Here is a 56,154-nt window from a genome sequence, read left to right as displayed (position 1 = left end):
CGATGGCTTCCTTGATTTTTTGGAGGTTTCAGATGCTTGGGCGCTGTATAGCTGAGAGTGACGTGCGGGGTGTGTCCCGCGCGATCATCAATTCCCTCGGCCGCTAGCGCCCTATGGATTGCAGCGAGCAACCCGGGGAAACCGTGGGGGCTGCCTTTGGCTCTGAACGACCAATGCTCTCCATTGGCCACGATGCGATTCAGCGTCATTGACCCTGCACCCGATTCAGTACCGCTCGGAAGTAGAACTTTCCGGCTCCTTGACCCTGCACCCGATTCAGTACCGCTCGGAAGTAGAACTTTCCGGCTCCTCTGACTTCGCCGCAGCCGCCTGCAGGCGGCTGCGGCGGGCGAATTCGGTCGGCGTGGCCCACTCCAGCGCTGAGTGGGGACGGTTCTCGTTGTAGTCCCGTCGCCAAGCCTCGATCTTGGCCCGTGCATCGTCCAGTGACAAGAACCAATGCTCGTTCAGGCACTCCTGGCGCAGCCGCCCGTTAAAGCTTTCGACGGTGGCGTTGTCAGTCGGCCGGCCGGGTCGGCTGAAGTCCAACTCGACGCCGCGCTCGTAGGCCCACTTGTCCATCGCCTTGGAGATGAACTCGCTGCCGTTGTCGGTCTTGATGGTCTGCGGCAGGCCGCGGTGCGCGGCGATGCCGGTCAGGGCGCGGACGACGTCTTCTCCCTTCAAGCTCTGGCCGACGTCGATGGCCAGGCACTCCCGGGTGTACAGGTCCACGACGGTGAGCATGCGCAGTTTGCGTCCATCGAAGAGGTTGTCGGCGACGAAGTCCATGCTCCAGATTTCGTTGATGGCATGGGCCAGTTGCTTGGGCTGGCGAAGCTTGGCGGCCTTGTTCCGTTTGGGCCTTTTGAGCCGCAGCGACAGCCCTTCGTCCCGGTAGAGGCGGTACACGCGCTTGACGTTGTCGGGGTGGCCTTCGCGGCGCAGCAGCACGTGCACCCGGCGATAGCCGTAGTGCACGCGTGTGCTGGTGATCTCCTTGATGCGCATGCGCAGCGCGGACTCGTCCTTCTTGACCGGCTTGTAGAAGAAGCTGCCCTGCGAGACGTTGGTCACGTGCATGGCGTTGCGCTGGCTGCAGCCGAACAGTCGCATCAACTCCGGCACCAGCTCGCGGCGTCGCGAAGGCCCTAGACTTTTTTTTGGACGATGTGCTGCAGCATGGCCTTGTCCAGGCTCAGGTCCGCAACGATCTGCTTGAGCTTGCGGTTCTCCTCCTCGAGCTGGCGCATGCGGCGCAACTCGGACGGGCCCACTCCGGCGTACTTCTGGCGCCACTTGTAGAACGTGGCGCTACTGATGCCCATCTTGCGGCAGACCTCCTCGACGCTGATGCCCAGCTCAGCTTGCTTCAGCGCGTAGGCCATCTGCTCTTCAGTGAACTTGCTCTTCCTCATGGCATGAACTCCTGGCCCATTCAAGGACCTCTTCATGCCGGTCGATTCTGTTACCGAACGGTACGGGATCCTGGGACAGGGTCATCATGGCAACCGCCTGCGCTGAAACCCTGCCACCCGCACGCAGCATCCGCTCGCGCAGATCTGGCGTGTCTTCCTCCCAATGGCGGTCCGAAAGGGACTGATGCCAATTCGTCGGCACGAAAAGCGCCAGGCCAAGTTGCGTCGCCAGTCCGTAGCGATCGACGATCACTCGCATGGCATTCAACAACGGCTGCTGCGGCATGGACATGAAAAGGTAGCGCGGCTTGACCATTGCGTAATTTCGGTCAGAGTGACGGCGATCTGGATGGTCGGGCGGTTGACCTGCCCGGGTTCTCCGAGACATTGATTCCCAGAGAAGATGGCTCCATCCCCCGAGAAGCCCATGAGAAAGAGTCGATTCACGGAAGAGCAGATGGTGGCGATCCTGCGCGAGGCAGACCGCACCACGGTGGCCGAGGCGGCCAAGAAGCACAAGGTCAGCGAGCCGACGATCTACGCCTGGCGCAAGCACTTCGGCCAGTTGGAGGTCGCGGACGTCAAACGCCTGAAGGCCTTGGAGGTGGAGAACAGCCGGCTCAAGAAACTGCTGGCCGAGCGTGATCTGGACATCGAAGTCCTGAAGGAGATCAACGCAAAAAAATTGTGAGCCCGCTGGCTCGGCGCGCCCAGGTCGCCCTCGCTCGCGAGCGTGGCCTGAGCCTGCGTCGGGCTTGCGGGCTGATCGGCATGTCACGCGCCACGCCCAGCTACGAGCCCCGCCTGCCGGCCAAGGATGCCCCGGTGATTGAGGCGATGAAGGAACTCTCGGCCCAGTACCCGCGCTACGGCTACCGCCGTATCCGCATCTTCCTGCGACGGCGTGGCTTCGAGCTGAGCTGGTCGCGCACGCATCGGCCGTGGCGCCAAGCCGGGCTGCTGGTGCCCAGGAAACGCTCGCGCAAGCCCACTGCCTCCACGGGGCCGCGCGTGCAAACGCCGTTCAAGGCCAACATGGTCTGGGCCTACGACTTCGTCTTCGACACGACCGCCACGGGCCAGCAGCTCAAGTGCCTGACCGTCATCGACGAATACACCCGCGAGTGCCTGGCCATCGACGTAGCCGGGTCCATCCGCTCCAAGCGTGTGATCGAGGTGCTGTCGCGCCTGGTGAGCACGCACGGGGCGCCGCTGTTCATGCGCTCGGACAACGGGCCGGAGTTCGTCAGCCAGGCCATCTTGGAGTGGATCGCCAGCGCCGGCATCGCCACCGTGCTCAACGACCCTGGCAAGCCCTGGCAGAACGGCACCGACGAGAGCTTCAACGGCAAGTTCCGCGACGAGTGCCTGTCAGTCGAATGGTTCCGCTCGCGCCGCGAGGCCAAGGTCGTCATCGAGTCCTGGCGTCAGCACTACAACGAGGTCAGGCCGCACAGCAGCCTGCAATACTTGACCCCGACGGAGTTCAAGCACCAACTCCGTCAAGACCCGCAACCAGCCGTCTTCTAGGAATTACTGTCTCGGAAATCCCGGGCAGGTCAAAACCATTCGAGTCCCGATGGCAACTGCCGCCACCAAGCCTTGGCCTCTCCGGGACACCCAGGCAATGAAAAGCCCGCCGAAGCGGGTTCCAGAAGAAGGTCCGACGTCGGTATCAGACGTTGAACAAGAAATGCAGCACGTCGCCATCCTTGACGACGTATTCCTTGCCCTCAGCGCGCATCTTTCCCGCGTCCTTGGCGCCCTGCTCACCGCGGTGTTTGATGAAATCGTCATAGGCAATCGTCTGCGCCCGGATGTAACCGCGTTCGAAGTCGGTGTGAATGACCGCGGCGGCTTGCGGGCCGGTGTCTCCGATGTGGATGGTCCACGCGCGCACTTCCTTCACACCGGCGGTGAAGTAGGTCTGCAGGCCCAGCAGCTTGAAGGCGGCACGAATCAGGCGGTTGAGACCGGGTTCATCCTGGCCCATCTCGGCCAAGAACAGGGCGCGATCCTCGTCTTCCATTTCGGACAGCTCCGACTCGGTCTTGGCGCAGATCGCCACCACCGGGCCGTTCTGGGCCGCTGCATATTCCTTCAGGCGGTCAAGGAACGGGTTGTTCTCGAAACCGTCTTCCGAGACGTTGCCAACAAACATGGCCGGCTTGGCCGTGATCAGGCATAAGGGCTTCAGAATGACCAGTTCTTCCTTGCTGAAGTTGATGGTGCGGACGGGCTGAGCCTGGTCCAGTGCGGCTTGGCACTTCTCCAGCACCTTGACCAACGCGATGGCTTCCTTGTCACCGGCGCGAGCGACTTTGTTATAGCGGTGCAGGCTCTTCTCGACGGTGCCGAGGTCAGCGAGGCAGAGCTCAGTCTGGATCACTTCGATGTCCGAGATCGGGTCGACCTTGCCATTCACGTGGATGACGTTGGGGTCTTCGAAGCAGCGCACGACATTGACGATGGCGTCAGTCTCGCGGATGTGGGACAGGAACTGGTTGCCCAGGCCCTCGCCTTTGCTCGCGCCAGCGACGAGGCCGGCGATGTCGACGAACTCGACGACGGCGGGCATGACGCGCTCGGGCTTGACGATTTCGGCCAGGGCCGCGAGGCGGGGGTCGGGCAGTTCGACGATGCCGACATTGGGCTCGATCGTGCAGAAAGGATAATTCTCAGCCGCGATGCCGGCTTTGGTCAGGGCGTTGAAGAGCGTGGACTTGCCGACATTGGGCAGGCCCACGATGCCGCATTTGAGGCTCATGGCGGGGGCTTTCCGTAGGGGAGGGCGGGCGACGGCAGGCCGACGCCGAATCGGGGATTTTAGTCGGCCGGCGCTGTCGACTCCTTCGGGCCGGCCCAGCTGGCGATGCGGGCATCACCGCTGCCTACAATTGCCCGATGCAAAGCGTGGATGTGTTGGTCAGAGGACGGGGGGCGGTCGGTGGCAGCCTCGCGCTCAGCCTGGCTGCTCAGGGGCTGACCGTGGGCATGACCGGCGCGCCGGGAACGCCTCGCGCCGACGACGTGCGGACCTATGCGCTCAACGCCGCCTCGGTCGCCCTGCTGACGGAGCTGAAGGTCTGGGACAGCTTGCCCCCTGACGCGATCAGTCCCGTCTACGACATGGTCGTCGGCGGTGATGCCGTCGCCAACCAGCCTGCCGGCCGACTGAGCTTCTCGGCATGGCAGCAAGGCCTGCGTGAGTTGGCCGTCATCGTCGACGCCGCCGCGCTGGATGCGCAGCTCGCGACGGCCCTGCGCTTCTCTCCTCATGTTCACAACGTCGCGGATAACACCTCGGCAGCGCTGATCGCCCTTTGCGAAGGTCGCGAATCGACCGCGCGCGCCGCGCTGGGCGTCGACTTCAAGCTCAAGCCCTATGGCCATCGCGCGCTGGCCGCAAGACTGAAAGCCGATCGGCCCCATCAGGGTGTCGCTCGCCAGTGGTTTCAGCCGGGTGGCGAGGTGCTGGCCCTGCTGCCTTTCGAGAAGCCGGCGCCTGGTGCGTCTTATGGCCTGGTCTGGTCCTGCGCTGAGGCGCGGGCCGAACAACTGCAAGCCTTGCCGGCCGCCGAATTCGAACGCGAACTCAATGCTGCCACCGGTGGTGCCGCGGGCGAGTTGGGCCTCGGTAGCGAGCGATCGAGCTGGCCGCTGGCTCTGGCCCGCGCGGATGCCGTCAGCGGCCCGGGTTGGGTGCTGCTGGGGGATGCAGCTCACATCGTTCACCCGCTGGCAGGCCAGGGATTGAACCTCGGTCTGGGCGACGTCGCCGCGCTTGCCCACGTGCTGGCTGCGCGCGAGTCCTGGCGCCCCCTCGGCGACGAACGCCTGCTGCGCCGCTATGCCCGCGAGCGCCTCGCGCCGACGCTGGCGATGAGCGAGCTGACCGACGTGCTGCAGCGTCTCTTCGCCAACTCTTCCCCCGCCGTCCAGAGCCTGCGCAACCGCGGCTTGGATGCGCTCAACCAACTCACCCCCGTCAAGCGCTGGCTGACCCAGCGCGCCCTCGGGCTCTGAACCCCAACCGGCTCTCCCATCGTGTCCTCTACGTTCCTTCGACTCCTGGCCGGCCTGCTTGTTGCCATCAGCCTTCCCGCGCTGGCCAACGACGCCGTCATCCGCAAGGCCCTTGCCGAGCGCATGCCCAACGCGCCCAAGGTCGACGAGATCCGCCCGGCCCCCATGCCCGGGCTGTGGGAGGTCCGCATCGGCAATGAGGTGCGCTATACCGACGCGACCGGCAGCTTCCTCATCGAAGGTGAGCTCTACGACCTGAAGGCCAAGAAGAACCTGACCGAGGAGCGCATCACCCAGCTCAACCGGATCGATTTCGCGAGCCTGCCATTCAAGGATGCGCTGGTGTGGAAGAACGGCAGCGGCAAGCGCCGGATCGCCGTCTTCGCCGACCCCAACTGCGGCTACTGCAAGCGCTTCGAGAAGGGCCTGCAGGAGCTCAAGGACGTGACGGTCTATACCTTCCTCATCCCCATCCTTGGCGGCGACTCTCCCGAGAAGACGCGTGCGATCTGGTGCGCCAAGGACAACGCCAATGCCTGGCTCGGCTGGATGCTCAAGGGCGAGCAGCCGGCCAAGGCACCGGCCTCCTGCGACGACGCCGCCATCGAGCGCAACCTCGCGCTGTCGCGCAAGATCCATGTGAACGGTACGCCCGCCATCCTGCTGGAGGACGGCAATCGCATCCCTGGTGCCGTCGGTCCGGTGGAGTTGGAGAAGCGCCTGCAAGCCCTGGCCGCGCCGGCCAGCAAATCCTGAATCCGATGAGCGTGGATCGCCGCGAGCTCGCGCATCGGTTGGGCTACGCCGGCCTCGTTCCCTTCATGCTCGGATGCGCCCTGATCTGGCTGATCGGCGACCGTGACCTCGATCAGCACACGTTTGTGAGCGTCGGGATGTCAGCGTATGCCGGGTTGGTCATTGCCTTTCTCGGCGGCATCCACTGGGGCCTGTCCTTTGCACGTGGCCTGCCTGGGCGTCAGCCCCTGGTCTGGGGCATCAGCGCCGTGCTGCTGGGCTGGCTGGGTGTGGTAATGCCGGCCTATGCGGGCCTGGCTCTGCATGGCGGTGTGCTGATCGCCTGTTATCTCGTCGACCGCCGCGTGTACCCGCAGCTCGGCGCGGCGGACTGGCTGACCTTGCGCTTTCGGCTCACCGCCGTCGCAGCGCTGAGCTGCTTTCTCGCCGCCGCGGGTAGCTGATGCGGGGACCAAGCTACAAGATTGAGCTGGCCGACATTGCGGCCCATCGCTATCGCGTCACGCTGACCCTTACCAGCCCAGCGGCTGAGCAGTTCTTCAGCCTGCCGGTGTGGATCCCTGGCAGCTACCTCGTGCGCGAGTTCGCCAAGCATCTGAGCGGGATGACGGCCCGTCAGGGCGGCAACGAACTGGTCGTCGAGCAACTCGACAAGGCCAGTTGGCGCGTGCGCTGCAGCGGCCAGTCGCGAGCCAAGGCATTGACCCTGAGCTATGACGTCTACGCCTTCGACGCCTCGGTGCGAACCGCCTGGCTGGACAGCCGGCGCGCTTTTTTCAACGCCAGCAGCCTGTGCTTGCGCGCCCATGGCCGTGAGAGCGAGGCGCATCGCGTGACATTGGGGCAACTGCCCGAGGGCTGGCGTGTCGCAACCGGGATGAGCGCTGCCGAGGGAAGCTGGGAGGCCGCCGACTACGACGAACTGCTAGACCACCCTTTCGAGATCGGCCCGCACTGGCAGGGCGAGTTCATCGCCGCCGGCGTGCCGCATCGCATCGTCGTGGCCGGCGCCTGGCCGAGCTTTGACGGCGAGCGCCTGCTGGCCGATGTGCGGCGCATCTGCGAGGCCCACATCGCGTTCTGGGGTGGTGCACCTTTCGAGCATTACAGCTTCCTGCTCTCGGCCGTGGATGACGGCCATGGCGGCCTGGAGCACCGTGCCAGCACGGCGCTGATCTGTGCACGGCGTGAACTGCCGACAGCCGCTGAAAGCGCTGCACCCAGCGACAACTATGTGCGTCTGCTCGGCCTGTTCAGCCACGAGTACTTCCATGCTTGGAACGTCAAGCGGCTGCGCCCTGCGGAGTTCGCGACCTTCGACTACCAGCGCGAGAACTACACCGAGCTGCTGTGGTTCTTCGAGGGGTTCACCAGCTACTACGACGAACTGATGCTGTGCCGCGCCGGCCTGGTCGATGCGCCGCGGTATCTGAAACTGCTCGCTGCCAGCGTCAACAGCGTGCTGGCCTCGCCGGGCCGGCGCGTGCAGCCGCTGGCCCAAGCCAGCTTCGAGGCCTGGACCAAGTACTACCGGCCCGACGAGAACAGCGTCAACGCCGCGAGCAACTACTACGGCCAGGGCGCCCTTGTCGCGCTCTGCCTGGACCTGAGCCTGCGGGATCAAAAATCCAGCCTGGATGCGCTGATGACGCGACTGTGGACGGCCAGCGCCGGCGGCCCGGTCAGTGAGGCCGACATCCTCGACGCTGTGCGTGCGCTGTCCATCGACGCGGTTGCGGCGCAATTGCACGGCTGGGTGCATGGCCGCGACGAGCTGCCACTGCGCGCGCTGCTGGAGAGACATGGCATTGTCTGGCGCGACGAGGGCCGGACCAACGTCGCCCAGCGTCTGGGCCTGCGCGTGCGCGAGGCGGCGTTGACGGGCATTGGCGTGACTCATGTACTCACCGGCGGCGCCGCCGAGGCGGGCGGCGTCAATGCACGCGACGAGATCCTCGGCTGTAACGGCTGGCGCCTGCGTCGCCTCGATGAGGTGGCGGGCCTGCTGGGCAGCGGCGAGACGCAGCTGCGCCTGCTCGTCAGCCGCGACCAGCGCTTGATCGAGCTCAATGTCGAGCTCCCCGCGCCGCAGTCCTCTGCTGTTGCCTTGACGCTGGCCGACGGGTCGCACGCTGCGCGCCGCCACTGGCTCGGCGCCTGAGGCAGCATGAAGACACCGCGGCCGCCGGGCCTGCTGGTGCTGGCCGTGTTGGCACTGCATCTGCTGCTCGGCCACGAGGTGCAGCGCATCCACGAGGGCTGGATCAGCGAAGGCCCGCCGCCAATGCCGGCGCGCATGCAGATCGCCCTGGTGCGCGAGATGCAGTTGCATGAGCCGCCTGCTTTGCGCGTGCGGCCGCCTTCGCCACCTCAGCCGCGCGCCAAGGCGCCGTCGGCGAACGTCCAACTGCCAGGTCCGGCGGCCTCCGCACCTGAGCCCGTCGCCGCATCGGAACCGCCGTTCCCCGAGCCCGTCGCGTCCGTAGCGTCAGCGCCTGAACAACCCGCCTCCGTTGCCCAGGCCGCGTCGGCGCCGTCGGTGGACGGTGAGCCCGGTCCTGAATGGCCGCTGTCAACGCGGCTCAGCTATGTGCTGACCGGCAACTACCGGGGACCGGTCAGCGGCCAGGCCCAGGTCGAATGGCTGCGCAGGGGGCGTGACTACCAGGTCCATCTCGACGTCGGCGTCGGCCCCAGCTTCGCGCCGCTGATCACACGACGCATGAGCAGCCAGGGCCAGTTGACGCCGGAGGGCATCGCGCCGCAACGCTACGACGAGGAGACCAAGGTCATTCTCAGTGACAGCCGGCGCGCCAGCGTGTTCTTCCTGGGCAATGAGGTCCAACTCGCCACCGGTTCGCGCGAGCCGGCCTCGCGGGGCGCGCAGGATTCGGCCAGCCAGTTCGTCCAGTTGACCTGGCTCTTTTTGACCGGCCGCGAGCTGCTCCAGGCTGGGCGTACCGTGCAGTTCCCGCTGGTGCTGGCTCGCCGTCAATACATCTGGCAATACGAAGTGGTGGGCGAAGAGACGCTGGATACGCCGATGGGCCCGCTGGCCAGCTGGCATCTCAGGCCCACCCGTGCGCCCGCCGGTGGCGATCTGGCCGCTGAAGTCTGGCTGGCGCCTGGCCTGCAATACCTGCCCGTGCGCCTGGTCATCCGACAGGACGCCGACACCTATATCGATCTCATGCTCAAGAGCGCGCCGCTGCAAGCCGCGCCAGAATCAATCAACGACACGCCCAGGAAACTCAGCCAATGACCTACGAATGCATCCTCACCGCCGTCCATGGCGACGGCCCGCGCAAGACCGGACTGATCACGCTGAACCGCCCCAAGGCGCTGAACGCGCTGAACGACCAGCTGATGGACGAAATGGGCGCCGCCCTGCTCGCCTTTGACGCCGATGACGGCATCGGCTGCATCGTGCTGACCGGATCGGAGCGCGCCTTCGCGGCCGGCGCCGACATTCCGACCATGCTGCCCCACACCTTCGCCACGGCTTTCAAGAGCGGTTTGATCTCCAAGAACTGGGAGACCATCCTGCAGGTGCGCAAACCCGTCATCGCTGCGGTAGGCGGCTTTGCGCTCGGCGGCGGCTGTGAGCTGGCGATGATGTGCGACTTCATCATCGCGGCCGACACAGCCAAGTTCGGCCAACCCGAGATCAAGCTTGGCATCGTCCCCGGCGCGGGCGGCACCCAGCGCCTGCCGCGCGCGGTGGGCAAGAGCAAGGCCATGGACATGCTGTTGACCGCCCGCATGATGGGCGCCGCAGAAGCCGAGAGCGCAGGCCTGGTGTCGCGCGTCGTGCCGGCTGACAAGCTGCTCGAAGAAGCCCTGGCCGCCGCTGAAACCATCAATGGCTTCAGCGGCCCCTCAGTGATGCTGATCAAGGAACTCGTCAACCTCGCCTATCAGGCGCCGCTCACCGACGGCGTGGCCGTGGAGCGCCGCTACTTTCATGCGCTGTTCGGCAGCCATGATCAGCACGAGGGCATGGAAGCCTTCCTGGCCAAGCGAGCGCCGAACTTCGAGCACCGTTGATGAGTGGTGGCGAAACGATAACGAACTAGGGATGACTGTTTGCGTTGAATGAATAGTCAGTTCCCGCCAGCCTAGTATTTCTACTGAGATCGGCTCCCTACAGTTCGGCCCATGGACACCGCGGTCGCGATGTCCGAGTGACCTAGAAAGCAGGAAGTTCCTGCCAGACACTGAAGGAGCCCGTCATGAGCAAGCTGTCCACCCTCATCGCCGCCACCCTGCTGATCGCCGCAGGCGCCGCCTCCGCCCAAACCACCCCGTTGACCCGCGAGCAAGTCGTTGCCGATCTGGTTGCGGCCCGCAACAGCGGTGAACTGGCCGCCATCCAGGGCGAAAAGGGCATCGAAGTGACGACCCCGGGCGCGGCCAAGGCTGCCGCGGTTGCCACTGTCAAGCTTCCCCGCCAGGCCGTGCTGACCGTCAAGCCGAGCGAAGTGCGCGCCGACGAGAAGATCGCCGCCGCCCAGGCAGCCGACCATGGTGAAAACGCCGCCCGCGAACTGGGTGATTTCCCGGCTCCTGTCGTGCGCCGTGCCTCCGCTCTGGCCAGCCGTTGAGCGAGCGCTGAAACAAAGCGGTTTCAAACCGACGAAAGGCGACCCGAGAGGGCAATGCCAGTCAGTTAGGGCATCAAGGCACTGACTGGAGATAAAAAGGGAACGTGTTGAAAACGTTCCCTTTTTGCTTTGCGCCTGCTTCAAAGTCCGCTTGACCAGACCCTGCAACAAGCGCCGCAGGACGCCTTCGCGCAGCTGTCGCAGCGCATCGACAGCGAATGCATCGCGGGCAAGGCGCTCGCCTCGGCCGCTTAGTTTCCGCCTTCCCGGCGCAGCGCCGGGAACAGGATCACGTCGCGGATCGACGGCGAATCGGTGATCAGCATCATCAGTCGGTCGATGCCGATGCCGCAGCCGCCGGTCGGAGGCATGCCGTATTCCAGCGCACGGATGAAGTCGGCGTCGAAGAACATCGCTTCTTCGTCGCCGGCATCCTTGTTGGCCACCTGGGCGTGGAAGCGCGCGGCCTGGTCCTCGGCGTCGTTCAGCTCGGAGAAGCCGTTGGCGTACTCGCGGCCGGTGATGAAGAGCTCGAAGCGCTCGGTGATCTTGGGATTGGCATCCGACGCACGGGCCAGCGGCGAGACCTCGACGGGGTAGTCGATGATGAAGGTGGGCTCCCAGAGCTTCTCTTCGACGATGGCCTCGAACAAGCCGAACTGCAGCTCGGCCAGGCCCCAACGCGCGGGCGCTTCTTCGCCAGCGGCCTTGACCTTGGCGCGCAGCACGTCGGTGTCATCGGCCTCGGCTTCGGTGAGGCCGGCGAACTGGATCAGCGAGTCGCGCACCGACACGCGCGCAAACGGCTTGTCCAGCGCCACCGGCTTGCCGGCATAGGTCAGCGCGGCGCTGCCGGTTGCGGCAATCGCCGCGTGGCGCAGCACGGCTTCCGTGAAGTCCATCTGGTCATGATGCGTCCAGTAGGCCGCATAGAACTCCATCATCGTGAACTCGGGGTTGTGCCGGACCGAGATGCCTTCATTACGGAAGTTGCGGTTGATCTCGAACACGCGCTCGAAGCCGCCCACGACCAGGCGCTTCAGATAGAGCTCAGGCGCGATGCGCAGGAACATCTCCTGGTCCAGCGCGTTGTGGTGGGTCTTGAAGGGCTTGGCGTTGGCGCCGCCCGGGATCGGATGCAGCATGGGCGTCTCGACCTCCAGGAAGCCGTGGTCCACCATGAAGCTGCGGATGGCCGACACCGCCTTGGAGCGCGCCGTGAAGCGCTTGCGGGCGTCTTCGTCCGTGATCAGGTCGACATAGCGCTGGCGGTACTTCTGCTCCTGGTCAGTCATGCCGTGGAACTTGTCCGGCAGCGGGCGCAGGCTCTTGGTCAGCAAGCGCAGCGTCGTCACTGCGACGGACAGCTCGCCGGTCTTGGTCCTCATCAACGTGCCTTCGCCACCGATGATGTCGCCCAGGTCCCAGTGCTTGAAGGCGTCGTAGACCTCGGGGCCAACGTTGTCGATGGTCACGCGCAGCTGGATGCGGCCAGTGGCGTCCTGCAGCGTGCAAAAGCTCGCCTTGCCCATCATGCGCTTGAGCATCATTCGGCCGGCCACGCTGACCTTGACGGCTTGCGGTTCCAGCTCCTCGTTGGGCACCTCGCCGTACTGGGCCTGCAGGGGCTGGGCGCGGTGCTGGGGCTTGAAGTCGTTGGGGAAAGGCACCGCTGTGGTGGCCCGCAGTGCGGCCAGTTTGCTGCGGCGCTCGGCGATCAATTGGTTGTCGTCGGCCTGAGCGGTCGAAACAGGAGTCGGAGTCGTTGTGGTCATTGCGGGCCTTCAGTCGAACCAGCGATTCTAGAATCTCGCGCCTTGATGACCTCCCACAGCCTGACGCGCGCCACTCTCACCTTGCTTGCCGGCAGCGCGCTGGCCCAGGCCGTGCCGCTTTTGCTGGGCCCCTGGATCGCCCGGCTGTACACGCCAGCCGAGTACGGCCAGTTCTCTCTGGTGTGGACGGTAGCCACCAATCTGGCCGTTGTCGGTTGTGCGCGCTACGAGTTCGCGTTGGCGCTCGAGACGGGCGAGGAGGGCGCCGCGGCGCTGCTGGCGTTGTGCCTGCGCATGCTGCTGGCGATGACAGCCATGGCCATCGTCGTCGGCGGGGCCTGGATGATCTGGGCGGATCTTCCCGTTGCCGCCGCGTTGCCGCCGGCCGTGCTGGCGGCCGCGGCCAGCCAGGCGCTGGCGCAATGGGCGGCTCGAGCCGGTCGGTTTGGCGTGCTGGCCTGGGGCCGCGTCGTGCAGTGGGGCGGCGGCGCCATTGCACAGGTCGGCTTCGGCCTGTTGCAGGCGGGGCCCTGGGGGCTGATCGGCGGCGCCACATTGGCCACGGCTGCTGCCGCTGCCCTGCAGGCGCAGCCGGCCCCCCTGCGCGGTTGGCGTGGCCTGCTGGCACCCCAGCCGTTGCGCGCCATGGCCGAGAAGCATCGCGATTTCCCGCTGCTGAACACGCCGCACGCCTTTGCCGGCGCGCTGCAGGACACCCTGGCCATCGCGCTGCTGACCGCCTGGCTGGGTTCGCCCGAGGCTGGCGCCTGGGCGCTGGCACTGCGCTATCTGAAGGCGCCGGCCAGCCTCGTCGGCGGCTCGCTGTCGCAGGCCCTCTACCCCCGCCTCACGCAGACCGACAGCCGCAGCGAAGCCCGCGCCCTGGTGCGCAAGAAGCTGCTGCTGCTGACGGCCATCGCGCTGCCGCTGATGCTCGCGCTGCTGGCCTTCGGGCCCTGGCTGTTCGCCACCGTCTTCGGCCCCGAATGGCGCGGCGCCGGCGAACTGGCCCGCTCGCTGGCACCCTATGTCGCGCTGCACTTCATCGCGTCGCCGCTGTCCGTAGTCACCATGGCCTGGGGTGCACAGGCCTGGGCACTGAAGCTGGCGCTGATCGGCCAGGTGATGTTCGTCGGCGGGCTGGCGGCTGGCATCCATCTCGGCGGCCTGGCGGGTGCGGGCTGGGGTGTGTCCGCAGCGATGCTGCTCTACTTCGGCTACTTCTTCTGGGCACTTTGGACCTGGGAATGATTCGACCCTGGCTCAACCGCTTTCGTCGTCGCCTCCTGCGGCTGCTCGGCTTTCGCATGCTGTTCGGCGAGGCCGGCGCGCCGCATTCGCGCATCGCGCCCAGCACCTGCATCGAGGGCGAAGCAGGCCTGCAACTGGCCGACCATGTCTTCATCGGCCAGTTCAACTTCATCGACGCGAGCGCGGGCCTGGTCATCGAAGAGGGCGTGCAGATCACGAACTTCTGTTCCATCGTGACCCACAGCACCCACAACGCCCTGCGCGTGAACGGCCGTCGCAGCGCGGTGCTGGGCGGCGAGCTGCCGGGCTACCGCAAGGGGGCGATCCGCCTGGGCGCCTACAGCTTTGTTGGCCCGCACAGCCTCATCGAACCCGGTAGCACGCTCGGCAAGGGTGCCATCCTGTGCGCTTATTCGCAGCTGCGCGGCGCCGCACCCGACTTCGCCATCATGGCCGGCCAGCCAGCTCGCCAGGTGGGCGACACGCGCGAGCGCGATGCGGCCTTGCTGGCACGCCATCCCGAGCTCCGGGAGGCCTACGCAGCCTGGGCCGGGCCATGCTGAGCGGCGGTCTCAAGCTCGTCCTCATCGGCGACGGCGAAAGCCCGCACCTGCTGAAGTGGGCCCGTGCGCTCAACCCACGCGTGCAATTGCATGCCATCTCGTCGCGCGGCTTCCTGCCCGAGTTCCATCATCTGCTTCCCGACGCACGCCGGCTGGCGCTGAACACGGCTCCCGACCATGGCGGCGGCAATGTCGCCCTGATCAAGATGCTGCCCAAGGTCGGTGCCTGGCTGGCCGATACAGACGCCGATTGGCTGCACGCGCACTACCTGACCTCCCACGGTTCACTGGCCTGGGCGGCCCGCATGGGTTGGCGGCTGCGCGCGCAGATCGCCGGCTCGGCCTGGGGCAGCGACATCCTCGTGACGCCGCAGCGCGGCGGCGCCTGGCGCTGGATGACGAAGAAGGTGCTGCGCAATTGCACCCTGACCACGTCGGACTCGGTCTACATGGCCGAGCGCATGCGCGAGCTGGGTGCGGGGGAGGTCATGACCTTCCCATTCGGCCTTGAAGCCATGCCCAAGCAGAACGCGAAGAAGCAGCCTTGGCTGTGCTTCGCGAACCGCGGCCTGGAGCCGATCTACCGGCCGCAACTCGTCATTGACGCGTTCCTGCGCATCGCGTGTCAGAACCCTGAAGCGCGCTTGGTCATTGCGAACGATGGCTCGTTACGTCAGTCGCTTGAAGATGAAACGGCTGCTCGTGGCTTGCATGAGCAGATCACCTTCGTCGGCCGGCTGGATGTCGCCGCCCAGGCCTCGTACTACGCCCGTTCGACCTGGTTCCTGAGCCTGCCCGAGAGCGATTCCGTGTCGGTTTCGGTGCTGGAAGCGATGGCGCATGGCTGTGTGCCGCTGCTGTCCGAACTGCCTGCCAATCGTGAGTTGATTGGCGACTCGGCGCGTGGCCTCATCGTCGGCTCGCTGGACGACCTGCCGGCGCGCATGGCAACGCTGGACACGACCAAGCTCGCCATCGCCAATCGCAACTGGGTCGCCGCCAACGGCCTCTTCGAGCCCCACGTGCAGCGCTTCCTGACCCGGCTCAAGGAGCTCACGCCGGCATGAGGATCCTTCTGGTCAACCATTACGCCGGTTCGCCTGCCCACGGCATGGAGTTCCGGCCCTACTACCTGGCCCGTGAATGGGTGAGGGCGGGTCACGAGGTCACCATCGTCGCGGCCAGCTACTCCCATGTGCGCGCCGTACAGCCCGAGGTGCCCGGCCAACCGGTCGAGGAGATCATCGACGGCATCCGCTACCGCTGGCTGCCGGTGCCCAGCTACCAGGGCAACGGCGTGGGCCGCTTGCGCAACATCCTGTCCTTCCTGCGCCAGCTGCGCGCCGACGCCTGGCGGCTGACGCGCGAGTTCCGGCCTGATGCCGTGATCGCGTCGAGCACTTATCCCATGGATGTCTGGGTCGCCAGGAAGCTGGCACGACTGGCCAAGGCCAAGCTGGTCTACGAGGTGCACGATCTCTGGCCGCTGTCGCTGATCGAGCTGTCCGGCATGTCGCCGCGTCACCCTTTCGCGCTGATGTGCGGCAAGGCGGAAGTGGATGCGTATCGAGATGCCAATGTCGTCGTCTCCATGCTGCCCTGCGTGCACGAGCACATGGCTTCAAAGGGCCTGGATCTGAACAAGCTGCGCATCGTGCCCAATGGCTTTGCGCCAGAGGAATGGCAGGGTGAATCGGCGCCACTCGGTGCGACGCTGTCGGCGCATCTCGACGCGGAGCGCGCGGCCGGTCGCGTCATCGTCGGCTATGCCGGCTCCATGGGCCTGCCCAATGCGCTCGACGTGCTGCTCGATGCAGCCGCCAAGCTGCGCGATCGGCCGATCAGCTTCGTGCTGGTGGGCAGCGGGCACGAGGCAACACGCCTGGCCGGGCGCGTCGACGCCGAGGGGCTGAAGCAAGTACGCTTTTTCGCTCCCATTCCCAAAGCCCAGATCCCGACGCTGCTGAGCCACTTCGACATCGCCTACATCGGCTGGCAGCGCACGCCCATCTACCGCTTCGGCATCGCGCCCAACAAACTCATCGACTACCTGATGGCCGGTCGTGCCGTGCTGCATTCGGTCGAGGCGGGCAACGACCCGGTCGCCGAGGCCGGCGCCGGATTGACGGTCGCGCCTGAAGACGCCGACGCCGTGGCCCAGGGGCTGCTGAAGCTGGCGGCGCTGACGCCCGAGCAGCGCGCCGAGGTGGGCGAGCGTGGCCGCGCCTTCGCCATGGCCCATCACGCCTATCCGGTTCTCGCCGCCCGCTTCATCGAGGCCTTGTCGTGAGCGAGCTCGACCAGATCGCGCAGCGCTACGCCCGCCGCAAGGCCCGCGCAGAGGGCACCGACCGCTACTGCCTGTTGCGGCCCGAGGTCTGGCGGACGTGGCAGGAGCGCCAGCGCGTGCTGCTGACCTTGCTTGCCCGACGTCCCGGGCGTCCGGCTGACTGGCAGGCGACCGAAGTGGGCTGCGGTGCCGGCGGCAATCTGCTGGACCTGCTGCGCCTGGGGCTGCTGCCCGCGCACCTGACCGGCATCGAACTGCTGCCCGAGCGCCTGGACGCCGCGCGCGCCGCCCTGCCCGAAAGCGTGCGCCTGCTCCCAGGCGATGCTTCAGAAGCCGACGTCGCACCGGCCAGCCAGGACCTGGTGCTGCAATCCACGGTCTTCTCGTCCATCCTCGACGACGCCTTGCAGCAGCACGTGGCCGACGCGATGTGGCGCTGGCTCAAACCGGGTGGCGCCGTCGTCTGGTACGACTTCACCGTCAACAATCCGCGCAACCCCGACGTCCGCGGCGTGCCGCTGGCGCGCGTGCGACAGCTCTTCCCGCAAGGCGCTTTCACGGCCCGGCGCGTGACGCTGGCGCCACCGCTGGCCCGGGCGCTGCCTGCGGCCTATGGCCTGCTCAACCTCGTCCCCTGGCTGCGTACCCACCGGCTGGTGCTGATCGCCAAAACCTGATCGTCGAAAATCCCTTCATGAGTGCCCAGCCCTTCCTTCCCTTTGCCTTGCCCGACCTGGGCGACGACGAGATCGCCGAAGTCGTCGACACGCTGAAATCCGGCTGGATCACGACCGGCCCCAAGGCCAAGCGCTTCGAGCAGGCCTTTGCCGACTTCCTCGGTGACCCGCAGATCGAGTGCATCGCGGTGAACTCGGCCACCGCAGGCCTGCACCTGGCGCTGGAAGCCATTGGCCTGGGCCCCGGCGACGAGGTCATCACGACGACCCACACCTTCACGGCCACCGCTGAGGTCGTGCGCTACCTCGGTGCCGACGTGAAGCTGGTCGACATCGACCCGGCGACCTTGAACATCGACATCGCGGCCATCGAGGCAGCGATCACCCCGAAAACCAAAGCCATCCTGCCGGTGCACTACGCCGGCCTGGCCGTGGACATGCTGTCCATCCTCGACATCGCCCGCCGCCACGGCCTGCGCGTCATCGAGGATGCGGCCCATGCACTGCCGACCACGCTGGAGAAGGAGCTGATCGGCACGCTGGGCAGCGACGCCACCGTGTTCAGCTTCTATGCCAACAAGACGATGACGACCGGCGAGGGCGGCATGCTGGTCACGCGCAATGCCGAGCTGGCCAAGCGCGCCCGCGTCATGCGCCTGCACGGCATGAGCCGCGACGCCTTCGACCGCTTCACGGCCAAGGTGCCGAGCTGGTACTACGAGATCGTCGCGCCCGGCTTCAAGTACAACCTGACCGACATCGCCGCGGCCCTGGGCCTGCACCAGTTGAAGCGCCTGCCGGCCTTCCAGCTGCGCCGCGAGCAGATCGCGATGCGCTATCACGAGGCCTTTACCGACCTTCCGCTGATCCTGCCGCCCGATGCGCCGGAGGGCGACACGCACTCCTGGCATCTCTACGTCGTTCGCCTGGCCGACGAAGCCAGCATCACACGCGATGCCTTCATCGAGGGCATGTACGCTGCCGGCATCGGTTGCAGCGTGCATTACGTGCCCCTGCACCTGCATCCCTACTGGCGCGACCGCTACGGTCTGACGCCCGAGCAATTCCCGCAGTCGCAGAAGGCCTTCGAGCGCACGGTCAGCCTGCCGCTGTACACGGCGATGAGCGACGCGGACGTCGAGCGCGTCATCGCCGCCGTGAGGGGCCTGCTGGCTTGATCAAGCGCCTGTTCGACGTGGTCAGTGCGGCGCTGGGGCTGCTGGTTCTCGCGCCGCTGCTGCTGCTGGCCGCGGTCTGGATCAAGCTCGACTCTCCCGGCCCGGCCCTGTTTCGCCAGACGCGTGTGGGCCGGCATGGCGTGCCCTTCACCATCCACAAGTTCCGCACGATGCGCGTCGAGCCGGGTGCGGCCATCACGGTCGGCGCCGACCCCCGCATCACGCGCTCGGGCCGTGTGTTGCGCCAGGCCAAGCTCGACGAGCTGCCCCAGCTCTGGGATGTGCTGCGCGGCGCGATGAGCCTCGTTGGCCCGCGGCCGGAGTTGCCTCGCTATGTCGAGCTCTACTCGGCCGAATTGCGTGAACGCGTGCTGGCGGTGCGGCCGGGCATCACCGATCCCGCGTCGCTGGCTTTCAGCCACGAGGCTGAAATGTTGGCTGCAGCGCAGGACCCAGAGCGCGAATACCGCGAGGTCGTGATGCCCGCAAAACTCAAACTGTCAGCCGAGTACGCGGCCAGCGCCAGCCTGATGACCGACCTGCGGCTGATCCTGGCGACGTTGGCCCGCGTGCTGCGCGGCTGACAATCGCTTCCCAATGAACTGGCAGTTTCTCGACACCCTGCTCACGCGCCTGCGGCCGCGCCGTGAAGCCTTGGCCCTGCTGCTCGACGTCGTTGTCGTTGCCATCGCCTGGCAGGCCACCTATCTGTTCCGCCTCGGTTTCGAGCGCTGGTTCTCGGCACGCCCCGACTACGACGGTTGGGTGCTGCTGGGGCTGTTGGCCATCTATGCGGCTGTGCTGTACCTGTTGCGCGTGCCCAAGGGCATGTGGCGCTTCTCCGGCTTCGGCGAGGTCCAGCGTCTGGCCTTGGCCTGCACGCTGGCGGGCCTGATCGGCACCGCGGCCGTGCTGATGGCCCATTTGCATGCTGTCCCTCGGGCCGTACTGGCCCTGCATCCGCTGTTCACGCTGATGCTGCTGGCCATGATGCGCATGGGCTACCGCATGCTCTACGAGCACATGCGCAGCCGCATCAGCGGCAGCGCCCAGGAGCAGCGTCGGGCGCTGGTGATGGGCGCCGGCGACGCGGGCCGCCTGCTGGTGGCGGGCATCCAGCACAGCCAGGGTTGGGTGGTCGTGGGCTTCCTGGACGATGATCCCGCCAAACTGGGCGGGCGCGTGGCTGGGTTGGCCGTGCTGGGCGACCTGAGCCACGCGCGGCGATTCGCCAGCGTGCATGGCGTAACCCACATCATCGTGGCCATGCCGGCAGCCTCCGTCGAGCAACGGCGCCGGGCCCTTGACGTCGCGGGCGCCACCGGTCTGCCGGTGTTGACCGTGCCCAGCAGCTCGGAGCTGATGGCTGGTCGTCGCGTCAATGAGGTGCGCGATATCGAGCCCGAGGACTTGCTGGGCCGCGAACCGGTGCAGCTCGACGAGGGGGGCATCAGCGAGGCACTGAGTGGCAAGGTGGTATTGGTCACGGGTGCCGGCGGCAGCATCGGTAGTGAGCTCTGCCGGCAGATCGCGCGCTATCGGCCGCGCCAATTGGTGCTCTACGAGCTCAGCGAGTTCGCGCTTTATCAGATAGAGCAGGAGCTGAGCGAGCACTTTCCGCATCTGCCACTGCTGCGGCTGATCGGCGACGTGAAGGATCTGTTTCATTTGCGGGCCACGTTCGCCGCCCATCGGCCCCAAGTGGTCTTCCATGCAGCCGCCTATAAGCATGTGCCGTTGATGGAAGTGGGCAACGCCGCGGCCTGCCTGCGCAACAACGTAATGGGCACGTATCACGCCTGCCTGGCGTCAGCCGAATGTGGCACCGAGCGCTTTGTGCTGATCAGTACGGACAAGGCTGTCAATCCAACCAATGTGATGGGCGCCACCAAGCGCGCGGCCGAGCTGGTCATCAGCCACATGGCGGCCCAGGGCCACGCCACCCGCTTCATGGCCGTGCGTTTCGGCAATGTGCTGGGCTCCAGCGGCAGCGTGATTCCGAAATTCAAGGAGCAGATCGCCAGAGGCGGTCCGGTGACAGTGACGCATCCGGACATCACGCGCTATTTCATGACGATACCTGAGGCGGCGCGCCTGGTCGTTCAGGCTGCGGCGCTCGGCGAGGGAGGGCAGGTTTTTGTTCTCGACATGGGAGCGCCTGTGCGGATCGCGGACCTCGCAAAGGACCTGATCCGCATGTCGGGACATAGCGAGCGCGATATCCCCGTCTCATATGTCGGTCTGCGGCCGGGCGAGAAGCTTTATGAAGAACTGTTGTCCGAGTCCGACGCGACGATGCCGACTCCGGTCAAGCGGCTGTTGATTGCCAAGCTTGACGATGGCCCCCGGCATGCGGCGGTTCATGCATGGTTAAAAGGTGTCGTGCAAGGTGAAAATCCACCCTCCTCGGACGCGGAGGTGCGACGGTTTCTTTCGGTACTCCTTGGATCAGAGTACGTTGTCGAGCCGCGCGGCGTTGACGCGTCAATGGTGTGAAGCTTGCGTACAAAGTGTGTGACCCGTACGAAGTGTCTCTCACTGGCAACGAAAGTCGTAAGTCCATGAGGAGGCTTTCGCGCGACGCTACTACTATGAACTCCGCTGCTGTACGGCCTAAGCTGACCGGCTGCAGGCCGTGTGGTTCTCACGTGTTTTCCCGAAGCCGAGCTGTTTCATTGACAAACGCTTAAAAACGCGGTCTAGAATGCCGCGGCGTGTTTCTAAACGCGTGTGATTCGCGAATCATCGATCTCTTTCCATAACCCTTGTGGAGTTCACCGAATGAAAAAATTTGTGTTTAAGGCGACCGCTCTGGCGATCGGTGCGCTGGTTGGCGGCGGAGCGTTTGCCTCGGTCAACCTGGACACGGCCGTGACGACCGGTACGTTTGCCAAAGAGTTGAACTACAGCTCGGTGGCTCCCGGCGTCGCTATCGCTGCCGGCCAGACCATCACGACGAAGCTTGGCTTCGGTGTCAGTGGTGGTCAAGACCGCTACATTCGCGTTGACCTCGGCGGCGCCAAGTTTGCAGCCGCTGCAGCAGGTACCAACGTAGTCAACGGCACGCTTGCGTTTGCAAACAGCATTGTCGTGCAGGGCGGCGCAATTGGCGACGGTTATGTGATCTACCAGGTGACTGCAGCCGGCGCGGGCCATGCTCAAAGCGATGCTCTGACGATCACGTTGCCCTCGCTCAATGTGACCAACAGCAATGCTGCGAACGTCGTCGCGACGTATTCGTTGTATGAGACTGCCGTCGCTGCAGTCGCTAACGCCACCTCGACGTGGCTGTACAGGAATTTTGGCGACCTGTTGAAGTTTGCGACGGGTATCAAGTTCACGCTGACGACCAACAACACGACGGCGTCCGTTGAGCAGTCGTTCAAGAAGTTTACCGCTGGCACCACGACCGGTGCGACCCCCGCGACCGCTGACATCCTGACCGCTCGTATCGGTTCCTTCACCTATGGTGTCGTGACTGGTGTGTTGAACACGGCTGGCACGCAAGTGCAGCTTGAAGATTTGGTCCAGGCAACTACCAAGGCCACGTTCACCGGCGACTTCGGCGCTGCTGGCACGTTGGGTACGTCTACTGACGACTGCGCTACCGCTCCCACCGCGCTGACTCTCAATACTGGCAAGACTTCGGCATCGTTCACGTTGCCCGTGACTGGCCAGGCTGACACCACGCGTGCCCTGTGCTATGTCGTGACCGGTACTACCGCAGTTCCGTCCCAGTCGGTGACTGCATTGCTTGACGTGACCGCTGCAACGGCTGCGACCACTGCCGACATCGCTGCTGCCACGATCGGTACCATCGACCGCGACGGTACGGAACTGCAAGCGCCGTTGGCGTCGATTTACGGCACGACTACTAACGGTAACCGTGCCGTGTTGACGAGCCAACACTCGGCCGACGCGACTGTGGTGGCTTCGGCAATCACCGAAGACGGCGTGACGTGCACTGGCGGCACCAGCGACTTCACGCTCAAGGCTGGCACGCAGTTGTTCATCAACGCTTCGCAAGTCTGCCCGACGCTGAGCGCCGGCACGCGCTTCGCCCTGAAGTTCATCATTGCTGCCCCGAACAACAAGATTTCGGGCGTGTACAACTCGTACACCTACGATCCGACGACCGGCAAGGTGACTGACATGTCGTCCTACCCGCTGCTGCGCCCGGGTACGAACTGATCAATTGACATTGGTCAAGGGCGCCTTCGGGCGCCCTTTTTATTTGCCGACGGCAATTCGTTGGAAATGCGCTCAACCTAAAATCCTTCGGCTTTAGTCCCCGCGGATTCTGAGATGTCAAGATTGTTCAAGCATGGGCGGAGCCGCAAGGCGGTCCCATCAGGGTTCACTTTGCTCGAGATGCTCGTCGTGCTCGTGATCATTGGCCTGCTAGCCGGGCTCGTCGGGCCTCGCCTGTTCAGCAAGGTCGATCAATCCAAGGTCACCGCGGCGACTACGCAGGCCAAGATGCTTCGAGGTGCCGTAGAGAGCCTGCGCCTGGACATCGGCCGCTACCCGCTGCCTGAAGAGGGGCTCGCGCTGCTGACAAAGCCCCCCCCGGAGCCGGCTTTGGCCAGCCGTTGGCGCGGGCCGTATCTGGACGGCGCGCTTCCCGAAGACCCCTGGGGCCAACCCTATCAATATGCCGTGCCCGGCGCTGACGGTCAGCCGTTTGCGTTGTTCTCCCTGGGAGCCGACAGCAAGCGCGGCGGCACGGGCGACGCGGCTGACGTGGGTGTTCTTCCGGCTGCTCAGTGAGCACTTGTCTCCACCCCAGCAAGGTGCGCGCGTTTCGCGGCTTCACCTTGCTGGAGATGCTCGTCGTCCTTGTGCTGATCGCCCTGGCTGCTGGGCTCGTCGCACCATCGGGGGTGAGGTGGTTGGAGGCTGCGCGCCAGCGCGCCTGGCAGGACGATCTGCGCGCACAACTCTTGAATCTGCCTCTGCGGGCCTTTCATGAGGGGCGCGCCTTGAATCTGGACGCGTCGTCTGTGAGAGAGCTCGTACCGGATATTCCGACAGATGTGGTCATCGAACTTTCAGCGCCGCTGCGCTACGGTCCGACGGGCGCTGCGAGCGCTGGAGAGATTCGGTTCGGCAAACGTGGCGCACCGCCGGTGGTGTGGCGCGTCATGGCCGTCACTGGCGACGTGCAGGGCTGAAACCGTCGGGTATGAAACCGCATGAACGCGGCTTCGGCCTGCTGGAGGCGATCATCGCGTTGGTCATCCTGGCCAGCGCCGGGCTGGCCTTGTTCGCCTGGATCGGCCAGAACCTGACCGACGTCCGGCGCATTGAAGATGCGCAGGCCCGCGCAGCTTTGCAGCTGACAACGGTGGGACTGGTCACCAATATCAATCCATTTGTCGAACCTAAAGGGGAGAGGCGCGTTGGCGCCGTGCTCGTGCGCTGGAGTTCGGAACTGATAGAGCCACTGCGCCACAGCCTGCCCTTTGGTGGAAGCCAGAGCCCGGTTTGGGAAGTGGGCCTTTACCGGCTGGACGTCGTGAGCACCGAGGAGTCGACCGGCACGCACGTGGAATTCAGCCTTGAGCAGCCTGGGCTGAATGCGCTGAACGTGCAGCCCAGGCGGCGCGGCGAGGAGCCGCCATGAGCGCCGGCCGTCACCAGCATGGATTGACGCTCCTGGAGACGCTGGTCACCCTGGTCATCGCCGCGATGGTGGCGACGCTGATGGCCGAGGGCCTGTTTCAGCTGGGGCAGTTGGAGCGGCGCCTCGGCACCGGTCAGTTGCAGCCACGGCTCGAGCGGCTGCACGTGCTCTGGATGCAGCAGTCCCTGGAAGGCTTGCGAGCCGGCGAGCCTGGCACTGCGGATGAAGTGCTGGGCGGCCCGCGCAAGGTTCAGGGCATCAGCAGTTTGCTGCCGGTGGTCGAACCGGCCGGGCCTATGCCGGTGACGCTGTCGATGACCTATAGCCAATCCACGGACCAGACGGAACTCACGATGGACGTGGGCCCAGTTGAGAAGCGCATGCAAACGGCCGTGCTGGCGCGCTGGAAAGGTAATGCAGGCCACTTTAGTTATTTGGACCAGAGCGGAGCGTGGCAGAGTGAATGGCCGCTCAAGGTGCCGAATGCTCAGCTGATACCCCGAGCCATTGCAGTTCATGGCGACGCTGAAGCAGTGCTCTTTGTCGCAGCCATGCAGGCATCCTCCGAGCGGCTGGGCAAGCGGATCGAACTCTCCAAGCTCCCTTGATGAAGTCTCCAAGAGTTTCTCAGCGTGAGGGCGGCTACGTCCTCATCTTCGTCATCGCCTCGCTGGCACTGGTGGCTTTCGTCGCCACGCGTTTCGCTTTGCGCGTGGACGCGTTGCGACAGCAGGCAACCTCTATGCAGAACCTGGCACAGGGACGGCTGCTGGTAGAAAGTGCAAAGGCCCGGGCCCTGTTCTGGTTGAGCACGCGGCCCTTCGGCCTGGCGTCCTCTGGATTCGCCGATGAGCAGCCACTTGCGCTGGACAATCGGAGCTACGAAATGCGCAATGGCGCCTGGATCCGGGTGCAGGACGCTCGCGGGCTGCTGTCCTTGAACGTGCCGCAGCGCGAACGTTGGCTTGCCGCATTGATCGGCGCCGGGGCCTCCCTGGATCAGGCGAGCGCCATGATCGACATCCTGCTGGACTACACCGACACCGACTCCCTGAAGCGGCTCAACGGTGCCGAGGCGCCTGACTATGCGGCCGTCGGCCTGGCGCCGCCGCGCAACGACTGGATACTTTCCACCGATGAAACTGCGCTGATGCCAGTTTGGGCGACAAATCCACAGTTGCGCCAGCGGATGGTTTCATGGACGAACGTTATGAGAAATGATTCGTTCAATCCAAATACAGCGCCATTGGATTTGCTTCGAGCGCTTTGGCCCAAAGTATCCGCAGATCAATGGAATCTTTTCGACCGACTGAGAAGAACGGCTCCATTTGTCGATGCCACTGCTGCAATCGCAGCAACGGGCATTCCGTTTCCCACTGACGAAAGCGTGCATTTCCATGCCAGCAACGAGCTGCGTGTTCAGTTGTGGGCCCCCGGACTGCCGATGGCGGTCGAATACACTCTTTCGATTCTGCCGACGGGGGCCTACGCGCCCTGGCTGATCCAAGAAGTTCGCCCGTCGGATCGATTCGCCGCCCCTGATGCCCATCAAGCCGCCGCCAAGTTTCCTGACGCGAGCAAAGACCTCGCTCGACCCGCTCCGTCTGCCCCGCCTTCTTTGTGACCGGCTGGAACTCGGTGCGCAGGGCGCGCAGGCGCGAGGGCTAACTTTGATCTCGCGCGGAGTGATCCGTCACCGTGCATTCGACCTTTCCGAGCTGCCCGAGGCAGACCGGCTGGGCGCCTTGCGAGCCCAACTGGCTGCCTGGGAGCCGCTGCCGGATGCGCAGTATTTGATCAGTTGGCAGGGGGCGGTCGCGCAGGCGTTTGCCATCGAGAAGCATCGCCTTGACCAAGTTGCGGTGAAGAACCCAGCCTGGTTGCCTGAGACCCTGGCGCGAGAAGCGTACTCGCAAGGGGTGCGCATGGTGCAGGCGCTCGACGGATTCGAAGGCCAGGCCTGGAAGGCTGGCGTGCTGCGGGTCACCCGTTGGTGGGCGACTCGGCCTAGCGCTCAGGAATGGTCGCTATTCCTGCGGCAGGCTGGCTGGGCGGGCTCGGCGAGCACCGCCCCTGAGCTTGAATCGCCCAATTGGCAAAAACCTGGTCGCCTTCCGGTTTCTGCCGATCAGCTCGGGCAGGTCGGTCAGGGCAACGAGCGGGTGCTGGTCGGCGTCCTGGCCCTGGTATTGATCGGGTTCGGCGCCATGTCCGCGCGAGCGCTTTGGGACAGCTTCGAGGCACGCCGTCAGGCGCAGCTTGCGCTCGCGGAACTGAAAGTCGGGGTTGCACCGGTGCTGGCGGCGCGTGACAAGGCCCTGGCCTCGGCAGACCAGAGTGCAGCACTGATTTCGCTTTTGCAGGCGCCGCGCCCCCTGGAGGTGCTCGAGGAGTTGCTGCGACTGCTACCGAGCACGGGCCTCATCCGGGAAGCCGATATCCAGGGCATGGAAGTCCGTGTCGTGCTGGACCTGCCGGCCGATGTCTCGCGCAGCAAGGTCATCGCTGGACTGGAGGCGGGTGGCTGGTTCACTCAGGTCTCCGAAGCGCGAGATGGACAGCCTCGTGCTGGCCTTGACCTGCAGATGAAGCTGTCGTCCGTGTCGCCGCCCCAGCGCAGCAGTGCCGATGCCGGCTTGCAGCGCCTGAGCGGCGAAGGTGCGCCGCCTACACCGCCCGGCAGTGCAGGGACGAAGCAGTGAAAGTCGATACAGCCAAGAACCTGCAGGCCACGCTGGGTGAAGCCTGGCTCCAGGCTCGCCGGGAGTGGATGGGCAATGCGCGCCTGCGCTGGGGCGTGCGAATGATCCTCGCCACGCTCTGGATCTGGTTCTCGCTGCTGGCGCAAGACCAGGCGGCCGCATGGCGCGCGGAAGGCGACGAAGCCCAGGCCCAGATGCAGCGCCTGAGTTCGCTGCGATCGGAAACGGTCTGGCCGCAGCGTGCCGAGGATGCGCGCACGCAGCTCGAGAGCGCGCGGGCGCTGCTTTGGACCGCCGCCAGTCAGGGCCAGGCCGAGGCCACGCTGCAGGACCGATTGCGCGAAATGGCTGCAAAGGCGGGCCTGACGATTCGCGAGCTGAGCATCGTTGCCGGTGACACCAAGCCAACCAGCGATGGCGCACGCCCGTTGCGCGTACGGTTGATCGTGGACATGAGCGATCGCGTGGCACTGACGGGCTTCCTGTCCGAGGTCAGCCAGTCGCCCCAACTGATTATCGTTGACACACTGCGCCTGCGCCCTCAGGCTGCTCCCCCTCGGGCCGAGATCGAAGTCCGCGTTCTGTATCGCGAGCAGGCGAAGGCTTCCTGAGATGATGACGTTACGCAACAAGCTGCTGCTGACCGTGGCCGTCGTGCTGCTCGGCTGGTTCGCTGGGGAGACGACAGCCTACAAGGCGCCGGCTCCCGTGCAGGCGCGCCGCGATGCCTGGCAACTGCCGGCGCTGCCGAAGGCTGATGGTTCGTCGACCCGGGCTGCCATCGTCGCGACCTCTGCGCAATGGGGTGCGGCGAAGGCGGCCAGCGCACCCGGTGCGCAGGAAGAAGCGCCGCGATGGCGCCTCGCGGGCATTTATGGCCAAGGCAAGGTGGGTGGCGTGCTGGTTTTGTATGAGGGTGATCGCAAGCCTGCCGAGCGTTTGAAGGTCGGCGAAAAGTTACCGAGCGGGCATGTCATTGAGTTGATCGATGGCAACCAAGTACACGTGCGTCTCGGAAAGAAACGCGAGACCTTTGGAGTTGAAAATCGTGAATGAATCCCTGAGAGCCAGGCCGGTACCGGCTTTCTGGAGGCGCACCTTCTTGACCTTGGTGGCAGCCCTGTCGGGTTGCGCGCCCCTGGCGCCCATCGTCCCGGCGCCCCTGGCAACGGCCAGCCCCGAAGCCGCCGCCTCCTCGCCCTTTGGATCTGCCGAGACCCCGACATCGAGCATGCGGGTCAATGATCTTCCGTCGCCCCCGGCAGTTGCTTCAAGCAACTATGCAGCCAAGCGCAGCGCCGCAGATGCCAAGGTCAGCACCGACATCGCAAGCCGACAAGGTGATGAGGTCGGAGCGATCAACCTGCAGCAGGTGCCGCTGCCGAACTTCGTGCAGATCGTCTATACCGAGATGCTCAAGCGCAACGTCAACATCGATCCGGCGGTGGTCGCCCGCAAGGATCTGGTGACGTTCCGTGCACCCGCTTCGCAAAGCGCGGCGCAGCTCGAGACGGCGATCAAGCTGCTTCTGAAGAGTTACCAGATCGCCGTTGTCGACGTGGGCGGCCTGGTGCGCGTGCTGCCGGACAACGCCCAGCTCGGCAATCTGCCCGAGATCCGCCGCGGTGACGCCCTTCCCGACACCCCGCTGCCGTTGCGGCCCGTCTACCAGCTCGTCGAAATGAGGTCGGTCAGGCAGAACGAGGTCGCCATGTGGCTCAAGACCCTGTTCGCCAATCGCGTGAACATCCAGGAGGACGTCGCCCGCAATGCGCTGCTGCTCAATGGCACGCCGGACAACATGCAGGCGGCGCTCGAGGCGATCCGCATGCTGGACCAGCCGCTGATGAGCGGGCGCCGCAGCATCGCCCTGACGCCGGCCTACCTGTCGGTCGACGATCTGGCCAAGCGCCTCGTCGAGGTGCTGACCGCGCAGGGCTACGCCGTGGCGCCGCTGGGTCCACAGCAGGGCATCCGCTATCCCGTTACGCTGCTTCCGGTCTCGGCAGTGAACTCGGTCTATGTCTTTGCGGTCAGCGACGAAGTGCTCAAGCACGTCGAGCAATGGGCGCGCACGCTGGACAAGCCCAGTGAGCGCGGCGTCGGCAAGAACTTCTTCACCTACCAGGTTCGGCACAAGGATGCCGGCGACCTGGCCAAGACGCTGGATCAACTGCTCAGCAGCAGCCGTGGGCGAGTCAGCGCGGCACCGGCTCAGAGTCAGAGCAGCACGGCCTCGTCGGGCAGCACCGCTGCGCCACGCTTGACATCGGTGGTGGTCGACCAGTCCAGTAACATGCTGATCTTCCAGGCCGAGCCCGAAGAATATTCGCAGATCAGCTCGCTGCTGCAGATGCTGGACCGTCCCGCCAAGGCCGCGCTGATCGAGGTTACTGTTGCGGAGTTGTCGACCATCGACAGCAGCCAGCTCGGCATCGAATGGCTGGCCAGTCATGACTATGGCAACGGCAAGATCGGCCGCTTCGGCACCCAGGGCGGCACCGGCATCGGCAACTCAGGCTTCAATTTCCGCCTGCTGGACTCCGCAGGCAGCGTGAAGGCAGCCCTGAACGCACTGGCCTCGACGAACCAGGCCACCATCCTTTCAAGCCCCCGTGTGCAGGCCCGCAATGGTGAGCAGGCGATCATCCAGGTGGGCCAGGAAGTGCCCATCATCACGAGCCAGCAGACCACGACGGGCACGATCACGACGCCGACCCAGACGGGCGTATTGCAGACGGTCCAGTACCGCAGCACGGGTGTCATCCTGAAAGTCAAGCCGGTCATCCACTCCGGCGATCAGGTCGACATCGAGGTGGACCAGGAGGTCAGCGCCGCTGCTGCGACCAACACGGGCGTCAACACCTCGCCGACCTTCAGCACCCGCAAGCTGTCGACGAAGATGACCTTGCGCAATGGAGCCACCGTGATGATGGGCGGCCTGATCTCGAACGACACCAGCCAGGGCAGCGCGGGTATCCCGTTCCTGAAGGACATTCCGCTGATCGGTAACCTGTTCAGCACCCGTACCAGTGGCGGCAATCGCCGTGAGCTGGTGATCCTGATCACGCCCTACATCCTCAACGACAGCAGCGAAGCCGAGGCCATGACCGCGGCCTTCCGCAAGCAGCTGGGGGGGTGGGCCGACACGGCCACCAAGCCTGACGGGTCTGTAGCGCCCAACCGCCCCATTCTCGATCTGATCGCCAAGCCTCCGGCTGGGAAGGCGGGCCAGTGAGCTCGTCCAAGCTGATCGGCGAACTGCTAATCGAGCGCGGCACAGTCAAGGCGGCTGAAGTCGAGAACGCGCTGCTGGTGCAAGCCAGCAAGGGCGGGCGTGTCGGAGAAATCCTGGTCCGCCTGGGCGCCGTGTCGATGCAGGTGCTCTACGCCGCCTTGGCCGAGCAACTGGGCTACCCGCTGCTCCTTGCCAACGCGCTTGACGAAGACGCGATGCGCGCCGGCATGGCCAAGCTCGGCACGCCCGCGAGCTGGTGGCTGGATCGCCAAGTGCTGCTGTGGCGAGACGACGAAGGTCTGTGCGTGGCCAGTGCCGATCCGCTTGACGTGGACGTGGCAGAAGCGCTGGCTGGCGAGCCGCATGTGAATGCGCTGCGCTGGCATCTGCTGCTGCCGGCCGATGCCGAAATGTGGGCCCAGCGCCTGCGCGCATCGCCCCACAGTGTGGGTGCGGATGCACGCAGCCTGCGGGAGCTGGCCGAAGACGCGCCGGTGGTGGCCTTCGTCAACAACACGCTGGCCCAGGCGCTCGAGGCGCGCGCTTCGGACATCCACATCGAGCCCGGTGAGCGCGAATGCACATTGCGCTTTCGTGTCGACGGCGTGCTGCACACGCGCAGCAGCCTGGGCATGGATCGCTACCCGGCCATCGCTTCGCGGATCAAGCTGATCGGCGGCCTGGACATCGCCGAGAGGCGCCTGCCGCAGGACGGGCGCATTTCCACCCGCGTGGCCGGGCGCGAAGTCGATATCCGCATCTCCGCCATTCCGGCCGTGCATGGCGAGTCGCTGGTGCTGCGCCTGCTGCCCAAGGAACGCGGCGACATCGGCATGCATCGCATCGGCATGGAGTCTGACCACCGTGCGCTGTTCGAGCAGTGGCTGGGCTGGCCCAATGGCCTGGTGCTCGTGACCGGCCCGACCGGATCGGGCAAGAGCACCACGCTCTACAGCGCGCTCTCGCACATCAACGATGGCGTTCGCAAGCTGATCACTGTGGAGGATCCCGTCGAGCTGCGGCTGCCGGGCGTCGTTCAGATCCAGACGCAGGCCGACATCGGCTATACCTTCGCCAGGGCGCTGCGCTCCATCCTGCGACACGATCCGGACGTCATCATGGTCGGCGAAATTCGCGACCGCGAGACCGCCGAGATCGCGATCCAGGCCGCGCTGACCGGCCACCTCGTGCTCGCGACGGTGCACACCAACGACGCGCTGTCCGCCGTGAACCGGCTCGTCGACATGGGCATCGAGCCCTATCTGGTCGCGGCTGCGCTGCGGGCCGTGATGGCGCAGCGCCTGATCCGCCGGCTCTGCAGCAATTGCGCCAAGCCTCACCCCGAGGCTGCGAGCCTGCAACGCCGTTGGCAGGTGCTGCGCGACCGATTGCCGGCGCTGCACGATGTGCCCGATGAGCCCGCCTGGCTCGCCGCTGGCGGCTGCGAAATCTGCGGCGGCACGGGCTACCGCGGCCGTGTCGGCATCTATGAACTGGTGACGGTCGGCGCGGCGATGCAGCACGAAATCGCCCAGGGCGGCAGCTCGGAGCGTTTGCTTGCCATGGCCGATGCCGACGGGCGGCGCTCCATGGTGGATGACGGGCTGATCAAGAGCGCGCGAGGCCTGTCCACCTTGGACGAAGTGCTGCGCGCCGCCAGCGAGCACGGCGGGTGATGGACAGCTTCAGCTACCGCGCGCAAGACGCCGCCGGCCACATGGTCAGCGGCCAGATCGAGGCGAGGGACTCGGCCCAGGCGGCGCGCGACTTGCTGCGCCAGGGGCTCACGCCGCTGGCGCTGAAGGCCCTGGACGCACCGCCCGAGGCAGCGCTGCCCCGTGCCGGCCGCACGCCTAAACGCCTGACGCTGGCAGACAAGGTCGTGATGTTGCGCGAGCTGGCCACCTTGCTGGCTGCCGGCGTCTCGCTGGACGAGGCCTTGGTGTCGCTGGCGAGCGGCCACGTCGGTGGCGCCATGGGCGATGTCATGACGCGTGCCTCCCGCACCGTGCGCGAGGGCGGCAGCCTGCACGACGCTTTGCAGTCCAGCGGCCTGGGCCTGGCCGAGCATCTGATGACGGTGGTGCGCGTGGGTGAAGCCAGCGGCGACCTGGCCACCGCGCTCAGCGATTGCGCTGAACAGCTGGACGTGTCCCGCCGTATGGGGCAGGAGCTGCGCAACGCGATGGTCTATCCGAGCATCCTGGTGGTGGCGGGCCTTTTCGCGGTGCTGATCATCTTCATCGGTGTCATCCCGCGATTCGCGCCGCTGCTCAGAGGCGCGCGTCGGCAGATGCCCGAGTTCTCGGTCTGGGTGATCGAGACGGCCGTGTACATGAAGGCCCATGTGCTGGCGCTCGGCCTGGGCGTGGGCATCGTGGCGGCTTTGCTTGTGACCCTTTTCGCACGGGCGAGCTTTCGACGTGCGCTGCTCGAATGGGCCGCTGCGGCGCCGGTGCTTGGCCCCTGGCTGCGCGACGCAGAAGTGGGGCGGTGGGCGCTGTTGATGGGCACCATGCTGCGCAACCGGGTGCCATTGCTTGACGCACTGAAGCTGTCACGGGGTGCGCTGCAGCTGCGCGAGTTTTCACTGGTGATCGCCTCTGCGACCCGCGAGCTCGAACATGGACGAACGCTGTACGACAGCTTGCGCCATTCGGCCTGGATTCCGGCGGCGCGGCTGAACCTGATCAAGGTGGGCGAGCGCGCTGGCAGCCTGGACGCGATGCTGACCTCGCTGGGCAGCATGCAGTCCGAGGCGGCGCGGGAACGTCAGAAGCGGGCCATGGCCCTGATCGAGCCGATTGCCATCCTGCTTATCGGCGCCGTGATCGGTGTGCTGATGGTCGCCGTGATGATGGCGATCACGTCAATGAACGCCGGCGCCGCCTGAGCGCGGCGGCACGGGCGCCGGTTGCTGCGCGAAGAAACGGGCAACGTCCTGCGGTGAGCGAACGCTGCCGTCCTGCAGCGCAAGGACGAGGTTGCGCGTCGCCAGCGCACTGATCGGCGATGGGTGCTGCACCGGTGGTACGTTGCCGCTGAACCAGACAATCATCGGCACGCGCTGATCAGACGACTTGCCGGCGCTCCCGCTTCCCGGACCGCGCTGCTGCTCGTACATGGCCGACCACAGCTCGCGTTCCCGCAGCCAGTGGTCGGACGTCAGCACGAGCGTCGCCTCATCGCCCTGGGCTGTGAGCCGCTGGCGCACTTCTTCGATCATCTCGGCGGTCAACGCCAGATTGGCCTGGTAGTCCTGGCGCAGATCACGCGGCGCGCGGTGCGCCGCGGCGCTGGGCGGATGAGGCACGTTGATGTGGATCCAGACCATGGCGTTGGCGCGATCCTCGACAGCCCGCAGGCCTTCCTCATGCAGGCGGGTATAGGTCGCATGCCACTGCTGCAGGAACACCGAGTAGGGGAAGTCGAACTGCCCGCTGCGCTTGAACACCCGCTCGAGCTGGGCCTTCCACCCCTGGAAGAACTGGACGGGTTCGGCATGGCAGGTGTGCGCCGTCGTGACCAGCGCGCAGTAGTCGTGGTAGTAGCCAATGACCGCGTGGCTGATGTGGCGGGCCTGCAGGTCGCTGAAGAGCTGCGGGGTTTCGGGGCTCCAGACTTCGCCGCTCTTGCTGCGCAGCGACGCCTTGCCGCCGAGCTCGACTTCACCGAAGGGCCGGCCGAACAGCATGCCTGGAATGGACTCCAGCGTGTTCGGCCCCGCGGGCAGGGCGTTCTGGGCAAAGAAGGATTGCTTGAGCAGACCCTGCATTGCCTCTCGCTTGAAGAGTCCTTCGCGCTCTGAGATCTCCATGTCCCATTCATCGAACACGATCACGATGGTGCGCCGCGGGGCGGGAGCTGCCTGCGCCGCGGGCGCATGGTCACGCGCTTGAGGCGAGAAGGTGCCCAGCAGATAGCCCGTCATGCCTGGCTGCAGCGCGAACAGCGTCAGCATGGCCAGGCAGGCCGCGTTGCCCAGCCGCGCAGCCGACTCTGGGCGCGTGCGCCAAGCGATCAGGGCCGCAGCGATGGCGCAGCCGACCATGGCGCCGGCCTTGGCCCAACCAGGCAAGGGCAGGGAGGTGGCCAGCGATTGGCGAAAGACCTGGAACAGCGCCACGAAGACCAGCGTCAGCAGCAATGCGCGCGCCATTCGGGCGGTGGCATGCAAGGCGCGATCCGGCCTATCCAGCCAGCCGCCGAGCGCGCCGAAGAGCGCCACCGCCACCAGCAGCAGATGGCCTTCCCGCAGGAAGCTGGCCGGCTGAAACGACAGATACAGCGAGTAGGTGTAGCGCAGGATCACGTCGCCCACGCCGATCGCGCCGAGGCTGATGAAGCTCAGCAAGGCATAGCGCAGCGCCTGACGCGCGGCAGGCCCGAGCTGCGCCTTGCCCAAGCTCATGGCGCGTGCGCGCCGCGGCGGCGCAGGCGCAACAGCGTGCGATGTTCCGAGATCTGCTGCTGGTCCTGCAGCTCGAACCACGGTTCGGCGCAGCCCAGCACGAAGGTGAGATCCCAGTGTTGGTACAGACCCATGTTCGGCCCTGCGAGCTCGACGAAGCGAGGGTCTTCTCGCGGCACGAACTCCAGCAGCAGCATGTCACGGCAGCAGTCGGCCAGGACTTCGAAAAGCTGCGCCGTCGGCAGGCGCTCCGTCACGGTCAGGTGGTGGATCACGGCCAGAGCCAGCACCAGATCGAAGCGGCCAGCAAAACGCTGCGGCAAGCCCAGCGTTTCCGCGAGGCGCCAACCCGTTGCGGGCGTGGGTCGCGCAAAGTTGGCGTGCAGGCACTGGATAGGCAGGTTCAGTTGGCGCGCCTGGCGGTGCAGGTCGTGCAAGGCGTTGACGTCATCGTCCAAGGCCAGCACCTGGCTGCCAGCGCGCGCTGCGATCAGCGAGAACTCACCGCTGTTGGCGCCGATGTCCAGCACGTGGCTGTATTTGCCTTCAGCAGTCAGCGCCTCGATGGCGTGGCGCTTGGCCGTCAACTCGGCTGCTTGGTAGTGATCGCGGTTGCCGGTGTATTCGCTCCAGGTGCTGACGCCTCTGCCGTGTGACTCCAGGCGGTCGACAAAGCGCCCGAGGTTGCCCAGCAGCCAGGGCGTGCCGTCAGCGCCGTCGGCCTTGCCGGATCGGGAAGCTTTCTGATCGCGATGAATGCGGCGTCGCTCCAGCCGCGCGGGCAGTCGCACGTGCAGCCACATCGCCAGCCCCAAATGGGCGTACCAGGGGATGAAGGGAGCGATCTCGGCGGCGCGCAGGCCGTCGCGGTGAGCCAGGAAGATGTCTCGGGGCGTGCGACCCAGCTCGGCCACCGCCAGCAGGGGCAGCACGAAATGACGCACGAACTGGCCGTAGGCCAGCCACCCCGGTGGGTCGGCCGGTTGGCGCCGCTGCAGTGACAGCAGGTCGCAGAAGACGGGCCGGCAGCCTTCGAACAGCACATTGCTGGTGGCCGCGTCCTTGAGGGTCCAGCCCGCAGCCCAGGCGCGCCGCTGGATGTCCAGCGTCAGCCGCGCGGCATCGGCCAGCATGGCCGGCGTCCATTCGAAGGCGTAGGTGGGCATCTCGACGCGGCGATGCCGCAGCAGCAGGCTGCCATCCGGTTGGGAATGTTGTTCCTCGACCCCGATCAGCAGGCCGTCCCGGACCAGCTCGGCAAACAGTGCGCTGGTCAGCAGCTCGGCGGTTGCCGTGGCGGCATGCGCTTGAACTCTTCGCCAGACCTGCTGCCCGTCATCCTCGACGTTGCCGTCGGGATCCCGGAAGCTCACACGCATCAGGAGCGGTCCCGATTCCAACGCCGCTTGAGGGCGCGCCAGATCTCGCGAGGATTGCGGATGTAGTAGACGAGTCCGACAGCCGCCGCAATCAGGCCCTGGATGATCAGGTGGGCCGAGCCCCCGTCGATATAGGCATAGGCCGGTGCCATGCTTGCTAGCAATAGCAGCACAACCAGAAGCACTTGGCGGCAGAAATACATGGCTGGATCGGGAGAGTTGCCCCGGGCCTGGAGCAGGGCGCCCATGTTATCAGGCGACGCCCGCCGAACCGGTTAGCGCTGACCCGCCACCTACAATCGCGCGCCCTGAGGCCCGCCTTGAGAATCGTCCGACATTCCCTGCTGAACCTGATCGGACTTGGTGCCCCGCTGCTGGTGGCCTTGTTTGCGATTCCCGTCCTGCTGGCGGGGTTGGGCACGGCGCGTTTCGGGTTGCTGACACTGATCTGGGCGCTGGTCAGCTATTTCGGCCTTTTCGATCTGGGTTTGGCGCGTGCGCTGACGCTGCGCCTGGCCGTCGTGCTGGAGAAGGGCGAGGACGCGCTGGTGGGGCCGCTGTGCGGCACGGCGCTGATGCTGATGGGCGGCGTCGGCCTGGCGGCCGGATTGGCGCTCTACCTGTTGGCGCCCTGGCTCGTGGGCAGCCTGCACGATTTGCCCGACACCGGCGAGGCGCAGGCCAGCCTGCGATGGATGGCCTTGGCCCTGCCTCTGGTGATCCTGACGGCTGGATTGCGCGGCATGCTGGAGGCACGCGGCGCTTTCGGCCTGGTCAATGGCATTCGATTGCCCATGGGTGTCTGGACCTTTGCCGCTCCCGTCGTTGCTCTGTACGTGTGCGGCCCTGACCTGACAGCGATTGCCGCCGTGCTCACGATCGGGCGGTTGCTGGGCGCCGTGGCCCACGGCGCTGCCGCCTGGCAGGCGTTGCCTCAACTGCGGGGTCGAATCGCATGGCGGCGCGATCTGCTGGGCTCGCTGTGGCGCTCCAGCCAATGGCTGCTGGTCAGCAACGTGCTGGGCCCTCTGATGGGCTATGCGGACCGCTTCATCGTCGGCCTGTTCGTACCGGTGGCGACCCTCGCCTACTACGCCACGCCGCAGGAGCTGGTGATGAAGCTCTGGATCCTGCCCGGCGCACTGACGGCGGTGCTGTTCCCGGCGCTGGCGGCGCAGATCGCGCAGCGCGAGCAGGACGCCGCGCGCCTGTGCAGGCAGGCAGTGCTCGGCCTGAGTCTGGTCCTGCTGCCCATCACCTTGGGTCTGGCCACCTTTGCCGGGCCGTTGCTGTCGATCTGGCTTGGTGCCGCGTTTGCGACCGAGGCCCAGGGCTGCCTGCTGATCTTCTCGCTCGGCATGTTCGTGACCGGGTTGGCCCAACTGCCCTACACCGCCTTGCAAAGCGCCGGGCAGGCCGCGACGACGGCCAAGCTTCATCTCCTCGAACTGCCTTTGTTCCTCGTGGCGCTGGCCTGGGCTGCGTCTCATCTGGGCATTGAGGCCGCGGCCTGGGTCTGGCTGGCGCGCGTGGTGCTCGATGCCGTGTTGCTGGTCGTGGCGGCGCAGCGCCTGCCATTGCACGGAGGCGGGCGGCTGTTCGACAGGCGGGCGCTCGCCCTGCTGATGCTGACCCCCTTCGGTTTCGTGGGGCTGCTGCTACCCAACTCGGCGCTGCGGATATCTGCCTGGCTGCTGGTGAGCGTGCTTTGCGTGATCGGCGCCGTGCATGCCCTGCGGCAGCGATCTAAGACAATGCCCAGCCTTGATCCGCTCTGACGACCCCATGCCGCCGCTTTTGTCTGTTGTGATACCCACGCACAATCGTGCCCGCTACGCAATGCATGCGATCGAGTCGGTGCTCAGCCAGGGCGACGAGAGACTCGAACTGGTGGTCAGCGACACCAGCACCGACGGCGAACTGGCGCGCTGGGTGGCGGAACACCCGCGGGGCCGTGACCCGCGCCTGAACTATTTCAGGCCTGCGCAGAAGCTGGACATGACCGGCAACCACAACGCCGCCGTCGCAGCCAGCAAGGGCGAATACCTGTGCCTGATCGGGGATGACGACACCATTTCCCGTGCGCTGCTTGATGCGACGCAGTGGGCTCATCAAAAGCGCGTCGACCTGATCGCGCCCAATGTGGTGGCCAACTATGTCTGGCCGGACTTCCGCTCACGCCATTTCGGCGCCAGGCACGCCTCCAGGCTGTATTTCGCCAAGCAGATGGGCGGTGGCAAGGTTTGCCTGGCTTCCGAGGCGCTGGCCCTGGCTTTGCGCGAAGCCGCGCAGGGCACGGACGGCCTGCCCAAGATCTATCACGGCGTCGTTCGCCGCACGCTGATGGAACGCATTCGCGAGCGTTCAGGGCAGTACTTCCATGGTTCGAGCCCCGACGTCTCCGGCGCCGTGGGCCTGGCGGCCTGTGCCGATCGATTCCTGGTCGTTGACTTCCCCTTGTCCATCCCGGGCGCCTCCGGCGGCAGCAATACCGGGCGCAGTGCGATGAACACCCACAAGGGCCAACTCAGCGCCGAGTCGCAGACCAGCAGCTTTGTCGCCTCGGGCTGGAGCCCGGGGGTGCCCAAGTTCTTTTCGGTGGAAACCGTCTGGGCGCACGCCGCCCTCGAAACCTTGAAGCACCTGGCACCCTCGACCCTGACCGAGTTCAACTTCGTGCGATTGCTGGGCACGTGCAGCATGCGTCACCCGGAGTTCAAATCGGAGATCGCGCAGGCGACGTCAGAAGCTGCCGAAATGCTGGGCACGCCGTTGCCGGGTTTGCAGGCCGCGGTCGCTCGCGAGCGAAGGACGCTGAGACAGGCGCGCATCCGCTATGTCCTGGCTCGGGCCATGCGCCCGACGGCCGCCGGTGGGCGCCCGTTCGTCGATGGCCTCGCGACCGTGGCCGAGGCCCCACCCCGCCTGGCTGCCCGCCTCGTCGAGATGAAGCTCGACTGGGAAACGGCTGTGCGCGGTCTGGTGGTTTGAAGGCATCCTGCTTATGACGCATTCCCCCAAGCGACTCCTGGTTCTCGGCGCCAATGGCATGCTGGGCAACGCCGTGCTGCGCTGGTTCTCGCAAGACCCGTCCTATGCCGTCGTCGGCGCTGTGCGGCGTGTCGAAACGGTCGAGGGCCTGAGGGCGCGCGCGCCGTCCGCATCGTTCATTGCTTGCGAAGATGCCGGCGACCTGTCCGCGATGCGGCGGCTGTTGGCCGAAGCGCGTCCGGACGTCATCATCAACTGCATCGGCATCGTCAAGCAGTTGGCCGGCGCCGATGCGCCCGCGCTGACGATTCCGATCAACGCATTGCTTCCTCATCGCCTCACCCGGCTCGCGCAGGATCACGGCGCACGACTCGTCCACATCAGCACGGACTGCGTGTTCTCGGGCGCCGCCGGCAACTACGCCGAGTCGGACGTCCCGGACGCCGCCGACCTCTACGGTCGCAGCAAGCTCATGGGCGAGGTGGATTATGAGAACGCCGTCACGCTGCGGACGTCCATCATTGGCCATGAGCTCCACACCTCGCATGCGCTGCTGGGGTGGTTTCTGGCCCAGTCCGGTACGGTGTCTGGCTTCAGCAACGCCATCTTCTCGGCGCTGCCGACGGTCGAACTCGCCCGCGTCATCCAGGAGTTCGTGCTGCCCAACCCGGAGCTGCGCGGTATCTACCATGTGGCCGGGCCGGCCATCAGCAAGTACGAGCTGCTGCAGATGGTGGCTCGCGTCTACGACCGCGGCAACACGATCAACGCCGAACCGCTTCCCGTCCTGGACAGGTCCTTGAACGCCGGTCGTTTCGAGGCCGCCACCGGCTACCGCTCGCCCGACTGGCACGAGATGGTGACCCGAATGCACATGTTCGGCTGACGGCCAGATGCTGCAGTCCCTGCAGGCTGGCCGGGCCATTGCGGCACTGATGGTGCTGTGCTTTCACCTCGGCCTGGCCATCCAGCACTACTTCGGCGTGAGCGCGTTCCTGGCGCCGTTCGGGCATGCCGGCGTCGAGTTCTTCTTCGTGCTGAGCGGCTTCATCATCACGTCGGCGCATCGCCGCGATATCCATCAGCCCCGGCGTATCGGGCGATTCCTGTGGAAGCGTTTCGCCAGGATCTACCCCATCTACTGGATCGTCTTCCTGGCGGCCTATGCCGGCGCCCATGGCATCGTCAACCTGTCGGCTGTTGAACTCGTGCGGGCCCTGCTGCTGGTGCCGGCGGAATCAGCGCCGGTCATTTCGGTGGCCTGGTCGCTGCAGTGGGAGGTGGTGTTCTACGGGCTGTTCGCTGCGCTGATTCTTCATCCCGCCCTGGGCTTGGCCGCGCTCGCCGCCGCGCTGTTCTGCTGGCCCGACGGCACCGTCTATCTGGCGCTCTTTCTCGCCGGTGCGCTGTGCGCCGTCATCGATCAGCGGCGGCTGGCCCTGCCTGGGCGGACGGTGGCGCTGCTGGGTGCGGCGGTATTCGTGGGCGCCTGTGTGTACGACGTCACCACGGGCCTGAAACCCACGCTCTGGCTCGGCATCGGCGCGGCGATTCTGGTGCTGGGCCTCGTCAGCGCGGAGCGCGCCGGCCACGTGTTCGGTCGACATCCCGCACTGCAACTGCTGGGCGACGCTTCCTACTGCATCTACCTGGTTCACTACCCCTTCATCAGCGCGGCATGCAAGGCCGCCATGTGGGTTGGCCTTCGTGGCCAAACCTGGGGTTGGGTGCTCTACCCCGTGATGCTGTCGGGTGCGGTGCTGGCGGGGGTCTGGCTGCACCTATGGGTCGAGAAACCCTTGCTGGGCAGGTTGAACAAGGCGGGCACTAGCGATGCCCTGACGCCGCCTGCGTGAGCAGCGTCCGCATCGCGGCGATGTCGGCCTCGGCATTGAGCCTGGCTGCGCCGTAGCCTTGAGCGCGCTGGCGCTGCGCAAGCCGTTCACCAGCAGGCAGGGCGGCAAACGCGTCCACGGCTTGTGCGAATTGCGAGACCTGCAGCGGCAGATCGGCGCCAACACCGGCCGCAGCAAGATGTCGCCATGGGGTTTGATCGCTGATCAGCAGGGAGCAGCCCGCCAGCAGCGCCTCATGGATCACATAGCCGTTGTTCTCTGCCCGGGTCGGAAACAGGAACAACTCGTAGTGCGCCAACGTGGCGACGACCTGTTCGGGGTCGACCGGGCCGAGATAGCGGGTGTGCACCCAGTCGGGCAGGCGCGTCGTCGCCTCGCGACAGGCGTCCCAATAGGCTTCATTGCCGATAGGCCCGACGATGTCCAGGGACACGGGCGCCGTGACCTTGGCCAGCGCTTCCAGCGCGAACAACAGGTTCTTCTTGGCCTCGATGCGCGAGAGAAAAACGACCTTCAAGGGCGCTGATTCGTCAGCACAGCGTGGTGTCGGCAATGCCTGCGCCCGCGGCGGGAGGTCGGCGACGAGGTGGACAGCAGCGAAGCCGAAGTCGCGCAGTCCTTGCCGCTCTGTCTCGCTGGTGGCATGGAACTGCAGCCCTCGGAACATGCCCAGCCCTCGCAGCAGCCGCAGGTAGAGCAGCTTCTTTGCTCGGCGCTGCATCAGCGCGCCACTCATGAGCTCGCCTCGGGGCGCAAGAAGCACGGGCAGATCGAGCCGGCGCAGCCGTCGCAGCAGCAGCGGCAGGGCCGTGAATACCGGCGACAGGAAGCTGTTCAGGTAGACCAGATCCCACGGCTGGCTCAGCAGCTTTTGCATCGACCTGAGGCCGGCAAGGCCGCGCGGCAGATGGTGCAACGCGACGCCGGCTTTTTTCTGTGCCTCAAGGCAGGCCGCGGCGGAATAGGGCTCGGCGGTGTGCAGGTCGTGCGCGCTGGCGGCAACGACGAAGTCGAAGTCGTCCTTCAGGTGCGCGACGAGGCTCACCACCGCCGTCACCGAACCGCCCCCCTTGCTGCCGGGCAGGAAGTGAGGGTTGAGCACCAGGACGCGCGGTCTGCTCATCGCTGTTTGCGAAAGCCCTGGCTCGCCTCCTGCAGCCATTGTTCGAGCTGGCCAATCAGCGTGTCGCGGTGGAACTGGGAGCGGCAATACGCCCGCGCCTTCAAGCCCATGGCGAGACGCTCCAGCTCGGACATGCTGGCCAGCAGGCTCACCTGATGGGCCAGTGCGGCGCTGTCGCTGGCAGGGCAGGTCAGCCCAGCGCCTGCTTCCTCCACCACCTTGGCGCCCTCGCCATCGAGCATCGCCAGCAGCGGCTTGCCGGCCGACAGGTAGGCGGAGACCTTGCCAGGAATGGTCATGGCGAAGATGGGCTCGGCCTTGAGCGACACGAGCAGCGCATCGGCACCCTTGAAGAACGAGGGCATGCGCTCAAGCGGATGCCGGCCGAGCATGAAGACGGTGTCGCCCAGCTGGCGCCTTGCGATCTCGTCCCGCACCCACTCGGCCGCACGGCCGTCGCCAACGACCAGCCAGTGGACATCCCTGCGCTCCCGCATCGTCTCGGCGGCCGCGAGGATGGCCGGGAAATCCTGCGCGTCGCCGATATTGCCGGCGAACATGACCTTGAATGCGCCGCGGTGCGGCGCCAGTTCGGTGGCGGTCTCCACTTCGGCCAGATCACGGTCGAAGGCCTCCTCCGCCCACTGGGGGAAGTAGCGCGTCTTCTCAGGTGCGCGCGACCAACGCTCGATTGGTGCGAAGAAGGAGCGCGACTGGCCCAGGATCAGGTCACAGCGCTTGTAGATGAAGGCGACCAGCCCACCCACCCAGTCCAGCATCCGCGGCGAGCGCACCATGCCGACAGCCGACAAGGTGTCGGGCCACAGGTCCAGCACCCACAGCAGCAGGGGGGCCCGCTTGATGCGGCGCAGCAGCACGGCCGGCAGGGCCGAGGTGATGGGCGAGGTCTCGAAGCAGAAGATCGCGTCGAAGCGACGCCCACGCAACCTCCACGGCCCCAGCAGGCAGCCCCAGAAGACGAAGCTCCAGTAATTCAGCAACAGGCGGATCGAGCCCTTGCCGCGGGGCCGCAGGGGCAGGCGAATGACCTCGGCGCCGTGGTACTCGGCAAACGCCGCCGGGTCCGCCGCGTAATCGTCGAAGACCTGGCCGCCGGGGTAGTTGGGCCGGCCGGTCAGCACGGTCACTTCATGGCCGCGTGCACGCAGCTCGGAGACGATTTCGTTGACGCGAAAGGCTTCGGGCCAGAAGTACTGGCTGACGACGAGAACGCGCATCCTCAGTCGTACTGGCGCCAGACCACGCGCTTCACATAGTCGGTGTAGCTGTGAATGATGCGCACGACCTTGGCGGAGACGTTGGGCATGCTGTAGTCGGCCACCAGGCGCAGGCTGCGCTGTTCGCCGCGAGCCTGGGATGCCAGCACGGCCAGGCCCTGGCGTACTCGCTCCACCGACAGCCCGGTCATCATGACGGCGCCTTCCTCCATGCCTTCGGGGCGCTCGTGGGCCTCGCGCAGGTTCAGCGCGGGGAAGTTGAGGATCGACGACTCCTCGTTGATCGTGCCGCTGTCGGACAGCACGGCCATGGCCGAGGATTGCAGCCGCACGTAGTCCAGAAAGCCCAGCGGCTTCATCAACCGCACGCCGGCGTGGAACTTGACGCCCTCTGCATCGATGCGCTTTTGCGTCCGCGGGTGGGTGGACACGATGACGGGCAGGCCATGGTCCTCGGCGACCGCGTTCAAGATGCCGACGAGCTTGCCGAAGGTGCGCGGCGATTCGATGTTCTCTTCGCGGTGGGCGCTGACGACGAAATAGCGCTGCTCATCGAGGCTGAGGCGGCTCAGCACGTCCGACGCTGCGATGCCGTCGCGGTAATGGTTCAGCACCTCGAACATCGGGCTGCCGGTCTTGATGATCTGGTCGGGCGGCAGGCCCTCGCGCAGCAGGTAGTCGCGGGCGATCGTGCTGTAGGTGAGGTTGATGTCGGCCGTGTGGTCGACGATGCGGCGGTTGGTCTCCTCCGGCACGCGCATGTCGAAGCAGCGGTTGCCGGCTTCCATGTGGAAGATCGGGATCTTGCGGCGCTTGGCCGCAATGACGGCCAGGCAGGAGTTGGTGTCGCCGAGCACCAGCATCGCCTCGGGTTGCTCCGCCTCCAGCACCGTGTCGATGCCCCCGATGATGTTGCCGATGGTCTGCGCCGCGCCGCCCTGGGCCGCGTTCAGGAAGTGTGCGGGCTTGCGCACGCCGAGGTCGTCGAAGAAGACCTGGTTGAGCTCGTAGTCGTAGTTCTGGCCCGTGTGGACGAGGATGTGGTCGCAGTGTTCGTCCAGCGCGGCCATGACGCGCGACAGTCGGATGATCTCGGGGCGCGTGCCAACGACGGTCAGCACCTTGAGCTTCTTCATGGCTTGACTTTCATGGCGGTCGTGTCGGGGCGCGCGCGGTCGAAGATCTCGTTGGCCCAGAGCATGACGATGAGCTCGTCGTCACCGATGTTGGTGATGTTGTGGGTCCAGCCCGGAATGGTCTCGACGATCTGCGCTTCGCCACCACGCGTGACGAGTTCATGCGTCTCGCCGCTGTCGATATGGCGGAAGCCGAAATGCGCAGTGCCCTTGATGACGAGGAACTTCTCGGTCTTGGTGTGGTGGTAATGCTCGCCGCGCGTGATGCCGGGGCCGGCCGTGAAATAGCTGAACTGCCCGCAGTCCGGCGTCTTCAGCATCTCGACGAAGACACCACGCGGGTCGGCGTGGCGGGGCACCTGGTAGGCGAAGGCCTCGCTCGGCAGGTAGCTGACGTAGGTGGCGTACAGCGCCCGCGTCAGACCGGTGCCCACGCGGTCGATCAGCAGGCCCTCGCGCGTGGCGCGAAAGCCGTTCAGGGTCTGGGCCAGCTCGCCGACGGTCGTCTCGTACGTCGGCTCGACATCGACGAAGCCGGCGGCCGGCGGCGTGGCTCCCAACAGTGCCAGCATCTGGTCGATGACGTCGTCGATGTAGACCAGGCGCAGCGGCGCGGCCGGGTCGTTGATCGTGACGGTCAGGCCGCGCGCGATGTTGTGGCAGAAGGTCGCGACGACCGAGTTGTAGTTGGGCCGGCACCATTTGCCGAACACGTTGGTCAGCCGGAAGATGTAGACCGGCACGCGGCATTGGCGCTGGTAGTGCAGCAGCGCGTCTTCGGCGGCACGCTTGCTGCGGCCATAGACGTTGTCGAGCGTGGCCTGCGTAGACGACGCGAAGGCGATCGGTGGCGAGTCGGGCAGGCTGCCCAGGATGGCGATCAGGCGCAGGCTGAAGTCTGCATTGCCGTCATCGAACTCGGCCGGGTCCTGCGGCCGGTTCACGCCGGCCAGGTGATAGACAAAGTCCAGGCCGCTCAGCTGCTCGATGAGCTCGGCGTCGCCCGCCCGATGGGAAATCAGACGCACGTCGGCATGGCCGGCCTCGCGCAGCCGCCATTGCAGGTTGCGGCCGACGAAGCCCGATGCACCGGTGATGCCGATCTTCACGACGTCAATCCTCCGCCGTCACGTTGGCCTCGCCCGCGGCGAGGCGGCGCATGAAGTCGAGCTTCATCAGCAGCGCCGTCATGCCGGCCAAGTCCAGGCGCTCGGTGTTGTGCGAGGTGTAGTCCTCGGCGTCCTGGATGCGCGTCTCGCCCTGCTCGACGAACTTGGTGTAGTTCAGGTCGCGGCCATCGGGCGGGATGCGGTAGTAGCCGCCCAGGTCCTCGGCGCCGGCGCGCTCCTCGCGGCTCAGCAGCGCCTCGTAGAGCTTCTCGCCGTGGCGCGTGCCGATCTCGCGGATGGCATGGTCGGGCGCGCCGATGACACCGAGCACGGCCTCGGCCAGCACGCGGATCGTCGCCGCGGGCGCCTTCTGCACAAAGATGTCGCCGTTGCGGCCATGCTCGAAGGCATAGAGCACGAGCTCGACCGCGTCGTCCAGCGTCATCATGAAGCGCGTCATCGCGGGGTCGGTCAGCGTGATTGGCTTGCCGGCGCGCACCTGCTCGACGAACAGCGGGATGACCGAGCCGCGCGAGGCCATCACGTTGCCGTAGCGCGTGCCGCAGATGACGGTGCTCGTGCCCTCGAGATTGCGCGACGCGGCGACCATGACCTTCTCCATCATGGCCTTGGAGATGCCCATCGCGTTGATCGGGTAGACGGCCTTGTCGGTGGACAGGCAGATGACGCGCTTCACACGAGCCTGGATGGCGGCGTCGAGCACGTTCTCGGTGCCCAGCACATTGGTACGCACGGCCTCCATGGGATGGAACTCGCAGGATGGCACCTGCTTGAGCGCGGCGGCGTGGAAGCAGTAGTCCACGCCGCGCATGGCGCCCGCGACAGCGCGCGGGTCACGCACATCGCCGATGTAGAACTTCAGCTTGGGCGATGCGTACTTCTTGCGCATGTCGTCCTGCTTCTTCTCGTCGCGGCTGAGGATGCGGATCTCACGCAGGCCGGAGTCGAGGAAGCGGCGCAGCACGGCATTGCCGAAGCTGCCGGTGCCACCGGTGATGAGCAGAGTCTTGTCGTCAAACATGTTCAGCGGGGGAGGGCAGCGGCGAAGAGGGCGTCCTTCTGGGCCGGCTGCGGGTAATTGATCAGTACCGCGCGGTACTGACCCTTGAAGACGAAGAGGCTGCCGGCCGCGGCGCCGATGACGCCGCAGGCCTTGATCAGCGCCTCGATGTCGGCGAGCGACCCGGCGCCGCCGAGCACGCTCATCGGGATGCGCAGCGCGGCGCGCATCTGCTTGGCGAGGTCGAGGTCATAGCCCTTCATGACGCCGTCGCGATCGACCGAGTTCAGCACGATCTCGCCGGCGCCCTGGGCTTGGCATTCGCGCGCGAAGGCGATCGGGTCCAGTTTGTGGGCCTTGGTCGCGTTGTGCGTGCACAGCTCATAGCCGCTGGCGAACAGACCCGACTTCTTGCGCACGTCGAGCACGACGACGACGCTCTGGCCGCCGACGGCGTCAGCGATGCGGCGGATGCAGGTCGGGTCCTCGACGGCGGCACTGCTGATGCAGACCTTCTCGACGCCGAGCTCGATGATGCGCTTGGCCTGCTCCGGCGTGCGCACGCCGCCGCCATAGGCCAGCGGCATGCGGCATTCGGCGGCCAGGTCCTGGATCAGCTTGTAGTCGGGCTCGACGCCGTTGCGCGTCGCGTCGATGTCGAGGACGACGAGCTCGTCGGCTTCCTTCTCGTTGAAGATCTTGACCGCGTTGATCGGGTCGCCGACGTACTTCGGGTCCTTGAAGCCGACGGTCTTCACGAGGCCGCCCTCGTGCACGAGCAGGCAGGGGGTGATGCGCGGCCTCAGCATGTCGAAGACTCCAGTTCGGCGAAGTTCTTCAGCATGGCCGCGCCCCAATGGTGGCTCTTCTCGGGGTGGCCCTGCATGCCGTAGATGCAGCCATTGCGCACCGAAGCGGCGAACGTCGAGCCGTACTCGGCACGGGCGGCGATATGAGCCGGGTCGCTGCACTCGAAGTAATAGGAATGCAGAAAGTAAAAGCGCGCGTCGGTCTCGAGGCCCTTGAACAGCGGCGCACCGGCGACCGGGTTCACGTCGTTCCAGCCCATGTGCGGCAGCGGCAGGCCCGCCATCTTGCCGGTGCTGTCGAAATGCTTCACCTGGCCGGGAACCCAGCCCAGGCCCCGGCATTGGCCCTCGTCGCTGGACTCACCGAGCATCTGCATGCCCACGCAGATGCCAAGTACCGGCACGCCGCCACGGGCGACCATCGCATCCAGCGGCTCGCGCAGCCCGGAGGCGTTGAGACGGTTCATCGCATCGTCGAAACCGCCGACGCCCGGCAGGATGACATGCGTGGCGTCCTCGATCTCGGCGGCCGTCGTCGCGAAGCGCGTGGGGATGCTCATGCGCTTGTACATGGTGGCCAGCGCACCGATATTGCCGACGCCGTAGCTGACGATGGTGATCATCGAATGATGGCCCTTTGCACGCCGAGCGCGCGCAGCACCCGGGTGCCGAGGTCGATGATGGCCATGTCGTTGGCGTAGTCCTTGTACGTCTTGGGCTCGCCGCGGTGCAGCGCCTGCAGCTCGGCGACCGTCAGGCCGAGCTTGGTGGCGATGTATTCGAAGTCGTGCGCCAGCGTTTCCTCGTCATAGGCGGGGATGGCGATCTTGGCGAGCGCGTCCTCGCGCTTGAGCTGGCCGGTCAGGATCAGGCTGGAGAAATGCGCGCGGCGCTTGTCGTAGCCGAACTTGCTGGGCAGCCAGTAGCCCTCGTAGAAGCGCGTGAAGCGCGACTCGTAGTGCTTGTGCGCGTACTTCTGCCAGCCGAACTTGTCCACCAGTTCGTCCATGGCCGCTTCCTTGTAGAAGGGCACGCAGTTCAGCGGCTTGACGACCTGCACGCCCTTGAAGAAGCGGTAGTAGATCTTGAAGCGGAAGATGCCCGCGAGCGGGAACTTCTTCAGCGGCCGCGTGCCGAAACGGCGGTGGATGTCCTTGAGCTGGCGCACGTCGGACGCGTGGTAATGCCACTCCAGCGGCTCGCGAACGCACTCGGTCGAGTAGTTGGCACCGGTCAGGATGTATTTCGCGTTGTTCTTGGCCGCGAAGTTGTAGAGGCCCGCGAAAAAGGCGTGGTCCTGCGGCGTGTCAAGGTGCGGCACCTGGGCCTTGAAGAAGGCCAGCTGCAGGTCACGCATCTCAGGCCAGTCGATGACCTCGGTGAAAAGATCCAGCCCCAGGCCGTCGACCAGCTTCTCGATGTTGTTGACCGCCTGCTGCGAGTTCCAGCCGGCGTCGACGTGATACAGCAGCGGACGCAGGCCGAACTTTTCCTTGGCCAGATAGGTCACATAGGAGCTGTCGACGCCACCGGACAGGCCGATCAGGCAGTCATGGTCCTTGCCCTTGCCGTCGCGCTTGATCTGCTCGACCTGCGCCATGATCTCGCGCTCACCGCGCTCGTCGGTGTGCCAGTTGGGCAGGATGTTGCGGTGGTAGTTGTTGCAGTAGTCGCACCAGCCGCGCTCGTCGAACACGATGCCGGAGTCGGACGTGTCCATGATGCAGTTGGAGCAGATCTGGTAAGGGCGCAAGGGCATGGTTCTGGCAAATGGGGGTCAGGCGGCTGCGTCCAGCGTGGAGAGCACCGAGAGAAGACGGCGATTGTAGGTAGCAACCCTGTAGCGCTCGTCCGCCAGTTGACGGTTATGAAGTGCTTGCCTCAGTAGCGCCTGGCGATCAGCAAGGCATTGCCGCAGCGCAGCAGTGATCGACTCCGCTGAGCGTGGCTGTACCGCCAGCCCGCATTCGCCCGGCGCGAAAACGTCGAAGATGCCGCTGTGGTCCGTCGTGATGACGGCGCAGCCGGAAGCGTAGGCCTCCAGGATGGAGATTGGCTGGCCCTCGTAAGGGTAGTAGGTGGGCAGGCAGAAGACATGTGCGTCGCCCAGCAGCCCAGCCTTCGCTGTGCCACCGACGATGCCGTGATAGCTGACGTTGGGCAACCCGGCGGCCCGCGCCAGGAACTCGCCGCGGGCGGCTTCGCTTTCGAAGGCGCCGGCAAAATCCAGCCGGATTCGCGCCTGTTCCGCGGGGCTCAGGCTTTGGTAGGCGCCCAGCAGTTCCTCGTGGCCTTTACCGGGAATCAGGTTGCTCAGATAGAGCAGGCGCAGCGGCCCGGACGCGGCGAACTTGGTCTCGATCTCGGCGACATCGCGGAATAGATAGTCCTGCGCGAAGTTGGGTATGAGATGGGCGTGCCGCTCGCGCCAACGTTGCGGCAGGCCCTCCAGTAGTGGCAGGTGCCGCTCGCCGAGCAGGATGACAGCACCCATGCGTCCCCAGAAGAAGCGGTTGAGGGCCGCAAGCAGAGGGTGGTCGCGCAGCAGAGCCTTCATGCCGGCGCCGCCGTGCAGGTGAATGGCCATGCGCGACAGCCGGCTGGCGCAAACGGCGTAGATCAACAGATCTTTCAAATTGCCGGCCACCGACTCCGAGATCGTGAAATAGACAAGGTCGCAGTGCCGGGCCCGGCGCCAAGCCTGCCAGACAAATCCCAGCACCTCGCGCACGCGCCCCAGTGCGCCACCCATCACACCGCTCTTCAGGCTGGTCTTGTTGATGTTGATGACGTCGATCTCGTATTGCTTCTCGAGTTCGTCGAGAAATACCCGGCAGGCCAGCGATTGGCCGGTGACCGGGTCGGGCAGTGGCGCAATGAACAAGACCTTCATGCTCAAGTTCCAAGCGTCTGCGTAGCGATGACGTTCCAGTCGAGCAACTCATCGGCCGTGCGCAACGCCCCAGCGGCCATATCCTCTACTTGCGTGCGGTCCGCTGCCAGGGCCGACAGGCGGGCGCTCAGGAGTGCATGTGCACCCTCTGGTTCTATGCACAACTCCAGATTGGCGTGGCGGTTCAGGTAGCCAACTTCCTGATCGCCGCCAATGACTGCCTTGGGTTCTCCGATCAGCAAAGGCTTGCCCATTCCGATCGCTTGTTGCCAAAGGATTGATTGGCTGCCAGGGAAGACCGCGAGGTCGGCCAGATCCAGGTGGGCGAGGATGGCTTCTTGATCGAGCCAGCCGGTGAAGCGGATGCGTGGATGACTGCCGGCAAGTCCGCGCAATTCTTCAAGGTACGCTGCGTCATCCTTGCTGGCATCTCCGGCAATGATGAGCCATGTCGAATCTCCAGGCAGGGTCAGGAAGGCACGGAGCAGGCGTTCCACGCGTTTGGGACGGGCTAATTTGCCACCGCCGAAGATGACCAAAGCTTTGGCGTCAATGCCATATTGTTGACGCAGCTGGCGCCCACGCCGTTCGTTGCGAATCCGGCGGCACGCATCCATGTCACAACCAAGCGGTAGCAACGTCATGCGGTCATTGGAGACGCCGTATACCTCGTTCAGAAAGCGCTGGCTGGCCGGGGTGACCGGATAGATCGCGTCGAGCATCGAGAGGTATCGGTGTAGCAGCGGCCTCCGTAAGCCCTTATGCAGAACCGCAAGGGATAGCCAGTTGCGTGCCGAGTTGCTGAAGTCTGCGTGATAGTCGAGTACGACACGCGTGCCTGGGTAGCGTTGTCTGTACCTGCTGACTTCGGACAGGTTGAACTGGATGTCGTGGACGAAGATGACGTCGGGGCGCTCTCGCTCCAGCAGATCCGACACGCCCTTGAACTTACGAATTCGCGAAACGAAGTTGAAGGCATAGGGTTGCCTGTAGACGGTCGTTGTACCGTGGCGCTCGATACTTGCAGGGCGCCGAGCGTCGTGGCGGTTTTCTACGAACTCGAACACATCGGTGGTAGTGGCCGTGACGATACTGACTCGATGGCCCAACTTGCCGAAATACCTTTCGAGCAAGTTCTCCTGATAGCTGAGCGACTGGTTGTAGAAGTCGCAGATCATCAGCACATGACTCATTGAGCGGCGAGTGCAACGGGTGATAGGGCCATGTCGGGCGGACACAGGCGTGCGAAGCTGCGTTCGGCGAGCAGGTCAACGACATACAAGACTGACATTTGAGCGGCGTGCAGGGCCATGAAAGCATCGAAGGACAGCGCGCAGCGCCAGGCGAGGGCCAACGCGCACAGTGTGGTCAGTGCTCTTGCTGCGTGCCAGATCGGCAGGTAGTGCAGGCGACCAACGACCAGGCTTGAGCGGTCCATGGGAGCACTGACGAAGGAGAAGAAGGCCGCTATCGACATCCAGACCGCATACCTGCCCGCCGCCTCCCATGCATCACCAAAGATGAAGGGATAGGCCCAAGGCGACAGCAGGGCGATGAGTGCGTACGCAAGCACGCCAATCGCGCTGAGCCGTGCGAAGGTTTGTCGCCAAAGTGGCGCGAAGGATTCGCCCCGTGACCATAGGGCTGCAGCCCGCTGGTAATAGACTTGGCCGATTGCGCTGCCGATCAGCCCGGCCGGCAGAAAGATGGTGGCCGCAACCAGGCTGTATTGGCCGAGATCGATGCTGCCGTAGAACTGGCCGATGAAAAGGATGGTCACCAAGCCTGTGACTGTGCCCAGCAGGTGCGAGCCAAACATGGAGCCTGCGTGTCTCGCGTGCGTCCGAGCCGCTTGAATGGCGCTGGAGGCGCCACCTGCCTTGGCTGCAATATGTCGGTCGGCGCGGCCGGCCAACAGATGCAAGACCAGCTTGGCTGCAGCGCCCGCAGCAATCGTGGCAATCAGCCCCAATGTTGCCAGGCCGCACAACGTCGCCAGCACACCGGTGCCAATGTAGGCGAGCTTGGCCAGCACTTCACCCATGCCCGACAGCTTGAACAGGCCTTTGCGCTGCGTCCAGTGCTGATGGGCCAGGGATAGGGAGATCAACGCTGCCGTCATCGGGCTCAACCACAGCCAATGTGTCTGCCCTGGGTCCATGGATAGCAATGGCGCTGACAACCATGTCAACGGCGTCAGCAGTACGCAGCCAGCTACGGCCAGCAGCAGCGTAAGGCGCAGCAGGGCTAGGGCATCGCTATCACGCCGGGGGAGCTGCACGAAGTACTCGTAGCGCCAAGTCATCAGCCCGGAAAAGAACATCGCAAACTGCAAGAACACACTTTGCGCGGCGAAGTCGGCCGGCGTATACAGCCGCGTCAGCAGCGGCATGCCAAGCACACCAAGCGCCTGGGCCGAGGTGTTGCCGATTGCCTGCCAGCGAACGTCTGACCAGAACGACGCACGCGCCGTCACGATGGCGTGTCTCCTGCGGGCTGCGGAGCAGTCTCCTGCATGCGTGCAGATATCTTCGGTGGCTCAACGAATCTGAAGACCAGTAACCAAAAGATGCCGCCGAACGAGAGCATGGTTGTGAAGAAGTGCCCGTTGGTCAGCGAGATCGCGGGCGGCAATGTCACCATTGCAGCAAACAAGGTATTCCATCTCATCGACAGCCGATCTACAAGCTTGATCCAGCCGATGAATACAAGTCCGATGATGAGGATGCCGACCGTGCCCGCTGCCGCGACGCCGTCGCCGGCGAACAGGTTGGCGTTCACGTTGAAGATGGGATTGTTGTAGAGCTTGTCCCCAACGATGTAGCCGAGGTCTGGCCAAAGGGGCTCATTGAAGGCCCAGTCCGGTGGCGGCACGAATAGACTGAAGCCCTTGACGTTGGACCAGTAGGTATGACCAATCTCTGAGAACAGGTCTTCGTACTGACTGACGGTCAGGCCCGGAATGGCGATGGTACGGAATGTCAGCAAAACCGCGAACGCCGCACCAAAGAGGCTCTCCTCCTGTGTGTGTGCCGACCAGATCATCGCAACGGACAACACAGCCAGTATCGTGTGTGCGGCGTACTGGTGCAGGCGTGGTCGAGAGATGAGCAAGAAAACAGCCACCAGAATCAGCGGCAGCAGCAGCAGGGTGCGCTGGGCATTGACTGCATACATCAACAGACCACCTGCGAAGGCGCCGGCAATCCAGAGGGGACGGCGCCTGATCAGCCCAATGCATAGCAGGGTGGGCGTGAAGATGTTGCTGAAATAAGTCTGTATGTAGCGGATGACAGGATTGTCAGTAGCGCCCGCGGTGCGCTGCTCGTAAACCGCGGCCGGATCGTCGAGACTGGTCAAGCTCAGAGACGAGCCTGAATAGGCAGCAATGATGACAAAGGCCAGCGCCCATGCTATGAGCACGAAGCGTTCGAATCCCGGGTGGAGTCCATCGGTGCCTTTGAGTGTGCCGGGTTGCGACGAGGAGGCGGCTATGCCGGCCAACACAAAGATGGCGGTCAGTGCGAGCAGCATGGGGCCATAGAGCCTCAGTGCGTCACTGCTGAGCATCAGCGACGTGATCAGGCAGGGGATGTAGACATTGAAATAGAGAACGAAGACGACCAAGCTGGCCGGTGTCGTGATCCGGGGGGCCTGAGCGAAAGCGCTAAGGGCCAGCATCGATACACCGACCGCGAGGCGGGCACCGTCCATGGGATACATCTTGAAGCCGAAGTACTCCCAAACTGGATTGAGGTACTCCACGTAGGCATAGCCGAAGGAGGCGGCGTACAAGAAGACAAAGAGCGCAAAGAGTAATCGCTTCATCTGACTGCCCCGGCCTTCTGGGATGGTGCGGAATTCAGTCAAGCGCCACGGAGCGCGCGTGAGAGAGCCTCGACGATTTGCAGCTGTTGAATTTCTGTGAGGTCCGCGCTCATGGGCAAGCTCATGACGCGCGCTGCAGCCGCGTTGCTATGTGGCAGGCTGTCCGCCGGGCAGTCCGGGCTTTCGTAAGCCGGCTGGCGATGCAATGGGCGCGGGTAGTGCACGGCCGTCGGAATGCCCTGCTCTTTAAGTGCGGCGATGACGGCCGCGCGATCCTCGACCTTGACTGTGTACTGAGCCCACACGCAGTCGCGGTCATCGGCCACCGGTAGCAGGTCGACCGGCGCGCCACTGGCCTTGATCAGCTCCGCGTAGCGATCACCCAGTTGCTTGCGCTGGGCGATCTCCCATTCAAAGCGTTCAAGCTTGCCCAGCACGATCGCGCATTGCAGCGTGTCCATGCGACCACCTACTCCCACGCGGGTGTGGGTATACCGCTGGCTCTGGCCATGCACGCGGATCTCGCGCATGGCCTGCGCGAGGGCATCGTCGCTGGTGAATAGAGCACCACCATCGCCATAACAGCCGAGCGGCTTGCTGGGGAAGAAGCTGGTCGCGCCGATCTTCGAGACATTGCAGCTCTTGCGGCCCTTGTAGGTCGCACCGAAGCTCTGTGCTGCGTCTTCGATGACCGATAGGTTGTGCTTGGCGGCGATGGCGTTGATCTCGTCCATGTCGGCGACCTGGCCATACAGGCTCACCGGCATGATGGCGCGCGTGGCTGGCGTGATGGCGGCCTCGATGAGGGCGGGATCGATATTGCAGTCGCCCGGCTTGATGTCCACGTAGACCGGCTTGGCGCCGGCCAGCACGATGGTTTCGGCCGTCGCGGCGAAGGTGAAAGGCGTGGTAATGACTTCGTGGCCGGCACCGATGCCCTCGGCCATCAGCGCAATCAGCAGGGCCTCGGTGCCGCTGGAGACGGTGATGCAGTGCTTGGCGCCGGTCAATTGGGCGAGCGCGGCTTCGAGCTCGGCCACTTCGGGGCCCATGATGTATTGGCCGTGGTCGAGTACCTTCTGGATGCGAGCGTCGATGCTGGTCTTGAGCGCGTGGTACTGGCTCTTGAGGTCGATGAATTGCATGTTCAGTCTTGGATCAATTCGCATCGGCCTTCAACGAGCCGATAGCGGTCATGGGTTTGGGGGCAGGTCGCCTCGCCGTCGATGAATTCGAGGCGCTCGCCATGGCGGCTCATCCAGCCGGTCTGCCGCGCCGGCACGCCGAGCATGAGGGCGAAGTCGGGCACGTCGCGGTTGACGACGGCGCCTGCGCCGATGAAGGCGAAGCGACCGATCGTCGTGCCACAGACGATGGTGCTGTTGGCCCCCAGCGTCGCACCCTGGCGCACGACGGTGCGACGGTATTCGTCCTTGCGGGTCACTGCCGAGCGGGGGTTGTATACATTGGTGAACACCATGCTCGGGCCACAGAACACGTCGTCCTCCAGCGTCACTGCGTCGTAGACGGAGACGTTGTTCTGCACCTTGACGTTGTTGCCGATGCTCACGTCGTTGCCGACGAACACGTTCTGTCCGAAGGAGCAGCCCTTCCCGATGCGCGCGCCGCCACAGATGTGCACGAAGTGCCAGACGCGGCTGCCGTCGCCGATCTGCGCGCCCTCGTCAACGATGGCGGAAGGGTGGATGCTGACGCTCATGCAGGCTCAGAACTGCAGGGGCAGGTTGACGCGGCGGCCGTCGCGGGCTGACTGGTACATGCCGATCAGCAATTCCAGGGACTTCAGTCCTTCGCGACCATCGGTCTCTGCCTTGGCCTGGCCGCGCAACACGTCGATGACGTTGAGGTAGTAGAGCGGGTGGCCGATGCCATAGACCGACGTGGTCTGGTAACTGGCATCCTTGATGCTGGCGTCCGCCGGATCGGGCGTCTGGAACTCCCAGTGCTTGATCTCGTTGACGGCCACGCCGCCAATGACTGCCGAGCCCTTTTCGCCCAGGATGGTGATCGACCCCTCGAGATTCTTGGGATAGGTGAGCATGGTCACGTTGATCGAGCCCATGGCGCCACTGCGCCACTTCACCGCCGCCACGCCGGTGTCTTCAACCTCGATGTCCCGAGCCAGGGTGCCCGTGTAGGCCATGACACTTTCCACCGGGCCGACGATCCAGTCCAGCAGATCGATGTAGTGACTGGCCTGGTTCATGAAGGCGCCGCCGTCGAACTCCCAGGTGC

The 56,154-nt window shown here is 65.2% G+C and carries 54 protein-coding genes (1 of these 54 only partly in view); 32 read left to right on the top strand and 22 right to left on the bottom strand.

Going from position 1 to position 56,154, the window contains the following annotated elements; genetic code table 11:
• Positions 1 to 276 precede the first annotated feature (276 nt).
• Both ASC91_RS26305 and ASC91_RS26295 read right to left on the bottom strand, forming a co-directional pair.
• A protein-coding gene (locus ASC91_RS26305) for an IS3 family transposase (RefSeq protein WP_157282143.1) occupies positions 277 to 1,418 on the bottom strand; the annotation gives its coding sequence in 2 pieces (ribosomal slippage) (positions 277 to 1,166 and positions 1,166 to 1,418; 1,143 coding nt in all).
• Positions 1,396 to 1,734 (bottom strand): hypothetical protein, encoded by a 339-nt coding sequence (locus tag ASC91_RS26295; protein WP_056204442.1) that lies wholly within the window; start codon positions 1,732 to 1,734, stop codon positions 1,396 to 1,398. The genes ASC91_RS26305 and ASC91_RS26295 overlap by 23 nt, the downstream gene beginning before the upstream one ends.
• Positions 1,735 to 1,845: 111 nt before the next feature.
• On the opposite strand from ASC91_RS26295, the gene ASC91_RS26285 reads away from it, so the two are divergent.
• Positions 1,846 to 2,948, top strand: a protein-coding gene (locus ASC91_RS26285; RefSeq protein WP_157282140.1) for an IS3 family transposase whose coding sequence is annotated in 2 segments (ribosomal slippage) — positions 1,846 to 2,104 and positions 2,104 to 2,948 — 1,104 coding nt in all. Because the reading frame shifts where the segments join, the coding sequence is not laid out codon by codon here.
• Between the two features lie 145 nt (positions 2,949 to 3,093).
• Here the strand turns inward: ASC91_RS26285 and ychF are convergent.
• Positions 3,094 to 4,185, bottom strand: coding sequence for a redox-regulated ATPase YchF (gene ychF, locus ASC91_RS26280; RefSeq protein ID WP_056204434.1), 1,092 nt, complete (start codon positions 4,183 to 4,185; stop codon positions 3,094 to 3,096).
• A 137-nt stretch (positions 4,186 to 4,322) separates the two neighbouring features.
• On the opposite strand from ychF, the gene ASC91_RS26275 reads away from it, so the two are divergent.
• The 7 genes from ASC91_RS26275 to ASC91_RS26245 all read left to right on the top strand — a co-directional run bounded on the left by ASC91_RS26275 (position 4,323) and on the right by ASC91_RS26245 (position 10,804).
• Positions 4,323 to 5,444: an FAD-dependent monooxygenase gene (locus tag ASC91_RS26275; RefSeq protein WP_056204431.1), complete on the top strand. Its 1,122-nt coding sequence runs from the start codon at positions 4,323 to 4,325 to the stop codon at positions 5,442 to 5,444.
• A 21-nt stretch (positions 5,445 to 5,465) separates the two neighbouring features.
• Positions 5,466 to 6,200, top strand: coding sequence for a DsbC family protein (locus ASC91_RS26270; RefSeq protein WP_056204429.1), 735 nt, complete (start codon positions 5,466 to 5,468; stop codon positions 6,198 to 6,200).
• A gap of 5 nt (positions 6,201 to 6,205) precedes the next feature.
• Positions 6,206 to 6,643, top strand: coding sequence for a DUF3429 domain-containing protein (locus tag ASC91_RS26265; protein WP_056204427.1), 438 nt, complete (start codon positions 6,206 to 6,208; stop codon positions 6,641 to 6,643).
• Positions 6,643 to 8,361, top strand: coding sequence for a M61 family metallopeptidase (locus ASC91_RS26260; RefSeq protein ID WP_056204424.1), 1,719 nt, complete (start codon positions 6,643 to 6,645; stop codon positions 8,359 to 8,361). Before ASC91_RS26265 ends, ASC91_RS26260 begins: the two co-directional genes overlap by 1 nt.
• 6 nt (positions 8,362 to 8,367) lie before the next feature.
• Positions 8,368 to 9,462, top strand: a complete 1,095-nt coding sequence (locus tag ASC91_RS26255; RefSeq protein WP_056204421.1) for a DUF3108 domain-containing protein — start codon at positions 8,368 to 8,370, stop codon at positions 9,460 to 9,462.
• Entirely contained in the window at positions 9,459 to 10,247 is a 789-nt protein-coding gene (locus ASC91_RS26250) for an enoyl-CoA hydratase (protein WP_056204419.1), read from the top strand. Before ASC91_RS26255 ends, ASC91_RS26250 begins: the two co-directional genes overlap by 4 nt.
• A 185-nt stretch (positions 10,248 to 10,432) precedes the next feature.
• Positions 10,433 to 10,804, top strand: coding sequence for a DUF4148 domain-containing protein (locus tag ASC91_RS26245; protein WP_056204416.1), 372 nt, complete (start codon positions 10,433 to 10,435; stop codon positions 10,802 to 10,804).
• A 251-nt stretch (positions 10,805 to 11,055) separates the two neighbouring features.
• On the opposite strand, the gene lysS is transcribed toward ASC91_RS26245, so the two are convergent.
• A complete protein-coding gene (lysS, locus tag ASC91_RS26240; RefSeq protein ID WP_056204414.1) occupies positions 11,056 to 12,579 on the bottom strand; it encodes a lysine--tRNA ligase in 1,524 nt (507 codons plus the stop codon).
• Positions 12,580 to 12,624: 45 nt separating this feature from the next.
• Here lysS and ASC91_RS26235 point away from each other — a divergent pair, with 45 nt between their 5' ends.
• From ASC91_RS26235 to ASC91_RS26140, 20 genes are all read left to right on the top strand, one after another.
• A complete protein-coding gene (locus ASC91_RS26235; protein ID WP_056204411.1) occupies positions 12,625 to 13,830 on the top strand; it encodes a lipopolysaccharide biosynthesis protein in 1,206 nt (401 codons plus the stop codon).
• Positions 13,830 to 14,393 (top strand): acetyltransferase, encoded by a 564-nt coding sequence (locus ASC91_RS26230; RefSeq protein WP_056204551.1) that lies wholly within the window; start codon positions 13,830 to 13,832, stop codon positions 14,391 to 14,393. Before ASC91_RS26235 ends, ASC91_RS26230 begins: the two co-directional genes overlap by 1 nt.
• On the top strand, positions 14,387 to 15,460 hold the full coding sequence (locus tag ASC91_RS26225; RefSeq protein ID WP_235532108.1) for a glycosyltransferase: 1,074 nt from the start codon (positions 14,387 to 14,389) through the stop codon (positions 15,458 to 15,460). The genes ASC91_RS26230 and ASC91_RS26225 overlap by 7 nt, the downstream gene beginning before the upstream one ends.
• Positions 15,457 to 16,683, top strand: coding sequence for a glycosyltransferase family 4 protein (locus ASC91_RS26220; protein WP_056204409.1), 1,227 nt, complete (start codon positions 15,457 to 15,459; stop codon positions 16,681 to 16,683). The genes ASC91_RS26225 and ASC91_RS26220 overlap by 4 nt, the downstream gene beginning before the upstream one ends.
• Entirely contained in the window at positions 16,680 to 17,360 is a 681-nt protein-coding gene (locus tag ASC91_RS26215) for a class I SAM-dependent methyltransferase (RefSeq protein ID WP_056204406.1), read from the top strand. The genes ASC91_RS26220 and ASC91_RS26215 overlap by 4 nt, the downstream gene beginning before the upstream one ends.
• 17 nt (positions 17,361 to 17,377) lie before the next feature.
• The gene (locus ASC91_RS26210; protein WP_056204403.1) at positions 17,378 to 18,538 is read left to right on the top strand and encodes a DegT/DnrJ/EryC1/StrS aminotransferase family protein; all 1,161 of its coding nucleotides are present in this window, start codon (positions 17,378 to 17,380) and stop codon (positions 18,536 to 18,538) included.
• Positions 18,535 to 19,122 (top strand): sugar transferase, encoded by a 588-nt coding sequence (locus ASC91_RS26205; RefSeq protein WP_056204400.1) that lies wholly within the window; start codon positions 18,535 to 18,537, stop codon positions 19,120 to 19,122. The genes ASC91_RS26210 and ASC91_RS26205 overlap by 4 nt, the downstream gene beginning before the upstream one ends.
• A 13-nt stretch (positions 19,123 to 19,135) precedes the next feature.
• Complete coding sequence (locus tag ASC91_RS26200) at positions 19,136 to 21,034, top strand: nucleoside-diphosphate sugar epimerase/dehydratase (RefSeq protein ID WP_056204396.1); 1,899 nt, start codon at positions 19,136 to 19,138, stop codon at positions 21,032 to 21,034.
• 285 nt (positions 21,035 to 21,319) lie between these two features.
• Complete coding sequence (locus tag ASC91_RS26195; protein WP_056204393.1) at positions 21,320 to 22,729, top strand: hypothetical protein; 1,410 nt, start codon at positions 21,320 to 21,322, stop codon at positions 22,727 to 22,729.
• Positions 22,730 to 22,843: 114 nt separating this feature from the next.
• Positions 22,844 to 23,308 carry a type II secretion system major pseudopilin GspG gene (gene gspG, locus ASC91_RS26190; protein WP_056204391.1) on the top strand — a complete coding sequence of 155 codons (465 nt, stop codon included), beginning with the start codon at positions 22,844 to 22,846 and terminating at the stop codon, positions 23,306 to 23,308.
• A complete protein-coding gene (locus tag ASC91_RS30085; RefSeq protein ID WP_056204386.1) occupies positions 23,305 to 23,712 on the top strand; it encodes a prepilin-type N-terminal cleavage/methylation domain-containing protein in 408 nt (135 codons plus the stop codon). Before gspG ends, ASC91_RS30085 begins: the two co-directional genes overlap by 4 nt.
• Before the next feature lie 11 nt (positions 23,713 to 23,723).
• A complete protein-coding gene (locus ASC91_RS26180; protein WP_056204383.1) occupies positions 23,724 to 24,164 on the top strand; it encodes a type II secretion system protein in 441 nt (146 codons plus the stop codon).
• Positions 24,161 to 24,772, top strand: a complete 612-nt coding sequence (locus ASC91_RS26175; RefSeq protein ID WP_056204378.1) for a prepilin-type N-terminal cleavage/methylation domain-containing protein — start codon at positions 24,161 to 24,163, stop codon at positions 24,770 to 24,772. Before ASC91_RS26180 ends, ASC91_RS26175 begins: the two co-directional genes overlap by 4 nt.
• Positions 24,769 to 25,788 (top strand): general secretion pathway protein GspK, encoded by a 1,020-nt coding sequence (locus ASC91_RS26170; RefSeq protein ID WP_157282137.1) that lies wholly within the window; start codon positions 24,769 to 24,771, stop codon positions 25,786 to 25,788. The genes ASC91_RS26175 and ASC91_RS26170 overlap by 4 nt, the downstream gene beginning before the upstream one ends.
• Positions 25,706 to 26,866, top strand: a complete 1,161-nt coding sequence (locus ASC91_RS26165; RefSeq protein WP_157282134.1) for a hypothetical protein — start codon at positions 25,706 to 25,708, stop codon at positions 26,864 to 26,866. The genes ASC91_RS26170 and ASC91_RS26165 overlap by 83 nt, the downstream gene beginning before the upstream one ends.
• Complete coding sequence (locus tag ASC91_RS26160; protein WP_056204371.1) at positions 26,863 to 27,477, top strand: GspMb/PilO family protein; 615 nt, start codon at positions 26,863 to 26,865, stop codon at positions 27,475 to 27,477. The genes ASC91_RS26165 and ASC91_RS26160 overlap by 4 nt, the downstream gene beginning before the upstream one ends.
• 1 nt (position 27,478) lies before the next feature.
• Entirely contained in the window at positions 27,479 to 27,922 is a 444-nt protein-coding gene (locus ASC91_RS26155) for a hypothetical protein (protein WP_056204367.1), read from the top strand.
• A gap of 175 nt (positions 27,923 to 28,097) precedes the next feature.
• A complete protein-coding gene (locus tag ASC91_RS26150) occupies positions 28,098 to 30,104 on the top strand; it encodes a secretin N-terminal domain-containing protein (RefSeq protein WP_056204364.1) in 2,007 nt (668 codons plus the stop codon).
• Positions 30,101 to 31,780: a GspE/PulE family protein gene (locus ASC91_RS26145; RefSeq protein WP_056204361.1), complete on the top strand. Its 1,680-nt coding sequence runs from the start codon at positions 30,101 to 30,103 to the stop codon at positions 31,778 to 31,780. The genes ASC91_RS26150 and ASC91_RS26145 overlap by 4 nt, the downstream gene beginning before the upstream one ends.
• Positions 31,780 to 32,997 (top strand): type II secretion system F family protein, encoded by a 1,218-nt coding sequence (locus ASC91_RS26140; RefSeq protein WP_157282131.1) that lies wholly within the window; start codon positions 31,780 to 31,782, stop codon positions 32,995 to 32,997. Before ASC91_RS26145 ends, ASC91_RS26140 begins: the two co-directional genes overlap by 1 nt.
• Here ASC91_RS26140 and ASC91_RS26135 read toward each other — a convergent pair.
• The 3 genes from ASC91_RS26135 to ASC91_RS29900 are packed head-to-tail and all read right to left on the bottom strand — an operon-like array spanning position 32,974 to position 36,142.
• Positions 32,974 to 34,515, bottom strand: a complete 1,542-nt coding sequence (locus tag ASC91_RS26135) for a sulfatase-like hydrolase/transferase (RefSeq protein WP_056204355.1) — start codon at positions 34,513 to 34,515, stop codon at positions 32,974 to 32,976. The two genes, ASC91_RS26140 and ASC91_RS26135, sit on opposite strands and share 24 nt — an antisense overlap.
• A complete protein-coding gene (locus ASC91_RS26130) occupies positions 34,512 to 35,894 on the bottom strand; it encodes a class I SAM-dependent methyltransferase (protein ID WP_056204352.1) in 1,383 nt (460 codons plus the stop codon). The genes ASC91_RS26135 and ASC91_RS26130 overlap by 4 nt, the downstream gene beginning before the upstream one ends.
• The gene (locus tag ASC91_RS29900; RefSeq protein WP_162247870.1) at positions 35,894 to 36,142 is read right to left on the bottom strand and encodes a hypothetical protein; all 249 of its coding nucleotides are present in this window, start codon (positions 36,140 to 36,142) and stop codon (positions 35,894 to 35,896) included. The genes ASC91_RS26130 and ASC91_RS29900 overlap by 1 nt, the downstream gene beginning before the upstream one ends.
• Positions 36,143 to 36,214: 72 nt before the next feature.
• On the opposite strand from ASC91_RS29900, the gene ASC91_RS26125 reads away from it, so the two are divergent.
• The 4 genes from ASC91_RS26125 to ASC91_RS26110 are packed head-to-tail and all read left to right on the top strand — an operon-like array spanning position 36,215 to position 40,741.
• Positions 36,215 to 37,672: a flippase gene (locus ASC91_RS26125; RefSeq protein ID WP_056204350.1), complete on the top strand. Its 1,458-nt coding sequence runs from the start codon at positions 36,215 to 36,217 to the stop codon at positions 37,670 to 37,672.
• The gene (locus ASC91_RS26120; protein WP_082533024.1) at positions 37,623 to 38,885 is read left to right on the top strand and encodes a glycosyltransferase; all 1,263 of its coding nucleotides are present in this window, start codon (positions 37,623 to 37,625) and stop codon (positions 38,883 to 38,885) included. Before ASC91_RS26125 ends, ASC91_RS26120 begins: the two co-directional genes overlap by 50 nt.
• Before the next feature lie 13 nt (positions 38,886 to 38,898).
• On the top strand, positions 38,899 to 39,771 hold the full coding sequence (locus ASC91_RS26115) for an SDR family oxidoreductase (RefSeq protein ID WP_056204344.1): 873 nt from the start codon (positions 38,899 to 38,901) through the stop codon (positions 39,769 to 39,771).
• A 7-nt stretch (positions 39,772 to 39,778) separates the two neighbouring features.
• Positions 39,779 to 40,741, top strand: coding sequence for an acyltransferase (locus ASC91_RS26110; RefSeq protein ID WP_056204341.1), 963 nt, complete (start codon positions 39,779 to 39,781; stop codon positions 40,739 to 40,741).
• Here ASC91_RS26110 and ASC91_RS26105 read toward each other — a convergent pair.
• The 15 genes in view from ASC91_RS26105 to ASC91_RS26035 are tightly spaced (at most 38 nt apart) and all read right to left on the bottom strand, a layout consistent with a single transcriptional unit that may run on beyond the window.
• Positions 40,713 to 41,864 carry a glycosyltransferase family 4 protein gene (locus tag ASC91_RS26105; protein ID WP_056204338.1) on the bottom strand — a complete coding sequence of 384 codons (1,152 nt, stop codon included), beginning with the start codon at positions 41,862 to 41,864 and terminating at the stop codon, positions 40,713 to 40,715. The two genes, ASC91_RS26110 and ASC91_RS26105, sit on opposite strands and share 29 nt — an antisense overlap.
• Positions 41,861 to 43,102: a glycosyltransferase family 4 protein gene (locus ASC91_RS26100; protein ID WP_056204336.1), complete on the bottom strand. Its 1,242-nt coding sequence runs from the start codon at positions 43,100 to 43,102 to the stop codon at positions 41,861 to 41,863. The genes ASC91_RS26105 and ASC91_RS26100 overlap by 4 nt, the downstream gene beginning before the upstream one ends.
• A 2-nt stretch (positions 43,103 to 43,104) precedes the next feature.
• On the bottom strand, positions 43,105 to 44,238 hold the full coding sequence (wecB, locus tag ASC91_RS26095) for a non-hydrolyzing UDP-N-acetylglucosamine 2-epimerase (RefSeq protein WP_056204334.1): 1,134 nt from the start codon (positions 44,236 to 44,238) through the stop codon (positions 43,105 to 43,107).
• Positions 44,235 to 45,347, bottom strand: a complete 1,113-nt coding sequence (locus tag ASC91_RS26090; protein WP_056204331.1) for an NAD-dependent epimerase/dehydratase family protein — start codon at positions 45,345 to 45,347, stop codon at positions 44,235 to 44,237. The genes wecB and ASC91_RS26090 overlap by 4 nt, the downstream gene beginning before the upstream one ends.
• 4 nt (positions 45,348 to 45,351) lie before the next feature.
• A complete protein-coding gene (locus ASC91_RS26085) occupies positions 45,352 to 46,389 on the bottom strand; it encodes a polysaccharide biosynthesis protein (RefSeq protein ID WP_056204328.1) in 1,038 nt (345 codons plus the stop codon).
• A gap of 2 nt (positions 46,390 to 46,391) precedes the next feature.
• Positions 46,392 to 47,177, bottom strand: a complete 786-nt coding sequence (locus tag ASC91_RS26080; protein ID WP_056204325.1) for an AglZ/HisF2 family acetamidino modification protein — start codon at positions 47,175 to 47,177, stop codon at positions 46,392 to 46,394.
• On the bottom strand, positions 47,171 to 47,800 hold the full coding sequence (gene hisH / locus ASC91_RS26075) for an imidazole glycerol phosphate synthase subunit HisH (protein WP_056204322.1): 630 nt from the start codon (positions 47,798 to 47,800) through the stop codon (positions 47,171 to 47,173). Before hisH ends, ASC91_RS26080 begins: the two co-directional genes overlap by 7 nt.
• Complete coding sequence (locus ASC91_RS26070; protein ID WP_082533023.1) at positions 47,797 to 48,936, bottom strand: N-acetyl sugar amidotransferase; 1,140 nt, start codon at positions 48,934 to 48,936, stop codon at positions 47,797 to 47,799. The genes hisH and ASC91_RS26070 overlap by 4 nt, the downstream gene beginning before the upstream one ends.
• An 18-nt stretch (positions 48,937 to 48,954) precedes the next feature.
• Positions 48,955 to 50,070, bottom strand: a complete 1,116-nt coding sequence (locus ASC91_RS29715; protein ID WP_056204321.1) for a glycosyltransferase family 4 protein — start codon at positions 50,068 to 50,070, stop codon at positions 48,955 to 48,957.
• Positions 50,071 to 50,072: 2 nt separating this feature from the next.
• Positions 50,073 to 51,263 (bottom strand): glycosyltransferase family 4 protein, encoded by a 1,191-nt coding sequence (locus tag ASC91_RS26060; protein ID WP_056204318.1) that lies wholly within the window; start codon positions 51,261 to 51,263, stop codon positions 50,073 to 50,075.
• Complete coding sequence (locus ASC91_RS26055) at positions 51,260 to 52,546, bottom strand: lipopolysaccharide biosynthesis protein (protein WP_056204316.1); 1,287 nt, start codon at positions 52,544 to 52,546, stop codon at positions 51,260 to 51,262. The genes ASC91_RS26060 and ASC91_RS26055 overlap by 4 nt, the downstream gene beginning before the upstream one ends.
• Entirely contained in the window at positions 52,543 to 53,898 is a 1,356-nt protein-coding gene (locus tag ASC91_RS26050) for a hypothetical protein (RefSeq protein ID WP_056204313.1), read from the bottom strand. Before ASC91_RS26050 ends, ASC91_RS26055 begins: the two co-directional genes overlap by 4 nt.
• Positions 53,899 to 53,936: 38 nt before the next feature.
• Positions 53,937 to 55,043, bottom strand: a complete 1,107-nt coding sequence (locus ASC91_RS26045; protein ID WP_056204310.1) for a DegT/DnrJ/EryC1/StrS aminotransferase family protein — start codon at positions 55,041 to 55,043, stop codon at positions 53,937 to 53,939.
• A 2-nt stretch (positions 55,044 to 55,045) separates the two neighbouring features.
• Positions 55,046 to 55,618, bottom strand: a complete 573-nt coding sequence (locus ASC91_RS26040; protein WP_056204307.1) for an acyltransferase — start codon at positions 55,616 to 55,618, stop codon at positions 55,046 to 55,048.
• Between the two features lie 6 nt (positions 55,619 to 55,624).
• Positions 55,625 to 56,154, bottom strand: the 3' end of a protein-coding gene (locus tag ASC91_RS26035; RefSeq protein ID WP_056204304.1) for a Gfo/Idh/MocA family protein. Its footprint extends 532 nt past the window's final position; 530 of the gene's 1,062 nt are visible here — the last part of the coding sequence; its start codon lies beyond the right edge, outside the window; the stop codon is at positions 55,625 to 55,627.

Origin of the sequence: Pelomonas sp. Root1237, from assembly GCF_001425055.1 — a bacterium.
GTDB lineage: Bacteria > Pseudomonadota > Gammaproteobacteria > Burkholderiales > Burkholderiaceae_C > Pelomonas.
Note: the sequence above shows the minus strand (reverse complement) of the source record. Positions and strands in the feature narration are given on the sequence as shown.

Bases quoted from the DNA above. Each gene is read 5' to 3' on its own strand.
- ASC91_RS26115 (WP_056204344.1), top strand. From the start codon at position 38,899: ATGACGCATTCCCCCAAGCGACTCCTGGTTCTCGGCGCCAATGGCATG.
- hisH (WP_056204322.1), bottom strand. From the start codon at position 47,800: ATGATCACCATCGTCAGCTACGGCGTCGGCAATATCGGTGCGCTGGCC.
- ASC91_RS26275 (WP_056204431.1), top strand. From the start codon at position 4,323: ATGCAAAGCGTGGATGTGTTGGTCAGAGGACGGGGGGCGGTCGGTGGC.
- ASC91_RS26235 (WP_056204411.1), top strand. From the start codon at position 12,625: ATGACCTCCCACAGCCTGACGCGCGCCACTCTCACCTTGCTTGCCGGC.
- ASC91_RS26175 (WP_056204378.1), top strand. From the start codon at position 24,161: ATGAGCGCCGGCCGTCACCAGCATGGATTGACGCTCCTGGAGACGCTG.
- ASC91_RS26120 (WP_082533024.1), top strand. From the start codon at position 37,623: ATGCCCTGCGGCAGCGATCTAAGACAATGCCCAGCCTTGATCCGCTCT.
- ASC91_RS26130 (WP_056204352.1), bottom strand. From the start codon at position 35,894: ATGCGTGTGAGCTTCCGGGATCCCGACGGCAACGTCGAGGATGACGGG.
- ASC91_RS26195 (WP_056204393.1), top strand. From the start codon at position 21,320: ATGAAAAAATTTGTGTTTAAGGCGACCGCTCTGGCGATCGGTGCGCTG.
- ASC91_RS29715 (WP_056204321.1), bottom strand. From the start codon at position 50,070: ATGAAGGTCTTGTTCATTGCGCCACTGCCCGACCCGGTCACCGGCCAA.
- ASC91_RS26040 (WP_056204307.1), bottom strand. From the start codon at position 55,618: ATGAGCGTCAGCATCCACCCTTCCGCCATCGTTGACGAGGGCGCGCAG.
- ASC91_RS26100 (WP_056204336.1), bottom strand. From the start codon at position 43,102: ATGCGCGTTCTCGTCGTCAGCCAGTACTTCTGGCCCGAAGCCTTTCGC.
- ASC91_RS26210 (WP_056204403.1), top strand. From the start codon at position 17,378: ATGAGTGCCCAGCCCTTCCTTCCCTTTGCCTTGCCCGACCTGGGCGAC.
- ASC91_RS26085 (WP_056204328.1), bottom strand. From the start codon at position 46,389: ATGTTTGACGACAAGACTCTGCTCATCACCGGTGGCACCGGCAGCTTC.
- ASC91_RS26260 (WP_056204424.1), top strand. From the start codon at position 6,643: ATGCGGGGACCAAGCTACAAGATTGAGCTGGCCGACATTGCGGCCCAT.
- gspG (WP_056204391.1), top strand. From the start codon at position 22,844: ATGTCAAGATTGTTCAAGCATGGGCGGAGCCGCAAGGCGGTCCCATCA.
- ASC91_RS26150 (WP_056204364.1), top strand. From the start codon at position 28,098: ATGCGGGTCAATGATCTTCCGTCGCCCCCGGCAGTTGCTTCAAGCAAC.
- ASC91_RS26225 (WP_235532108.1), top strand. From the start codon at position 14,387: ATGCTGAGCGGCGGTCTCAAGCTCGTCCTCATCGGCGACGGCGAAAGC.
- ASC91_RS26155 (WP_056204367.1), top strand. From the start codon at position 27,479: ATGATGACGTTACGCAACAAGCTGCTGCTGACCGTGGCCGTCGTGCTG.
- ASC91_RS26245 (WP_056204416.1), top strand. From the start codon at position 10,433: ATGAGCAAGCTGTCCACCCTCATCGCCGCCACCCTGCTGATCGCCGCA.
- ASC91_RS26295 (WP_056204442.1), bottom strand. From the start codon at position 1,734: ATGGTCAAGCCGCGCTACCTTTTCATGTCCATGCCGCAGCAGCCGTTG.
- lysS (WP_056204414.1), bottom strand. From the start codon at position 12,579: ATGACCACAACGACTCCGACTCCTGTTTCGACCGCTCAGGCCGACGAC.
- ASC91_RS26180 (WP_056204383.1), top strand. From the start codon at position 23,724: ATGAAACCGCATGAACGCGGCTTCGGCCTGCTGGAGGCGATCATCGCG.
- ASC91_RS26050 (WP_056204313.1), bottom strand. From the start codon at position 53,898: ATGAAGCGATTACTCTTTGCGCTCTTTGTCTTCTTGTACGCCGCCTCC.
- ASC91_RS26060 (WP_056204318.1), bottom strand. From the start codon at position 51,263: ATGAGTCATGTGCTGATGATCTGCGACTTCTACAACCAGTCGCTCAGC.
- ASC91_RS26220 (WP_056204409.1), top strand. From the start codon at position 15,457: ATGAGGATCCTTCTGGTCAACCATTACGCCGGTTCGCCTGCCCACGGC.
- ychF (WP_056204434.1), bottom strand. From the start codon at position 4,185: ATGAGCCTCAAATGCGGCATCGTGGGCCTGCCCAATGTCGGCAAGTCC.
- ASC91_RS26070 (WP_082533023.1), bottom strand. From the start codon at position 48,936: ATGCCCTTGCGCCCTTACCAGATCTGCTCCAACTGCATCATGGACACG.
- wecB (WP_056204334.1), bottom strand. From the start codon at position 44,238: ATGAAGAAGCTCAAGGTGCTGACCGTCGTTGGCACGCGCCCCGAGATC.
- ASC91_RS26140 (WP_157282131.1), top strand. From the start codon at position 31,780: ATGGACAGCTTCAGCTACCGCGCGCAAGACGCCGCCGGCCACATGGTC.
- ASC91_RS26045 (WP_056204310.1), bottom strand. From the start codon at position 55,043: ATGCAATTCATCGACCTCAAGAGCCAGTACCACGCGCTCAAGACCAGC.
- ASC91_RS26250 (WP_056204419.1), top strand. From the start codon at position 9,459: ATGACCTACGAATGCATCCTCACCGCCGTCCATGGCGACGGCCCGCGC.
- ASC91_RS26200 (WP_056204396.1), top strand. From the start codon at position 19,136: ATGAACTGGCAGTTTCTCGACACCCTGCTCACGCGCCTGCGGCCGCGC.
- ASC91_RS26165 (WP_157282134.1), top strand. From the start codon at position 25,706: ATGCCCATCAAGCCGCCGCCAAGTTTCCTGACGCGAGCAAAGACCTCG.
- ASC91_RS26265 (WP_056204427.1), top strand. From the start codon at position 6,206: ATGAGCGTGGATCGCCGCGAGCTCGCGCATCGGTTGGGCTACGCCGGC.
- ASC91_RS26080 (WP_056204325.1), bottom strand. From the start codon at position 47,177: ATGCTGAGGCCGCGCATCACCCCCTGCCTGCTCGTGCACGAGGGCGGC.
- ASC91_RS26255 (WP_056204421.1), top strand. From the start codon at position 8,368: ATGAAGACACCGCGGCCGCCGGGCCTGCTGGTGCTGGCCGTGTTGGCA.
- ASC91_RS26110 (WP_056204341.1), top strand. From the start codon at position 39,779: ATGCTGCAGTCCCTGCAGGCTGGCCGGGCCATTGCGGCACTGATGGTG.
- ASC91_RS26105 (WP_056204338.1), bottom strand. From the start codon at position 41,864: ATGAGCAGACCGCGCGTCCTGGTGCTCAACCCTCACTTCCTGCCCGGC.
- ASC91_RS26135 (WP_056204355.1), bottom strand. From the start codon at position 34,515: ATGAGCTTGGGCAAGGCGCAGCTCGGGCCTGCCGCGCGTCAGGCGCTG.
- ASC91_RS29900 (WP_162247870.1), bottom strand. From the start codon at position 36,142: ATGGGCGCCCTGCTCCAGGCCCGGGGCAACTCTCCCGATCCAGCCATG.